The 57671-nt window shown below is 58.5% G+C and carries 49 protein-coding genes and 2 pseudogenes (2 of these 51 running past the window's edge); 18 read left to right on the forward strand and 33 right to left on the reverse strand.

Annotated elements, in window-relative coordinates; translation table 11 throughout:
* A protein-coding gene (locus tag XI08_RS24455) for an alpha/beta fold hydrolase (protein ID WP_271576301.1) crosses the window boundary here: on the forward strand, positions 1-448 show its 3' portion. The gene continues 371 nt to the left of window position 1, outside the view; 448 of the gene's 819 nt are visible here — the last part of the coding sequence; the start codon falls outside the window, past its left edge; it ends in the stop codon at positions 446-448.
* Positions 449-839: 391 nt separating this feature from the next.
* Here the strand turns inward: XI08_RS24455 and XI08_RS24460 are convergent, their stop codons facing one another.
* The 12 genes from XI08_RS24460 to XI08_RS24515 are packed head-to-tail and all read right to left on the reverse strand — an operon-like array spanning position 840 to position 10168.
* The gene (locus tag XI08_RS24460) at positions 840-1883 is read right to left on the reverse strand and encodes a Gfo/Idh/MocA family protein (RefSeq protein ID WP_271576302.1); all 1044 of its coding nucleotides are present in this window, start codon (positions 1881-1883) and stop codon (positions 840-842) included.
* Between the two features lie 6 nt (positions 1884-1889).
* Complete coding sequence (aroQ, locus tag XI08_RS24465; RefSeq protein ID WP_271576303.1) at positions 1890-2339, reverse strand: type II 3-dehydroquinate dehydratase; 450 nt, start codon at positions 2337-2339, stop codon at positions 1890-1892.
* Between the two features lie 13 nt (positions 2340-2352).
* Positions 2353-3099 (reverse strand): amino acid ABC transporter ATP-binding protein, encoded by a 747-nt coding sequence (locus XI08_RS24470; RefSeq protein ID WP_271576304.1) that lies wholly within the window; start codon positions 3097-3099, stop codon positions 2353-2355.
* Between the two features lie 60 nt (positions 3100-3159).
* On the reverse strand, positions 3160-3987 hold the full coding sequence (locus XI08_RS24475) for a transporter substrate-binding domain-containing protein (protein WP_271576305.1): 828 nt from the start codon (positions 3985-3987) through the stop codon (positions 3160-3162).
* A gap of 51 nt (positions 3988-4038) precedes the next feature.
* On the reverse strand, positions 4039-4695 hold the full coding sequence (locus XI08_RS24480) for an amino acid ABC transporter permease (protein WP_271576306.1): 657 nt from the start codon (positions 4693-4695) through the stop codon (positions 4039-4041).
* 10 nt (positions 4696-4705) lie between these two features.
* Complete coding sequence (locus XI08_RS24485) at positions 4706-5374, reverse strand: amino acid ABC transporter permease (protein WP_271576307.1); 669 nt, start codon at positions 5372-5374, stop codon at positions 4706-4708.
* A gap of 51 nt (positions 5375-5425) precedes the next feature.
* Positions 5426-6280: a shikimate dehydrogenase gene (locus XI08_RS24490; protein WP_271576308.1), complete on the reverse strand. Its 855-nt coding sequence runs from the start codon at positions 6278-6280 to the stop codon at positions 5426-5428.
* A gap of 15 nt (positions 6281-6295) precedes the next feature.
* On the reverse strand, positions 6296-7123 hold the full coding sequence (aroE, locus tag XI08_RS24495; protein WP_271576309.1) for a shikimate dehydrogenase: 828 nt from the start codon (positions 7121-7123) through the stop codon (positions 6296-6298).
* A gap of 9 nt (positions 7124-7132) precedes the next feature.
* Positions 7133-8353 carry a CaiB/BaiF CoA transferase family protein gene (locus XI08_RS24500; RefSeq protein WP_271576350.1) on the reverse strand — a complete coding sequence of 407 codons (1221 nt, stop codon included), beginning with the start codon at positions 8351-8353 and terminating at the stop codon, positions 7133-7135.
* On the reverse strand, positions 8350-8820 hold the full coding sequence (locus XI08_RS24505) for a MaoC family dehydratase (protein ID WP_271576310.1): 471 nt from the start codon (positions 8818-8820) through the stop codon (positions 8350-8352). The genes XI08_RS24500 and XI08_RS24505 overlap by 4 nt, the downstream gene beginning before the upstream one ends.
* Positions 8821-8832: 12 nt before the next feature.
* Positions 8833-9219 carry a VOC family protein gene (locus XI08_RS24510; protein ID WP_271576311.1) on the reverse strand — a complete coding sequence of 129 codons (387 nt, stop codon included), beginning with the start codon at positions 9217-9219 and terminating at the stop codon, positions 8833-8835.
* A 4-nt stretch (positions 9220-9223) separates the two neighbouring features.
* Positions 9224-10168, reverse strand: coding sequence for a ketopantoate reductase family protein (locus XI08_RS24515; RefSeq protein ID WP_271576312.1), 945 nt, complete (start codon positions 10166-10168; stop codon positions 9224-9226).
* 103 nt (positions 10169-10271) lie between these two features.
* Between XI08_RS24515 and XI08_RS24520 the strand changes: the two genes are divergently transcribed.
* Positions 10272-11252: a LysR family transcriptional regulator gene (locus tag XI08_RS24520; RefSeq protein WP_271576313.1), complete on the forward strand. Its 981-nt coding sequence runs from the start codon at positions 10272-10274 to the stop codon at positions 11250-11252.
* A gap of 1078 nt (positions 11253-12330) precedes the next feature.
* Here the strand turns inward: XI08_RS24520 and galE are convergent.
* On the reverse strand, positions 12331-13323 hold the full coding sequence (gene galE, locus XI08_RS24525; protein ID WP_271576314.1) for a UDP-glucose 4-epimerase GalE: 993 nt from the start codon (positions 13321-13323) through the stop codon (positions 12331-12333).
* 403 nt (positions 13324-13726) lie between these two features.
* On the opposite strand from galE, the gene XI08_RS24530 reads away from it, so the two are divergent.
* The gene (locus XI08_RS24530) at positions 13727-13972 is read left to right on the forward strand and encodes a DUF1488 family protein (protein WP_167770526.1); all 246 of its coding nucleotides are present in this window, start codon (positions 13727-13729) and stop codon (positions 13970-13972) included.
* 888 nt (positions 13973-14860) lie between these two features.
* Entirely contained in the window at positions 14861-15088 is a 228-nt protein-coding gene (locus XI08_RS24535) for a cold-shock protein (protein WP_271576315.1), read from the forward strand.
* Between the two features lie 39 nt (positions 15089-15127).
* Here XI08_RS24535 and XI08_RS24540 read toward each other — a convergent pair whose 3' ends face one another.
* The 4 genes from XI08_RS24540 to XI08_RS24555 form a co-directional block, all read right to left on the reverse strand.
* Positions 15128-15913 carry a hypothetical protein gene (locus tag XI08_RS24540; RefSeq protein ID WP_271576316.1) on the reverse strand — a complete coding sequence of 262 codons (786 nt, stop codon included), beginning with the start codon at positions 15911-15913 and terminating at the stop codon, positions 15128-15130.
* Between the two features lie 397 nt (positions 15914-16310).
* Positions 16311-17516: a glycosyltransferase family 4 protein gene (locus XI08_RS24545; RefSeq protein ID WP_271576317.1), complete on the reverse strand. Its 1206-nt coding sequence runs from the start codon at positions 17514-17516 to the stop codon at positions 16311-16313.
* 17 nt (positions 17517-17533) lie between these two features.
* Positions 17534-18667: a radical SAM protein gene (locus tag XI08_RS24550; protein WP_271576318.1), complete on the reverse strand. Its 1134-nt coding sequence runs from the start codon at positions 18665-18667 to the stop codon at positions 17534-17536.
* Position 18668: 1 nt separating this feature from the next.
* On the reverse strand, positions 18669-20024 hold the full coding sequence (locus XI08_RS24555) for a glycosyltransferase family 4 protein (RefSeq protein WP_271576319.1): 1356 nt from the start codon (positions 20022-20024) through the stop codon (positions 18669-18671).
* Positions 20025-20374: 350 nt separating this feature from the next.
* On the opposite strand from XI08_RS24555, the gene XI08_RS24560 reads away from it, so the two are divergent.
* Entirely contained in the window at positions 20375-22516 is a 2142-nt protein-coding gene (locus XI08_RS24560) for a type I secretion system permease/ATPase (RefSeq protein WP_271576320.1), read from the forward strand.
* Positions 22517-22585: 69 nt separating this feature from the next.
* Positions 22586-24619 carry an HlyD family type I secretion periplasmic adaptor subunit gene (locus XI08_RS24565; RefSeq protein WP_271576321.1) on the forward strand — a complete coding sequence of 678 codons (2034 nt, stop codon included), beginning with the start codon at positions 22586-22588 and terminating at the stop codon, positions 24617-24619.
* Positions 24620-24666: 47 nt separating this feature from the next.
* Here the strand turns inward: XI08_RS24565 and XI08_RS24570 are convergent, their stop codons facing one another.
* The 5 genes from XI08_RS24570 to XI08_RS24590 all read right to left on the reverse strand — a co-directional run bounded on the left by XI08_RS24570 (position 24667) and on the right by XI08_RS24590 (position 28690).
* Positions 24667-25041, reverse strand: a complete 375-nt coding sequence (locus tag XI08_RS24570; protein WP_271576322.1) for a VanZ family protein — start codon at positions 25039-25041, stop codon at positions 24667-24669.
* 57 nt (positions 25042-25098) lie between these two features.
* Entirely contained in the window at positions 25099-26460 is a 1362-nt protein-coding gene (locus XI08_RS24575; protein WP_271576323.1) for a DUF4910 domain-containing protein, read from the reverse strand.
* Between the two features lie 29 nt (positions 26461-26489).
* A complete protein-coding gene (locus tag XI08_RS24580; protein ID WP_271576351.1) occupies positions 26490-27725 on the reverse strand; it encodes a class I SAM-dependent methyltransferase in 1236 nt (411 codons plus the stop codon).
* Between the two features lie 170 nt (positions 27726-27895).
* Positions 27896-28477 carry a dTDP-4-dehydrorhamnose 3,5-epimerase family protein gene (locus XI08_RS24585; RefSeq protein ID WP_271576324.1) on the reverse strand — a complete coding sequence of 194 codons (582 nt, stop codon included), beginning with the start codon at positions 28475-28477 and terminating at the stop codon, positions 27896-27898.
* A 27-nt stretch (positions 28478-28504) separates the two neighbouring features.
* Positions 28505-28690: a hypothetical protein gene (locus tag XI08_RS24590; RefSeq protein WP_271576325.1), complete on the reverse strand. Its 186-nt coding sequence runs from the start codon at positions 28688-28690 to the stop codon at positions 28505-28507.
* 364 nt (positions 28691-29054) lie between these two features.
* On the opposite strand from XI08_RS24590, the gene XI08_RS24595 reads away from it, so the two are divergent.
* Entirely contained in the window at positions 29055-30464 is a 1410-nt protein-coding gene (locus XI08_RS24595; protein ID WP_271576352.1) for a glutamate-1-semialdehyde 2,1-aminomutase, read from the forward strand.
* 95 nt (positions 30465-30559) lie between these two features.
* On the opposite strand, the gene XI08_RS24600 is transcribed toward XI08_RS24595, so the two are convergent.
* The 5 genes and pseudogenes from XI08_RS24600 to rfbF all read right to left on the reverse strand — a co-directional run bounded on the left by XI08_RS24600 (position 30560) and on the right by rfbF (position 35122).
* Positions 30560-31222 carry a Crp/Fnr family transcriptional regulator gene (locus tag XI08_RS24600; RefSeq protein WP_271576326.1) on the reverse strand — a complete coding sequence of 221 codons (663 nt, stop codon included), beginning with the start codon at positions 31220-31222 and terminating at the stop codon, positions 30560-30562.
* A gap of 356 nt (positions 31223-31578) precedes the next feature.
* Positions 31579-31850: pseudogene (locus XI08_RS46430) on the reverse strand (transposase); the annotation flags it as partial.
* Between the two features lie 286 nt (positions 31851-32136).
* On the reverse strand, positions 32137-32907 hold the full coding sequence (locus tag XI08_RS24610; protein ID WP_271576327.1) for a LuxR C-terminal-related transcriptional regulator: 771 nt from the start codon (positions 32905-32907) through the stop codon (positions 32137-32139).
* A gap of 300 nt (positions 32908-33207) precedes the next feature.
* Positions 33208-34266 (reverse strand): NAD-dependent epimerase/dehydratase family protein, encoded by a 1059-nt coding sequence (locus XI08_RS24615; RefSeq protein ID WP_271576328.1) that lies wholly within the window; start codon positions 34264-34266, stop codon positions 33208-33210.
* A gap of 13 nt (positions 34267-34279) precedes the next feature.
* Complete coding sequence (rfbF, locus tag XI08_RS24620; RefSeq protein WP_271576353.1) at positions 34280-35122, reverse strand: glucose-1-phosphate cytidylyltransferase; 843 nt, start codon at positions 35120-35122, stop codon at positions 34280-34282.
* 255 nt (positions 35123-35377) lie between these two features.
* Here rfbF and XI08_RS24625 point away from each other — a divergent pair, with 255 nt between their 5' ends.
* Positions 35378-36544 carry an acyltransferase family protein gene (locus tag XI08_RS24625; protein ID WP_135173154.1) on the forward strand — a complete coding sequence of 389 codons (1167 nt, stop codon included), beginning with the start codon at positions 35378-35380 and terminating at the stop codon, positions 36542-36544.
* A 49-nt stretch (positions 36545-36593) separates the two neighbouring features.
* Here XI08_RS24625 and XI08_RS24630 read toward each other — a convergent pair whose 3' ends face one another.
* Together XI08_RS24630 and XI08_RS24635 are read right to left on the reverse strand one after the other, a co-directional pair.
* A complete protein-coding gene (locus XI08_RS24630) occupies positions 36594-37505 on the reverse strand; it encodes an aldo/keto reductase (RefSeq protein ID WP_442869858.1) in 912 nt (303 codons plus the stop codon).
* 225 nt (positions 37506-37730) lie between these two features.
* Positions 37731-38798 (reverse strand): annotated as a pseudogene (locus tag XI08_RS24635) (acyltransferase family protein); the annotation flags it as partial.
* An 802-nt stretch (positions 38799-39600) separates the two neighbouring features.
* On the opposite strand from XI08_RS24635, the gene XI08_RS24640 reads away from it, so the two are divergent.
* The 3 genes from XI08_RS24640 (at position 39601) to XI08_RS24650 (ending at position 45016) form a co-directional block, all read left to right on the forward strand.
* Positions 39601-42081 (forward strand): Ig-like domain-containing protein, encoded by a 2481-nt coding sequence (locus XI08_RS24640; RefSeq protein WP_271576329.1) that lies wholly within the window; start codon positions 39601-39603, stop codon positions 42079-42081.
* Between the two features lie 348 nt (positions 42082-42429).
* Entirely contained in the window at positions 42430-43506 is a 1077-nt protein-coding gene (locus XI08_RS24645; RefSeq protein ID WP_271576330.1) for a glycosyltransferase family 2 protein, read from the forward strand.
* A 238-nt stretch (positions 43507-43744) separates the two neighbouring features.
* Positions 43745-45016, forward strand: coding sequence for a lipopolysaccharide biosynthesis protein (locus tag XI08_RS24650; RefSeq protein WP_271576331.1), 1272 nt, complete (start codon positions 43745-43747; stop codon positions 45014-45016).
* Between the two features lie 45 nt (positions 45017-45061).
* Here the strand turns inward: XI08_RS24650 and XI08_RS24655 are convergent, their stop codons facing one another.
* The 3 genes from XI08_RS24655 to XI08_RS24665 form a co-directional block, all read right to left on the reverse strand.
* Positions 45062-45787 carry an FkbM family methyltransferase gene (locus tag XI08_RS24655; RefSeq protein ID WP_271576332.1) on the reverse strand — a complete coding sequence of 242 codons (726 nt, stop codon included), beginning with the start codon at positions 45785-45787 and terminating at the stop codon, positions 45062-45064.
* A 69-nt stretch (positions 45788-45856) separates the two neighbouring features.
* On the reverse strand, positions 45857-46780 hold the full coding sequence (locus tag XI08_RS24660) for a glycosyltransferase family 2 protein (protein WP_271576333.1): 924 nt from the start codon (positions 46778-46780) through the stop codon (positions 45857-45859).
* Between the two features lie 60 nt (positions 46781-46840).
* Positions 46841-48415 (reverse strand): hypothetical protein, encoded by a 1575-nt coding sequence (locus tag XI08_RS24665; RefSeq protein ID WP_271576334.1) that lies wholly within the window; start codon positions 48413-48415, stop codon positions 46841-46843.
* Positions 48416-48599: 184 nt separating this feature from the next.
* Here XI08_RS24665 and XI08_RS24670 point away from each other — a divergent pair, with 184 nt between their 5' ends.
* From XI08_RS24670 to rnk, 7 genes are all read left to right on the forward strand, one after another.
* Positions 48600-49829 carry an O-antigen ligase family protein gene (locus XI08_RS24670; protein WP_271576335.1) on the forward strand — a complete coding sequence of 410 codons (1230 nt, stop codon included), beginning with the start codon at positions 48600-48602 and terminating at the stop codon, positions 49827-49829.
* Between the two features lie 16 nt (positions 49830-49845).
* Positions 49846-50862 carry a hypothetical protein gene (locus XI08_RS24675; protein ID WP_271576336.1) on the forward strand — a complete coding sequence of 339 codons (1017 nt, stop codon included), beginning with the start codon at positions 49846-49848 and terminating at the stop codon, positions 50860-50862.
* Positions 50863-50866: 4 nt separating this feature from the next.
* Entirely contained in the window at positions 50867-52015 is a 1149-nt protein-coding gene (locus tag XI08_RS24680) for an acyltransferase family protein (protein ID WP_271576337.1), read from the forward strand.
* Between the two features lie 114 nt (positions 52016-52129).
* Positions 52130-53074, forward strand: coding sequence for a hypothetical protein (locus XI08_RS24685; protein WP_271576338.1), 945 nt, complete (start codon positions 52130-52132; stop codon positions 53072-53074).
* A 159-nt stretch (positions 53075-53233) separates the two neighbouring features.
* The gene (locus XI08_RS24690) at positions 53234-54673 is read left to right on the forward strand and encodes an undecaprenyl-phosphate glucose phosphotransferase (protein ID WP_271576339.1); all 1440 of its coding nucleotides are present in this window, start codon (positions 53234-53236) and stop codon (positions 54671-54673) included.
* A 432-nt stretch (positions 54674-55105) separates the two neighbouring features.
* Positions 55106-55576 carry a GreA/GreB family elongation factor gene (locus tag XI08_RS24695; RefSeq protein ID WP_271576340.1) on the forward strand — a complete coding sequence of 157 codons (471 nt, stop codon included), beginning with the start codon at positions 55106-55108 and terminating at the stop codon, positions 55574-55576.
* Positions 55577-55596: 20 nt separating this feature from the next.
* Positions 55597-56010 carry a nucleoside diphosphate kinase regulator gene (gene rnk / locus XI08_RS24700; RefSeq protein WP_271576341.1) on the forward strand — a complete coding sequence of 138 codons (414 nt, stop codon included), beginning with the start codon at positions 55597-55599 and terminating at the stop codon, positions 56008-56010.
* Positions 56011-57021: 1011 nt separating this feature from the next.
* On the opposite strand, the gene XI08_RS24705 is transcribed toward rnk, so the two are convergent.
* Positions 57022-57671, reverse strand: partial view of a response regulator transcription factor gene (locus XI08_RS24705; protein ID WP_271576342.1) — the end only. It continues 1300 nt past the right edge of the window; 650 of the gene's 1950 nt are visible here — the last part of the coding sequence; the start codon falls outside the window, past its right edge — the gene reads right to left on this strand; the stop codon is at positions 57022-57024.

Genomic DNA, 57671 nt, shown 5'->3' on the forward strand with positions numbered 1-57671 from the left:
CATGTACCGGAGCGAGGACAACCCGTCCGGTCAACCGCCGGAGTGGTTCGAAGCGATCCGGGCAGGCGTGCTGGGCAACCGGTCGGAGTTCTACCGTTTCGTCCCCGAGAATCCGTTCTACGGCTACAACCTAGATGGGGCGAAGCCTTCGGAGGCGATCATTGCGAACTGGTGGCGCCAAGGCATGGCCGGCGGTGCCCTCGCTCATTACGCAACCGTCGACTCTTGGCTCGAAGATTATACCGAAGACCTCAAGAAGATCACCGTGCCGGTGCTGGTGATGCATGGCGAGGCTGATCAAGTCGTCCCGTTCGCAAGTTCAGTGCCGCGTGCGGTCGACCTGCTCAAGAACGGGTCGCTGAAGACTTATCCCGGCTATCCCCATGGCATGCTCACCACGCATGCGGATGTCCTCAACCCCGACCTGCTCTCGTTCATCAGGTCTTGACGACATCTCTCATTCATTATCGCCGATGGTAGACATTTAGGGGTGTATATTGAGGAGGGTTCGGGTTTCGCCGTAGTGACGAAGGAACGAACAAGAAGCTCAAACCCTCCTCGAAAATTCATCGGCCAAGGTCCCGATCGAAGCGGCGACCTTGGCAGCGTTGCTCGGCCTTGAGGTCCACTCCGTCGTCGGCCTCGCGCCTTGCTCCCTGCCGGCCCCAGGGGGCGCTTGGGGGCTACCGTGGTATGCTGAATTTGTCCACACCGCCTAGCATCTATTCCCAGCCGGCTGCGAAAGGCCCGGAGTTAAGTAGGACTTCTGCGGTTCTCAAATTCAGCTCGATCAGCAGAATATCAACAGCTTGGCGGTTGCTTCCAAATGAAAAGGGAGCTTACGAATTTCGGACCGATACGAAATCTTTGGTTTCCGCCGCGCGTTTGACCGCGTCGATCACTCCGAGGGTCTTCAGCCCTTCGCGCCCGCTCACCACGGGCGCTGCCTTACGGCGGACCACCCCACAGAAGTTTGCGATCTGCAAGCCAAGCGGGTCTGCGTTCTCGTAGCTCAGCCGCTCGCGCTCAATCGGCGCCCACCAGCTGGCCTTGCTAGGATGATGCCATAGATCGAGTTGCGGAATAGCCAGCGATGCCCTCGTGCCGCCGATCTGGTAGCAACCCTCCTGCGTATGACTGTAGGCCGAGTTCTCACCGGCGGTGAATTCCCAGCTCCAAGGCGACTGGATGGTATCGGAGACATTGACCGTTCCCAACGCGCCGGAGGCGAAGTGCAGGAGGATCACCGCTGTCTCTTCAATCTCATTTCCACGCAGCCGATTGGATTGCGCAGCTTGTACCGCCACGATATCCCCACAGAGATACCGTAGCAGGTCGATATCGTGGATGAGATTTAGGAAGACAGGACCCGCCCCTTTCTCGCGACGCCAGGCCACATCGAAATAGTCGTCCGGCTTGATCAGCCAGAACATGCCATGCACCGACACGATCTGGCCCAGCCGGCCCCTGTCGATCTCCGCCTTGGCGCGCTGGATCATCGGGTTGTGGCGGCGATGATGGCCGGTGAGCAGCGGCACGCCGGCCCGCTCGGAGGCTTCGACCAGGGCCTGTCCAGCGGCGACGTCATCCGCTAACGGCTTCTCGATCAGCGCCGGGATGCGAGCTGCGATACATTCCATACCGTTGGCCACATGCATCTGGTTGGGGGTGGCGACAACCACCCCTTCCGGCCGATTTCCGGAGAGCATGTCCTGAAAGGATGGAAACCAGTCCACCTTCAGCGAAACCGCCAACTCTCGTGCCGCAGGCGCCGGATCGACGATCGACGAAAGCATCGCCTCCGGCCGCGTGAGAATGTGTTCGATATGTCGCTTGCCGATGAGACCCGCTCCCATCACCGAGAGGCGGACGGGTGCGCTCATCCGATGCTACCCCTTCTTCTCATCGAGCAGCTTGGCCACACGACGCAAGCCGAGCAGATAACCTTGGGTGCCGAACCCTGCGATGACCCCATCAGCCCGTTTGGACACAAACGAGTGGTGGCGGAATTCCTCGCGCTTGTGCACGTTGGAAATGTGCACCTCGATCACTGTTCCCTCGAACGTGTTCAAGGCATCCAGGATGGCAACTGACGTATGGGTGAAAGCTGCGGGATTCATCACGATCCCGGCAGCCGTCTCGCGCGCCTCGTGGATCCAGTCGATCATCTCGTATTCGCGGTTGGATTGATGGAAGCGGATCTCGAGGCCAAGCTCTTTAGCCAGCGCTAGACAGTCCCGCTCCACATCCGCAAGCGTCTCGTGGCCATAGATGTGGGGCTGGCGCTTGCCGAGCAAATTGAGATTTGGTCCGTTGAGGACGTAGACAAGACGACTCATGAAAGACCTCCGTTCAGTGATGGGCGAGGATCTCGCCAAGGAACTGCCTGGTGCGGGCATGCTGGGGATTGCGAAAGAAAGCGTCGGGCGCGCCTTCTTCGATGATCTGGCCCTCGGCCATGAAGATGACACGATCGGCAACCTGGCGGGCAAAGCCCATCTCGTGGGTGACGCAAATCATGGTCATTCCGTCGTTGGCGAGGCCGATCATCGTATCAAGCACCTCCTTGACCATCTCAGGATCGAGCGCCGAGGTCGGTTCATCAAACAGCATGACCTTGGGCTGCATGCAAAGCGCACGCGCGATCGCGACGCGCTGTTGCTGACCGCCCGAAAGCTGAGCCGGATATTTCTCGGCCTGGTCACCGATGCGCACGCGCTCGAGGAATTTTCGCGCAATCGCTTCCGCCTCGCTCTTGCCGATGCGGCGCGCGCGGATCGGCGCGAGCATGCAGTTCTGCAAGACCGTCATATGCGGAAAGAGATTGAAGCTCTGAAAGACCATGCCGACGTCTTGACGTACGACATCAATAGCCTTGATGCTGTCGTCAAGCCGATGACCGTTCACCACGATGCTGCCCTGCTGGATCGGTTCGAGGCGATTGATACAGCGGATCAGCGTCGATTTGCCCGACCCGGACGGACCGCAGAGCACGATCTTCTCGCCCTTGCGCACGGTGAGATCGACGTGGCGGAGAGCTTGGTACCCGCCGTACCACTTCTGCACGCCCTTCATTTCGATCAGGATATTGTCCTGCATGGATTCGCTCCGCTATCGGATGGCGGCCAACGCGGATCGTGCGCCGGCCGCTCGCAGTGGCTACTGAACTGTGAAGGGAACGCCGGGGACCGAGTCCGGGAAGATCGGCACGGGCGCCTTCATCCACTTGGCATAAAAGCTGGCCAACTTTCCGTTCGACTTGATCTGGTCGATGAACTTGTTGGCCGTTTCGTTCCACTCCCTGTCCCCGAGGCGCGTGCAGGCCCCGTTGTACAGAGCGGTGAAGTGAAGCTTTGGCTCGAACCCAAGTTCGGGCTTTGCGGCGTTCAGACGCTGTGGGTAGAAGCTGTTTGCGCCGACGGCCTGCACTTGACCCGAGAGCAGCGCCTGGATCGTGGCCGCATCATCGTCAAACCTGCGGATTTCGGTGCCTGCTGGAACGCTGTTGGTGACCTGGGTGTCTTGCGTGGAGGACCTCGGAACGCCAATAACATACTTGCCCATATCGGCATTGCTGTTGATCGGCGTTGCCTGGGCTGCGACCAGCGTAATCTCATTGGCGACGTAGGGCTTGGAATACTGCACCGCCTTCGCGCGCTCGGGCAGCATGGCCATGGTTGCGAACAGAATGTCGACGCGGCCTGTGGTCAGCGCCGGAATACGATTGGCCACCGCCAGCGGGACGAATTCGGCCTTCACGCCGAGATATTCAGCGAAGGCGCGCCCCATGTCGGCATCGATGCCATCCTGCTTTCCCGAGCTGTCGACGTAGCCCCACGGGGGATTGTCGCCCTGAATGCCGATGACGACGATGCCCCTCTTCTTCACGTCTTCCAACGTGCCCGCCTGCGATTTGCCTGCGATGGCGATAGCCGCCAATGCCAGCAGCGCGATGCCGAGCTGGCGACGATTAGGTGAAAACAACATGAGTATCTCCTCCTGGTGATGGCTGTTTGTGATTGAGCAGGTGCGCCGTTCCTACCTTTGACTGGCCAGGGCGAGCCTGGCTTCCATCCGGCTGCCCCACCACGACAGTGGCCAGCAGAGGATGAAATACATCGCGCCGACCACGCCGAAGACGAGCAACGGCTGGAAGGTCTGGTTCGACACGATTTGACCGGCGCGGGCGAGTTCGATGAAACCGACGATGGCGGCGAGCGACGTGCCCTTGATGAGCTGCACGAGATACCCGACGGTCGCGGGCAGCGAGATGCGGATTGCCTGCGGCAGAACGATGTCGCGCATGCGGGACGAATAGTGCAGTCCAAGCGCCATCGCGGCCTCGGTCTGGCCACGCGGCACGGCCTGTATCGCTCCGCGCCAAATCTCGCCAAGGAAGGCGGAGGCATTCACGGTGAAGCCGATCGCCACCGCCACGAAGGCGTCGAGCTTCAACCCGGTGAGCGCCAATCCGTAATACACGACGAAGAGCTGCAGCAGCAGCGGAGTGCCCTGGAACACCCCGATGTAAATGCGAGTGATCCATTCCACGCCCCTATGACCACAGGTGCGGAGCAACGCGACGGCCAGCCCAGCCGTGCAGCCACCCGCAAACGCGACCAACGTCAGCAGCACCGTCCATTGCAGCCCACGCAGCAGGAAGCCGAACTCGGCAAGACCAAAATGCGGTGTCATGATCGCTCCCTCAGCGCGTCGGATATGAGAAGAAGCGGTGAGAGACGACCGCGAAGCCCAACATCAGCAGCCAGGAGATCGCGAGATAAAGGAAGGTGACGGAGAAATAGACCTCGAAGCTGCGGAATGTGTCGCTTTCGATGCGCTGGGCAATCGACGTCAATTCGTAAGCCGATACCGCCGAACAGATCGACGAGGTCAGCGTCAGCATGATGAACTGCCCCGTCAGCGAGGGGTAGATCGCGCGAAGCGCAGGCTTGAGCACAATGAACCGGAATACCTGCCCTTTGTGCAGTCCGAGCGCGTAGCCGGCCTCAATTTGTCCTTTGTGAATAGACTGGACGCCGCCGCGGATGATCTCAATGGCGTAGGCGCCGCCATTGACACCGAGGGCGATAATGGCGGTGGCGGTTGGATTGAGCTTCAACCCGATGAGCGGCAGGGCGAAGAACATAAAGAAGATCTGCACCAGGAAAGGCGTATTGCGCACGATCTCGACGAAGCCGATCACGAGAGCACGCAACCAGGCCGCCCTCGAATCGCGTGCCGCGACCCCGGCGACACCAATCATCATCGCGAGAGTCATGCCGGCAAGCGCCAGACCCAATGTACCCACGCACCCCCACAGCAGTGCGGGCATCGCATGCCAAACCACCGCGAAATCGAGCGTATAGCCCATCTTGCGTTTCCTCTCGGGCGTTGTGCGTGCCGCTCGCCCATCGGCCTGACGTCACCCTCCCAGGGATGCAAAAGCGGCGAAGAAAACGTCTGGATCAGGTGAGATGCCTGTGAACAGGCGAAATGCTTCGGTCCCCTGGAAGATCGCCATGCCACCACCATCGACGGTGCGGCAGCCAAGGCTACGTGCCGCGCGCAGCAGGGCGGTTTCCAGCGGGAAGTAGACGATCTCGGCGACCCACAGATCGGGACGCAGCAGATCCGTCGGCAGCGGTGTGCCTGGATATTTGTCCATGCCGATCGGCGTCGCGTTGACGATTCCGTCGGCGGCAGCGACATCCGCGGCGACATCCTGGCCGACTTTTAAGCGCCCTTCTACGAACCGGGGGGACAAACCGTCGACCACGTTTTGCGCCTTGGCCAAGTCGACATCTATAATAGTCAGCTCCTGCACGCCGAGCTTCATGAGCGCGAAAGCGACCGCGGCGCCCGCACCGCCCGCACCGAATTGGACGACGCGACCAAGCGAGGCTCCTTGCATGTTGCGGCGAAAATTCTCGGCGAATCCAAACCAGTCCGTGTTGTGGCCGGTCATTCGTCCGTTCCTGATGACCACGGTGTTCACCGCGCCAAGCGCCTCCACGTCAGGCGAAAGCTCGTCCAAGAGCGGAAGGATCGCCTGCTTGCAGGGATGGGTCACGTTCAACCCGTCAAAGCCCATCCGCCTTGCCGCGGTGAGCAATTCCGGCAACGCATCCACGCCGAGCTTCAACTCTGCCAGATCTATCTTCTTGTAGAGATAGCGGATGCCCGCGGCGTCAGCGGCCGCTTCATGCATAGGCGGAGTGCGTGACGCAGCGATGCCGCTACCGATCAGACCGACGAGAAAGCTGGACTTCTGATGCATGGTCGGCATCGCCCGTCAGCCCAAAGGGACAGTCAGCTCGGCGATGACCTGAGCCGTGCTCGGTCGAACGCCGCGCCACCAGGCAAAAGCTTCCGCCGCCTGCTCGACAAGCATGCCGACGCCGTCGGCCAGCTTGACTACGCCTTCGGCGCGGGCCGCTTGCAGAAAGGGAGTTAGTCCCTTGCCGTAGGCAAGTTCGTACGCCAACTTCGCACCGCGGAAGACATTGCCGGGAAGTGGCGGCATCTCACCTCGCAGGCTGGCCGATGTCGCGTTGACCACGACGTCATAACCCTCGGCAAGATCGGCCAGCTCAGCATAGCCGCTGACGATCAGGGGATCACAACCGGTAAACTCTTCGGCCAACGCCACAGCCTTCGATAAGGTACGATTGACGAGGACCAACTCGGACGGCTCCTGGCGCAGGAACGGCAGCAGCGCGCCACGCGCCGCGCCCCCGGCGCCGAGCATCAGGACGCGCTGGCCGGCCATTTTGACCCCGAGATTCATGGTGATGTCGCGCACAAGGCCGATCCCATCGAAATTCTCGCCAATGATCCGATCGCCATCGAACTTCAGGCAGTTTACGGCGCCAGCGCGGTCGGCGCTCTCTGAAAGCTCGTTTGCGTAGGCGAAGGCATCGAGCTTGAATGGGGCGGTGATGTTCAGCCCCTTGGCGCCCTCCGCCCGGAATTGATCAACGCGTTCGCTGAAGCCACCGAGGGGTGCCTCGATCGCCTCATAGACGAGGTCCTGTCCCGTCATCTTGGCAAAAGTGCCATGGATGAGGGGTGATTTGCTGAAGCCGATCGGATTGCCGATCACCGCGTAACGATCGCCCATGGCTCACTCCTACACCGCGGCTTCGTTGTAGAGGACGCCGTCGCGCACCATTTCGTCGACCTGTTCGGTAGAGAATCCCAGCGAGGCTGCGATGTGGCGATTATCCTGACCGAGCAACGGCGCCGGCGTGCGCACCGTCGTGTCGCAATCGGAGAAATGAAAAGGCAGGTTCGGCAGCGTCACCTTGCCGAGCACAGGATGCTCCTGCTCGACCAACATACCGCGCGCATGGATCTGCGGATCCTTCACGACTTCCGCGATGGTCTGCACGGGAGCCGACGGAACACCTGCGTCTTCAAGAGCTGCAAGACAGGCGTCCCGAGATGGCTGCGACAGCGTCCAGGTGCGCACAATCTCCATCGCTCCAGCATAATGAGCGTTGCGCGCAGCAGGTGTGGCGAAGCGTTCGTCGGATGCCAACGTGTCTCCCCCGATCAGGCTCGCCAATCGTCGCCACGCATCATCGACTTGCGCGGCGATGACAAGATTGCCGTCCTTTGCCGGAAAGACGCCGTAGACGGTCGAGTCCGGCTGACCGCTGCCGGTCTGCTTCGGCAGGTCGGTTCCGCCGGAGAGGAAGTAGCGCTGGACCGCATAATCGTGCATCGAGACCATGCAATCGTACAGAGCCAGATCGATATGTTGACCGCGCCCGGACGACGCGCGGCCGACCAGCGCGGCGTTGATGGCAGCCACACCGTGAATGCCGGTATACATGTCGGCGAGTGGCATCCGCAGCAGCGGCGGCGCTTCGCCGGGGGAGCCCAGCTGCGCCAGAGCGCCCGACATCGCCTCTGCGATCAGGCCGAAGCCCGGACGGTCAGCATAGGGACCGGTGTGGCCATAGGCGGAGACCGAGCAGTAGATCAGTTTGAGATTGCGCGTCGACAGCGCCTTGTAACCGAGCCCGAGGCGTTCGAGTGCGCCGGGGCGATAGTTCTCGATGAAGACATCGGCCGTCTCGACCAGCTTCATCATCATGTCGAGGCCACGCCTATCTCGCAGATCGATGCACAGGCCCTGCTTTCCCATGTTCTGCTGAAGGAAGTAGCCGGATTGTCCGTCCTTGAAATAGCCGTGGGCGCGGCCCGCATCGCCTTCCCTAGGTCGCTCCACCTTGATGACCTCAGCGCCCATCGCGGCGAGGCAACGGCCCATGAACGGGCCTGCCAAAAAATGACTGTAATCGATGACACGAATGCCTTTGAGCGGCAGATCTTGTGCGGTCATACCCGCTCTCCTGCGATGCTGGTCTTCGAGCGCATCGGAATCATCAACCGGTGCTCGCCGAGCTGCACCACTTCGCCGCGCTGATTGATCAGCTCCGAGGGCAGCACCACGATGCCCCACCCTTGCCGCTTCGTGGCGCGCATTGAACCAACGCGGAACTTCACATGCACGGTATCGCCGAGCTTGATCGGCAGCTTGAAATCCCATGTCCAGCCCAGCGACATTCCCGGAAGGAAGCGGTAGTCGGCACGGGTCTTCAAACCATCGGCCAGCGACAGACCGAACAGCCCGTGCGCGACGCGCGTACCGAATGGTGTGGTCTTGGCGTATTCCTCGTCGACATGAACAGGCGTGAAATCACCCGTCAGTTCGGCATAGGCATTCACCATTGCTTCGGTGACCGTTACCGAAGGGGTAACGCATTCGTCGCCGACCTTGGCATCGTCCCAGTAGCGCTCATCGGTCATGTCGCGTTTTCCTTAGGCCCGTGGATTGATCGCCAGGGCCGCTTCCACAGCGCCTGCACTGGCTTGCAAGATTTCGACGTTCAGCCCGCCAGGCAGTTCGAGCCAGTTCGGTCCCGTAGGCAGCGCCTTGGCGCCCCAGGCGGCGGCACGGGCGAGCACACCTTCGTAATCGTCGACCATGATGCCGAGATGGGCGAGGCGCCCCTCCGGTCCGACGAAGTTCGGATCCTCGATGAGTTGCACGCTTCCGAGCACCCATACCTGACGCGGGCGGGCACCATCGGCGGGTTGCTCGTCGCGAATGGCAAGACCAAGCACCTCGCGAAAGAAGCCAACGTGACGATCAACGTCCGGCACACGGATGGCGACGTGTTCGACGTAGGCACGGGGCAGCGACATCGTCTCAGGACCTTCCAGGATAGTCGCTGCGGGCGTATTCGATGCCCTTGACAAGCGCGACAAGGGTGGAATTGACGGGGGTCGGGACGTTGAGCCTGGCGCCCCAGCGCACGACGGACCCGTGGATGTAGTCGATCTCAGTCAAGTTGCCGGACTGCAGACTTTGCAACATCGACGTCTTGAACTCGGGCGGTAGACCAGCGGATGCCATCGTCCAAGCGCGCCGCGGGTCGGTGATCGAGATCTTCACGCCAGCCGCCTGCGCGACCGCGATGCCCTCTGAGATCGCGGCCAGCGCGCAATCTTCCAGGATCGGCAGCGAATAGAGACCGCCATAAGTCAGGCCGGTAATGGCGGTAATGCCTCCTCCGGCAACGTTGATGAACAGCTTGTCCCACATCGTGCCCAGGATGTTGTCGCTGAGCAGCGTGAGGATGCCGGCGCGGTTGAACGTCTCGGAAATTCGCTGTGCGCGTTCCGTCAAGCGTCCATCAAGTTCGCCGATGATGGTTTCCTTGCCGATGACCCCGGAGCGAACATGACCGGGGCCAAGCAGCACGCCACCAACGTAGGTCTTGCCCGCCATGACCCGGTCACGACCAACTTCCTCCGAGAGGATGTCCTCGTGGCCAAGACCATTTTGAAGCGACATCACGACCGTATGCGGCCCGATGATCGGCGCGGCCGCCCGGATGGCCTCACGCGTGTGGTAGGATTTGACGAGGACGATGACGAGGTCAGCCTTGACGCCGACCTGGGCCGCGGACGTGCAGGCGGTGACCTTCACGACGGTTTCGGCGCTACCTTCGCGCATGCGAAGCCCGCGGGCGTTGATTGTGTCAACATGGGCCTGGAACGGATCAATCAGCCAGACCTCGGCTCCCCCACGCGCCAGCGTGCCGCCGATGGTCGAACCTAAGGCCCCCGCTCCGATAAAGCAGATCCTCATCCGAACGCTTCTCCCAGCGCCTTTCTCGGCGTTGGTCGCGTCGTAGCAGGCTGGTTTACATTAAGATATGCTATGATTCTTATAACCATTATTGTAATTTACAATGACACCTCAGGATCACGCCGAGACGAAACTGCTGGAGCCACGCCTGCTCAGGCTCTTCGATGCATTGTTCACCACGGGCAGTGTCACCAAGGCAGCCGAGAAACTCGGTCAGAGTCAACCGACCATTTCGATCTGGCTTGCACGCCTGCGAAAGGAACTGGACGATCCACTCTTCATCCGCTCAGCACAGGGGATGCTGCCGACTCCGCGCGCCGAGGCTCTCATCGGCACGGCCAGACAAGCGTTGGAGATGCTGCGTCGTCTGGCGGAGCTTCGCTCCGACTTTGATCCCGCGACTGCCAAGCGCCGCTTCGTCATCTGCATGACGGATGCGAGCCACATCACGCTGCTTCCGGCCATCCTCGCTCACGTTCGTCGCGTTGCGCCGGGCATCCGCATTGAGGCGGCGCAGATCGGCGGCGATACCCCACGAATGCTGCAGTCTGGCGAGGCCGATCTGGCGCTCGGCTACATCTCGGACCTCGACGCTGGGCACTTCCAACAGGCACTCTTTCCGCAGGATTGGGTCTGCCTGGCAAACGCAAGACATACCCGGATCCGCGAGCGCATCACCGCAAAGGATTTCAAGCGTGAGGCGCATGTCCTCATTCGATCTGGCACCGGACATCAGTTGCTCGCGGACGCGCTACGGGAGCAGCGGATAGTCCTTGATGTCGTGCTTGAGCTACCCGGCTTTTTGGGGCTACCCGCGATCATCGGCACGACTGACCTGATCGCCACCCTCCCAAGGCACATTGGCGAAACGTTGGCTCATTATTACGGACTGAGCGTGCTCGATTGCCCGCTGGCGATCGCCGGCTTTACGGTGAAGCAATATTGGCACGCCCGCTTCCATCACGACACGGCAAGCCAATGGTTGCGTGACGTATGCGGGGAGCTTTTTCAACAGCAGAAAGTGCGGGGTCTCCATCGTTCCGGTCGGCCAAGGAAACGAAGGCCACGCGATTTGCAGTCGTAATGGTCCCCGGTAGCGGGGCAACGACCGCTCCCCGAGGCCGCCGGCTGGGCCGATTGCGGCACTGCTGCAATTCCGCACAAGCGCATCTCGACCTTTTGTCCGCTTCGTTCGCCGTAGCACCCTATTCTACGATGAGGGCAAAACAGACCTGCCCGAGCAGCTTCCGCGGTATATGTTGGGATGGAAGCCTCGGAGATAAGCCAGCTTGGCCACGCCGTTTAGTTCGATTCTGGACCGAGCCTTAGAATCTGTGTTTCCAAACGCGCCCAAAGTGAAACTGCTTACCGAATGAACTCAACAGCTTGAGATCTGGCTGGGGCGGGAGGGATCGAACCTCCGAATGGCGGAATCAAAACCTGCTTGATTATATAGTGATTTCAAGGCGCATTTGGAAAAAATGGTCGAAACACGCCCCAGTAATTTCAGTAGGTTGGCTGCTGTTTCCAAATGAAAATGGGGCAGCTAGCGATCGATCAAGCAACGCAGCTGCGCTTCAGATTCGCTTAGGCATGGCGCGCGCTATCACGCATGCAAGCGCCTTGGAGTAAGCATCTGAAGATCCCGATAAAGCGGCTAATTAAGAGATAGCGACGGGTTGAGAACCATCAATGACTTACCAGTCGCAAACCAGGGCTTATCCGGCCGCAATTGGGCATCTGTCGCACGACCACGATACTCGCTGCGCTGAGTATTTTGGGAACGACTGAAACTGAAGAGTACAACGGATAGATCAAGAGGCGCCGCTTAGCTCGCCGGGCGGGGCAGGCCTAGCGCTTGGCGCAAGCTTGGACCGTCGTAGTCAGTGCGGAACGAGCCACGACATTGCAGCTCCGGCAGTAGCCCGTGGACCAGCTCCTCCAAGCCGCTCGGAAGATAGAGGACCTGCAACATGATGCCGTCAGGCGCCGGCCTCTCGCCACTTCTGCATGCGATCGGCCACCGTACCGGGCGTGCCGGCAATCCAACGGTGGTTCTCCCCACTCCATAGCAATCCCCGTGCACAGCGATGCCCCGGGCTTGTCGCAACCCATCAGTACGGCTGGCCTCGATGCGCCAAGCCGGACTACTGGCTAGTACGTCATAATCGCGTGAGCGGATGCGCCTTCTGGTGCCAGGCCCAGGCGGTGCGGATCACCGACGGCAGGTCGGAATGGCGCGGCACGAAGTTAAGAACTTTTCGTGCGGCGGAGGGGTCGGCGACCAGATAGGTGGGATCGCCCGCCCTGCGCGGCTTGACAGTGTGCGGCACCTCGCGCCCGGTCTCCTGCCTGATGGCGTCGAGGATCTCGCGCACCGAAAAGCCGGAGCCGGTGCCGAGATTGAAGCTGCCGCCCGCATATCCCTGTTCCAGCAGCTTCAGCGCCGCGACATGCGCGGCGGCGAGGTCGGTGACATGGATGTAGTCGCGGATCGCGGTGCCGTCGGGCGTGTCGTAGTCGTCGCCGAACACGGCGAAGTCGACATGGCCCTGGAGTGCCATCATGGCGCGCGGAATGAGATGGGTCTCGTTGTCGCGCAGTTCGCCGATGCCGCCGGCAGGATCGGCACCGCTGGCGTTGAAATAGCGCAGGCAGAACGCGCCGAAGCCATAGGCCGCGCGATAGTCGGCGAGCATCCGCTCGATCATCCATTTCGACGCGCCATAGGGATTGATCGGCGCGCAGGGGAAGTCTTCCGGCAGCTCCTTGGAATCGGCATTGCCGTAGACGGCGCCGGTCGAGGAGAACACGATGCGATGGCAACCTGCGTTGCGCATCGCCTGGAGCAGCGACAGCGTGCCCTGCAAATTATTGATGTAGTACTTTTGCGGGTCGGTCATGGATTCGCCGACGAGGCTCGCCGCCGCAAAATGCATCACCGCCGTGACCTTGTGATCGGCGAAGGCGCGCGCCAGCGCCACGCCGTCGAGAAGGTCGCCGGTCACCAGGGGGCCGGCAACGAAGCTGCGATGACCTGTCGAGAGATTGTCATAAACGACAGGCTGATAGCCGGCGGCCGTCAGCGCCCGACAGGCGTGCGAGCCAATATAGCCGGCGCCTCCCGTGACGAGGACAGTCGGTCGATCGGTCATGGTTGCTCCCCCGAAGCGAAGTCACAAATCGCCCAATCAATCGTCGACAGCATAAAATCTGCGCAGAGCGCAAGCAGAGCGAGCTTCAACCATCCAGGATCCTTTGCGGCGCAATCGAGCGCGACGCTGGTTCGGACAAGCGGACCAGAGACAGCTATTGCGGAGAGTCGATAGCGAACTCCTTTGTCATGAGGCGATTTGATGCCCAGGGCCGGCCCACAACTTGACCGTGATCAGATTCAACATTGCTTTATTTCCCTAGCATCCATCTCGTGCAAGGCAGTCTTCGCCGGCATAGGGCGTAGTGCGAAAGCAACTCCTGAGCCCCCGGAGCAAACGGCAACGAAGAATTGCACAACGGAGATCTGCTGCGATGCCCCTTCGGCATGACCCTTCCGGAGAGATGACCGTTGTTGACCAACATTCAGGCATCCTGTTCGCGATGTTTGACGGTCCCAAACGAGTTATCTGCAGAGTTGATTGGGACGCTCTTATTGATCGCGCAGCGGTCGATGGCGCCGATGAAATGGACATTCGCGCGACCTTTCATCGGCATCGCGAGGCCATCCAGGCTATAGCCAGCCAGAACTATGATGCGGGGCAAGCAAGCCCGATTGTCACGACTTACCAGCTCACACCGCTTCCCTAGTCCCGAAACCCGTGTCCCTTCGTAACCGCCTGAAAAGGAGCGCAATAGTGTTGGCCCCGCACACCACCAAGCGAAAGGTTGCTCCGCCATGGAGCCATGACGAAATCGAGCAGGTACGGTTCCTCATTTTAGAGGGAAAGAGCTTGCACGCCGTCTCACGACGTCTTGGAAGAACGCCACAAGCTGTGAGAAAGATTGTTAGCAGGCTAAAGCTTCCACTCCGACTTGTCGATCTGATGAGGTGAATCGGCTTCAATCTCCGGCACTCGACTGACGTCATCTCACGCGGACGGTCGGAGAATATCACAAATACCTGTCAGACTTGCGCCTCCCGACGAGACCAAGGCAGGCGCCTACTCTACTCATCCCTCCTCGTCTCCCTCCTCGTCGCGGATCGCTTTCGCCCCAGACCCTAGCCGGTTGTCGCGAAAGGGATGGCGTTGCGCGACATTTCATATTGCCGTCGTTCTTTTTGAGTTTAACTAGGCTTTCAGATCGCGATCACTTTGCCACTGCGTCTTTGCAACTAATAACAAGATGCCGCATATTCTATTCTAGGTCGATCGACGGAGGCATTTCGAGAGGCGCTTGCGCCTACAACACATGCAAAGCAGCAAAGCGCATCTGCAAATAAACGCGGCATATTGCTTATTTGCGCAGCAAGAATTGACGAGTCTATTGTGAGGATGTGACCTTTGGACGGCGAGTTCCGATTTATGCGCGGCATATTGCAGCGCCGGTCAGTCTGGATGAACGAAACTCGCCCCTCACCGGACCAAGGGGTAACAACCGGGGTTTGAGCAAAAAGAAGTCATTCTACGCCCGATGTGAACTTTCTACGCTTTCAATCTTTACGTCGGACTAGATCATGCGGATGCCGGAGGAACTTTGGCTAACGGATTCGTAGTCTGGTTCAATAAGTTTAAGGGTTACGGCTTCATCAGGCCCGACGGCGGAGGCAAGGATGTATTCGTTCATATGTCCGCCGTCGAGGAAGCCGGCATTTCGACGTTGATTGAAGGGCAAAGAGTGAGCTACGAGCTCGCTTCCGTTGCAGGCAGGGTAACAGCCGGTCAGCTGCGAGTCGGTACCCAGGAATCTAAATCTGCAGGATGAATGGACATTTCGTGTCCCCGACAGTTCAAAATCTTCGTCTCACGTTCGGCGATACCGGAGTTCAAGGTTCTCGACCATGTCGTTGTAACGACCAATAAGGTCTATCAGCTCGTCCCCATGATCCGACAAAAAACCCGCGATGCTGGAACTAACGATTTGTACGGTCGCGTCGATCTCTCCCAATAGCTCGCGCCGCGCAGCTTCACAGTACTCCGCGATGAGTGCGTCAGCGATCGACAACTCGCTTGCAATCCTCATGGTCTCGAACGTTGGCGCTTCGTGCTGCGGCACAACTTCGAACCAGCGATCTACCCGCGTGTTCCGCTCAACCGCCCTCGTTCGAGGAGAGCCATCAGCAACTGCTCGTTCGACATCGATTGAAAGCAACTCTAGCGTTTCGTTGTGAAGGCGATCGAGCTCAGTCATGGAATGATCAAACATGCTGCTCAGCTGCGTGAGCTGTAGCCACGCGAGTCTCAAATGTTGATACGGCGACAATTGGTCATGGATCCAAGGATAGCTGCCGGCAACAATGCGACAAACAATCAGATCGCCGTATACGGTCCGCAGCTTAAGAAGCGCAGCAAGCTCCGCTTTCAGGCGCTGATGAATGGCCGAGATCGCTCCTGCCATCCGCTCCGGCACGAACTCGAATGACGGATCGGACAAGCGCACTAGATTTTCACCGGCCAGTTCGATGATCGAAACGATCCGCTCGTCAATCTCACCGGTCGTTAGCTCATCCAACCTGCTCATTCTCACATAATCCAGCAACGCCCGGCGCTTCGACACCTGGCCAGCTTCATCGGGCTTGCGAATCCCCAACCCGGAGCCTCTCAGGGTTCGACGGCTTTCGGAAGCCCCAATCTATGTCCATTATCTAGGCAATGGGAGAAATCCAGCTTGTGCTGGCGGCTGGCCGACCGATCTGATCCGGTCGCAGAGCTCGTGGCTCCCCAAGTTTCGATCGCGGGCTACAGACTTTGGACGCCACGCCCATCGACCATGGCCGGCGCTATCGCCAAACCGTAGTTACGGGACGACCGCAAAAGCTGAGATCTCAGCACTGAGAACCGGGGACGCCCGACCTGAAATCAGGCTCCGAGTGACAGCCACAATCCTCAGCGCCGCCAGCCCGGGCGCGGCATCGCTTCAACCCGATCAACGCATGGGGCGCGCCAATATGCTGCCAGACTTTGTCGTCGAAAGCGCTGGCAATGCCTCAATGGTTGGCTGGTCTGCCGTATGCCGATTGTTGCGACCTTGCGCCGGCGCCCCAGCTTGCGCGCGACAGATTGCCTTGCTGCCGTGTCCGGCCGAGCAGGTCATCATAGATATCCGACGTTCTCGATGCGATATCGGACCAATCGTACCGCAAGGCGCTTTCGCGACGCACTATTTCGCGCTCAGACGCGCTCAGACGCGTCTTCGTCAGCGCCAACAGCTTCGCCCCCAACTCCTCACAATCACCGACATGGAAAATGTGTTCGGGATCACCCACCACCTCCAGGTTAGGTGCGATATCACTTACCAGCACCGGCAATCCATAGCTAAGCGCTTCAAGCAGCACGATCGGCAACCCCTCATGCGACGACGGCAAAACAAACAGTGCCGCGTGGGCGTAGAGTTGTCGTAGCCCGTCGCCGGTCTGAAACCCGGCCATGACAACGTTCTGGTGGCCGGCCGCCTCTCTAACCAGCTGATCCGCGTACTCATTCTGGTGGTCGATCTTTCCAACTATGGCGAGCTTCCATCCCGGCATTGCCGTAGCCAGGAATGCGCGCAAAAGATCGAGCTGCCGCTTCTCAGGAACAAGCCGGCCGACTGTCAATACGTATCGTCCTGGCTCCAATCCCAACCCGACCACCTGTTCACTTTGCTGCGGCAAGTCCGAGAACACCACGCCATTCGGCACCACCTCGCACGGTTTGCCATATTTGGAAGTGATGAGCTCGCCTATGCTGCGACTGACCGCGATGCGCTTGCTAGCATAGCGCATTCCGACAGCTTCGCCGGTCCTCAGGACCATACGCGCCGCCCAGCCCCATTTCTCCCTATTGTAGTCCTCACCATGATGCGTGACGACGACCCGCAGGCCGACAGCACGGAGCAACGGCGTTACAATTGCAGGACCTATACCGTGAATGTGCACCAACGCCGGCCGCCGCACCATCGCGACAATTGCGCAGACTACGGAATGGAGCAGAGTCTCCAGATACTTGTTACTTAGAGTCCACAGGCGCAGGACCCGCACCCCCCTCCAGACTTTGGGGACATTCGGGGTGACGTAAGGGGATCGCATGCAGACGGTAACCCCCCTGCCTAGCTCGACCAACCTTGGTGCGAGATTTTCTGCATGCGTCTCGATACCACCCTGAATTTGAGGGAAGCCACGGAAGCCGAACATGTAGATCTCACGCCTTCTCATCTGGACATCCTTCCAATCTAATTGTTCATAAATGTTCGCAGCGGGTAATGCTCGTCCGGGGTTATGCGGCCCTTGACCAGCCGGGCCTTGACATTCTTGTTCAAGAACGACGTTCGCTCGACGTGCGGCGATGGACGCACGTCGGAATAATTAATATAGCTGTCAAAGCATATGCTCTTGCCGATCGAGACCTTGAGCTTGTTCTTGATGACCCATAACAACGGCTCGCCTTTCGGAAGCTGAGGGACCAAGGTGGACCGCATCGCGGTCCGCGCGGTCGTCACCATCCAGCAGTTCTGCCCACAGCTCGCGACCTTTTTCCGTGTCTGCTGAGCGGCCTCGCTATTCATGATCTCGCTCCATGATTCCCGCGCAAGATTTCCCATGGGGAGATCCGAGCGGACGTTGCAGGCCCATACGTCCGACCACGGGTCGATGAAGGCAAAATCCTTACCCGCACTGCACGGGATCAACCGATCATGACCGAGAATCTTCTCGATCAGGCCAAGGTTCAGGTACGCACGAAACCAGTTCTTTGGCTTGGGACTACGCAGCAGCGCCGAAATAAGCCCCTCAACCTTCCGCGCGACTGCCTTCCGATCATAGAAGTAATTGTCGTTCTTGTAGAACTGCCACGCATTGTGAAGCGTGGAAGTTGCCAGCTCGAATCCCTCCTTGCGAGCGAACTCGTAGACATTGACGAGCTGATCGACGTTTTCGTCCTGGATGACCATCGCGAAGCCAAGGTCGGTGCCGCCGGCTTCGCGCAGCATACGAAGTCCCGCGATCTTGGTGCTGTAACCGTCCTTCTCGCCGCGAATTCTGTCGCTGGTCTCCTGATCGCCCTCGAGCGAGAAGCGTACCTTGATGTTGGGGTGTCTCTTGATGATCGGAACGAGGCGCTCCGGATGCAGCCCGTTCGACGATATTTCCGTCACTCTTGCCTTCGGATAGAGAAGATCGATCATCTCTCCGAGGTCTTTGCGAAGCGTCGGCTCTCCACCCGACACATTCAGATTGTCGAAGCCGGATGGAAGCTTCGACAACGTAGCCAGCGACACCTCTTCCTTTGGCTCGGTCGGATTCTGCCAGATGTAACACATCTGACACTTGGAGTTGCAGCGGAACGTGGAAATGACAGTAAGGTCCATTTTATGATCCAACTTTCCTGTGTAAGCTGACTGATGCAATCAGATCCTCGTACAATGCGAGTAACGTCGCACCGTGTTCCTCGAGCGAGTACTCGTTCTCAACGGTCTTGCGTGCGTTGCGACCGAACACCTCGCGACGACTGCGATCGACGAGAAGAGTTCTGACTTTTTCGGAGATTTGAATAACGTCGCCAGGGTCAAACAACAGACCTGTCGCCCCGTCTCTGACCAACTCGGGAATTCCGCCAATGCGGGAAGCGACGATCGGCTTGCCATGCGCCATCGCCTCAAGGATCGAGAGAGGACTGTTTTCGTGCCACACCGAGGGCACGACAATCACACCCGCCTCCCTGATTGTGCGCTCAAGGTCGATGCCCATGAGATGCCCTCTGAACTCCGCCGCGGGGTATTTCCGCCGAAGCTCATCGAAAAGCGGTCCAGTGCCAGCGATCACCAGCCGCCAGGCTCCTTGGGCTGTCGCATGAGCTTTAAGGAGATCCTCAACGCCTTTTTCAGGCGACAGGCGCCCGAAATACAGTGCGTATCCGTCATCGCCGACAGAGGTATCGATACGCGATGCGTCTATCCCGTTCGGAATATGAACCACCTTATCGGCGCCGAACCGACGGACAATGGCCTCATACATGAACTTGCTCGGCGCAATGAATTTTCCGACGCGGTGATAGCTTCCCAGCAGCGCGTGATAGCGCGCCTCCGCCCAAAGCAAGGCGCTGCGCCCAAGAGAGCCGTCGGCGCAACGGCGAGCGAGAACCGTCTCAAAGGCGCCGTCCCCGCATCTCGCACACACCTGTCCGTTGCTAAGCTGCGTATAGACGGGACACACCGGTTTGTAGTCGTGAAGCGTGAGGACGACAGGAACCCCCATTTCCGCTGCCGCAGTGACGATCGAGGGGGTGAGCTGGTGATAGATATTGTGACAGTGCAATACATCCGGCTTCTCATCTCGGATGAGGCGCGTAATCTGCGAGACAGCTTCGGATGAATGAATAAAGGATAATGCCGATCTCAGCTTTTCGCGCCTGGATGATGCGCGATACGATTTCTGCGAAACGAAGTACGATTGGAAGCGTGATGGAATATTTCGATCGTCATTCATGGAGAATTCGACGACGTCAACATTCCGCCTGCGCATCAACTCCATCTCGTCGAACATAACGACTTCGGAGCCGCCGTTACGAAAGAAGAACTTGTTCGCAAACAACACTTTCAGAGCGTGCCGGCCCGATCCGTCAAGCCGTTCTCGTCTAGAGGACGGAACATCTTGCTCCGGACTCAGCCTCGATCGCGCCACCGATACAGCGATCTCTTCGCTGAAATCGAACGAAGGCTCCGTCATCGCCGCGGTCCTTATCTGGAGACCGAAACAGGCCAAACCGCGGGGCGGACACCAACGCCTGCAGAATGGTGTTCGGTCGGGCGGTGCAAGGCTGATCTCGTCGCAACTACAACCATCGGCAGGATGATAGGCGGCCGCTATGCACCGATATTGACGGCCGTCAACTCGCCATCGGTGCGCGGCCTAGGATGGGGTGCTGGCCCCTCTTCGAGTCGGAATGCTGCCCAATTCTGAGGGTACGGGCTGCGTCTAAGGACGCGCTCGGGCGGCAAAACGACATATCTTCATGATCGGCGCGAACTGCACGGTGACTGCCGGATCGCAACTGCTCGATGCAATGCGGAGAGAGGATGCCCGAGCACCTTGAGCCAGTTGGCGCAATCCCCGACCAGGGGTTGATCGCGCTGGTCATGATGCTCCGATTCAACCGCCTCGCCATAGATCCTGAGCGCATCCGTCATCAGTTTGGGACCATTATCAGGGTCGCCGAGATTCTCCGCTGTGCCAAGGAGCTTGGGCTGAAGGCTCGTGTCGTCAGGACCAATTGGTCTAGGCTTTCCGGTCTGCCGATGCCAGCGCTTGCCATCCTTCGTGAGGACAGATTTCTTATCTTCGGAAAGGCCACCGAGGAGCGGGTCATCGCGCTCGAGCCGGGTCGCCCGCAACCGGTCATGATGTCGCGGATGGAACTCGAAGCCGTCTGGGACGGCGCGGTCATTCTGATGACGCGTCGAGCCTCTCTTTCCGATCTGGCGCGGCGTTTCGACATCACGTGGTTTCTCGGCGCAATCCGAAAATACCGGCGATTGCTCCTCGAAGTCCTTGCAGCATCGTTCTGCCTTCAGCTGTTTGCCCTGGTATCGCCGCTCTTCTTCCAGGTGGTTATCGACAAGGTTCTCGTGCATCGCAGCATGAGCACGCTGGACGTACTTGCCATCGGCCTCGTAGCGACCGCGATATTTGAAACGATCCTTGGAGTTCTACGTACATACCTTTTCTCTCACACCACCAATCGAATCGATGTCGAACTCGGCGCTCGGCTGTTCCGCCACCTGTTGGCGTTGCCGATCGGCTACTTCCAGGCGCGGCGGGTGGGTGACTCCGTCGCGAGGGTCAGGGAACTCGAAAATATCCGCAATTTCCTGACGAGTTCCGCTCTGACCTTGGTCATCGACCTGTCGTTTTCAGTTGTCTTCATTGCAATGCTGGCCTTCTACTCGCCAACGCTAACCTGGATCGTTCTCGCCTCGCTTCCGGTCTATGTCGCGATTTCTGCCGGAGCGACGCCTCTGTTTCAGCGGCGGCTCGACGAAAAATTTCAGCGGGGTGCGGAGAACCAGGCCTTTCTTGTGGAGAGCGTCACCGCGATGGAAACGCTCAAGGCGATGGCTGTGGAGCCTCAGATGCAACGCCGCTGGGAGCAACAGCTCGCCGGATACGTCGCAGCGAGCTTTCGTGTCATCAGCCTGGCGAACGTGTCCAGCCAATCAGTCCAGCTTGTCAACAAGCTGGTCGGCGTCGCCATCCTGTATTTCGGCGCTCGGTTCGTCATCGCTGGCGATCTTACCGTTGGCGAGCTGGTTGCGTTCAATCTGATCTCCGGTCGCATCAGCGCTCCGGTCCTCCGACTAGCCCAGACTTGGCAAGATTTTCACCAAGCCAGACTCTCGATCGCGCGCCTCGGCGACATCCTGAATACAGAGCCGGAGCCTGTTTACAGGCCCGGCAATATGGCGCTGGCTACGATCCGAGGTGATATTGCGTTCGAAAAGGTGACTTTTCGCTACCGCATCGATGGGCCTGAGATCCTTCGAGATGTGCAGCTGCACGTTCCGGCAAGGCAGGTCATTGGAATAGTGGGCTCCTCGGGATCGGGGAAGAGCACTTTGGCCAAACTGGTGCAGCGGCTGTATATCCCGGAGCGAGGCCGGGTTCTGGTCGACGGGATCGACGTGACTCAGGTAGACCCCGCCTGGCTGCGCAGACAGATCGGTGTAGTTCTCCAGGACAGTGTCCTCTTCAACTGTTCGATCAGGGACAATATCGCCTTCGCGGATCCCGCGACATCGACGGAGCGTGTGATTGAAGCGGCCACGATGGCCGGTGCACACAATTTCATTCTACAGCTACCAAGCGGATACGACACCATAGTCGGCGAACGCGGCAGCAGCCTGTCCGGCGGACAGCGTCAGCGCATTGCGATTGCACGCGCGCTGGTAACCGATCCCCGGATCCTGATCTTTGACGAGGCGACCAGCGCACTCGACTACGAGAGTGAGCACATCGTTCAACAGAACATGGCCAAGATCGTGCAGGGCCGTACCGTCCTGATCATTGCGCATCGGCTATCGGCCTTACGAATGGCCGACCGGATCATCACGATTGAAGATGGCCGCCTGGTCGAGGATGGTTCTCATCAAGAGCTGGTCAAGCGCGGAGGACGTTATTCAAAGCTCTTCCGCCTACAGTCGGGCTTCCATGACCTTGCATAGACTGTCCTTCGCTTGCGTCGACACCAACAGGCGACACGGTCGAGCTCACGCCGGCATCGACGAGGGCGCATGAAACAGACAACCACAGAGACGTTCGACGATCCGGGGCTGTTTGTGCTCGACCTACTGCTCCGATTGCGTGGTGTTGACAGCAGCCTCGATCACATTCGCCAGCTGTCCGGTTACACGCCTATCGGTGTCCGGGAAATGCTCGCTTATGCGAGGGAGCTCAATCTCTCTGCGAGCTGTGTTCTGACCGATTGGGACGGACTATCGGCATCAGCCCTGCCTGGCATCCTCCCGATTCGCAGCGGAAGCTTTCTCCTACTCGGAAAAGTACATGGCCACGAGGCCGTGGTGATGACCTCTGGCGCCAATAGGCCATCTATCATTTCCAGATACGAGCTTGAGTCCAATTGGGACGGACGACTCGTCATGATTGCCCAACGACGCGCCATCACCGCTTGGCTTCTGCGCTTTTCACGATACTGCCTGGAATTCATTCGGCGTTCAAAGGAGCGCTCCCAGATAGTCGGGACACGACTGGCTGGTATGTTTTCGTCTCGCGCCGATCGCGCACCTGAAATGTCCAAGCAGCGGCCAGCCGCGCCGACGGAGCCGCCCCGGAATGCGAACAGCGGGAACGCTGTCATTGTTTTCGCGGATCACGCCCGCAAGCTCGGCCGCGCCGTTGTCGGGCTAACGCCTTCCCGCGGAATTCATCCGAGCGAAGCACTCGCTTTCCTCCCCGCAGCGCTCGAAATCATCGAGACACCTCCTTCGCCGGTTGGACGTACCATCGTCATCAGCATCACGGCGGGTTTCGTTGTCGCCCTGCTCTGGGCCTGCCTTGGAACCATCGACATTGTTGCTATCGCTCCTGGCAAGATCATCCCGAGCGACCGAACCAAGACCATCCAGCCCTTCGAGACCGCCGTTGTTCGCGCGATCTACGTTCACGACGGCCAAACCGTCAGAGCCGGTGAGCGCCTGATTGATCTGGATGCGACCATTTCGGCTGCAGAGCTGAACCGCCTCAAGAGCGATCTGATGAGTGCGCAGCTCGACGCCGCTCGCTTGAAGGCGTTACTGTCAAATATGACTAATCCCGCCTCGGCGTTTAACCCGCCTCCAGCCGCCACACCTACTCTGATCGAGATGCATCGTCGCTTTCTCGTCAGCCAAGCCACCGAGCAGGCAGCGAAGCTTGCCGCGATTGACCGCCAGATCTCACAAAAGGAAGCTGAACGAGCCACTTCGAAGGCCTCGATGGATAAGCTGAAAGCCACAATTGGCCCGCTCCAGCAGCGCGTCGAGATACGCGAGCAGCTGTACCAGAAAGAACTCGGGTCCAAGCTGCAATACTTGGCCGACTACCAAGAGCTACTCGGTCAACGACAGGAGATACTCGTTCAGCAGAGCCGTTTTGGCGAAGCAGATGCCGCCATCGCGGTTCTGGTGGAGAACCGCAACAAGGCCATTGCCGAATACGAACGAACGTTGCTCGAGGAACTCGCCAAGGCGGAACAGAAGGCTGCCGGTCTAAGCCAGGACGTCATCAAAGCCGAACGGCACACCGGCCTTCAAAACCTGACTGCGCCCATCGATGGCGTCGTACAACAACTCGCGGTTCATACCGTCGGGGGTGTCGTCACGCCGGCGCAACCGATCATGATGATCGTTCCAATCGATAGCAACCTCGAAGTCGAGGCCATGATCTCGAATCAGGATATCGGCTTCGTCGAGGCAGGCCAGGACGCCGCCATCAAGATCGATACCTTCAATTTTACCCGGTACGGACTGTTGCAGGGCAAGGTGATCAACATCTCCCAGGATGCCATTCCCCGGAACAAGCCACCGGAGAACGGCAACACCAAGCCTCTCGGCGCCGGGACAACCAGTAGCGAACCCAATGGACAGGAACTCGTCTATGCAGCGCGAGTGTCACTCGACCGCAGCTTCATGAACATCGAAAGCAAGCGCGTCAGCCTTTCTCCCGGTATGGCCGCTACCGTCGAGATCAAGTCTGGATCACGTAGCGTCATTAGCTACCTCTTATCCCCGATCATGCGGTATAAGCAGGAAAGCTTGCGGGAGCGGTAGCGCGCGAGCAACTATGCAAGGGCATTCGCTGCGCATACCGCGCGCTGTTACTCATGACGTTTCGCGGATGGCGACGTCAGGATATCGATCAGATGCCGCCAGCTCGGAGCTAAACGGCCAGCGCCGACCCCGCAGACTCCCCCGATGACCTTCACTGCGGCGTCGAGAATCCGACCATGACGATCTGGCGTTAGCAACTGCATGCCTTCGAGAGCAAGCGCGCTGAGGATCACCATAGCAAGAACAGCCAACGTACGACGTGTTATACCGAACGCAAACGCAAAGCCCATTACAGCGAAAGCTGCGAAGTGCTCCAGTTGAAGGCCAGCCAACCTCGGACGACCTTGAATTGGTGTCAGCGTTGCGAACGTGATGAACGCGAGTACCACCCACCCACCAATGAGCGCTACCCTTTGGATCATGACCTCTCGCTGGTCCGGGAATGCTCAAATTTGAGGTGTTTACCCACCCTAACGAAACTAGTTTGTCGGGCCCGGCTCGCTTTGCTTGATGAGACCAGCGCGGCTCAGCGCCGCGGCCGCTTCCTTTATCACCGCCCAAGGCAACTTGGATCGTTCGGCGATGTCGAGGAGTGAATGATCCCCGTCGGACAGGTTCAGGACCCATAGCAGCCCCATCTGGAAGTCTCCGGCCGCGAGCCCGCCCAATCCACGGTAAAGGCCATAATTGCCCAATTTTGGCTCGCAGAACGGCTTCTCGCTCCGAAAGCAGGCGTTGTTCTCGATGACGTCGATAGCTGCAATCGCCTTCGTTAGGGTGTCGTACAGCGCAGCAGGGCGAACAAAATCCAGATTATCGGCCGAGCTGTGATACTCCGCGAATCTACCGAAGGGCGTTCGCATCACGGTCCCGATCGGTAGGTTGAAGCCAGGCGAGCAATATTGCCGCTCGTCATAGCCGTAAGGTGAGAACTCCTGAACTTCGTACGGCTCGCCGCTCTGCTCAAGCACATAGGACCAGGCTCGATCAATCTCTGTGTTGCCGCGGCGGCTTCTCTTGTAGGTCATCGCCCCCGAATCGCCGGCGCAGGTCAACACAAATCCATGCTTCACCCGACCGACATGAGCCTCGTTGAGCGCCAACCAGGTGATCGCTCCAATAGTGCCGGGGATGAAGACGAAGCGATAAGTATACCTGAGCTCCATCTTCCGCAGGTGCTGCGCCAGGGCGGTTGCGACCGCGATCCCGGACAGGTTGTCATTGCATAGTGACGGATGACAGATATGGCAGGAGATCAGCACCTCGTCCGAGGTACGACCAAGCAGCCTCAGATCGCCGTAAGTCAGATGACCCGGTGCGAGGCTGGTATCGATACAAACCTCGTAATCGTCCTCCTGCATTGCCAATAGTTCATTGTGCGGCAGACAGAAGCCCCATGTCTTCTGGTAATAGCTTGTCCGGTAGGGAATCCAGTCCGGCTTTTCCGGATCCGAGTAGAGGTGAGGCTTAAGCTCGTCGAGCGTCATGTGTGCCCTCACCGGTATGCTGTAGCCAAGGAGGTGCAAATTCGATTTCCTGAAATCGATCACGCGCTCGCCGGCGCTGTTCTTGACGTATGCATCACGCACGTTCCACTCCGGTGGAACGGTCCAATCAAATACCTGCAGACCGGACGGTACTTCGCACGTGGTAAGCGGAATATGGTTTCGGATGAGATCGATCGTTCTTCGGGTCCCATCCCCCGTTATGCTGCGGGAGATGGGATACATATCTGCAATAAACTCGTGGAGGGCCCGTCCGGTCTTGTCCGCCGACAGGTCAACGGCCGCGTCACTCTCCCTGAGGTCCGCGAGGTCTGCATGCCTTGCAATGTCATCCATGCTCGACGTCCCTCCGGTATCCGGTTGGCTCAATCCACGATCCTGGGTTCGGGAATCGGCACCACGAACTGAGCTCCCCAGCTGCGGGCGAATGACAACTGGCTAACGATCTCCCGCTTCAGGTTCCAGGGTAGAATGAGGATGTAGTCCGGCTTTGTCACGTTGATGCGTTCGGGCTCGAGAATCGGAATGTGAGATCCCGGCAACAACGACCCCTGCTTGTGCGGGTTTCGGTCGACCGTATACTCGATGAGGTCCGAGGTGATGCCGCAGTAGTTCAAGAGTGTGTTGCCCTTGGCTGGGGCGCCGTACCCGACAACACGCTTGCCCTGTCGCTTTGCATCCTCAAGAAAGGAAAGAAGCTTTTTCCTGGTTTCCATAGCGCGCTCTTCGAACGCGTCGTAATGATCAAGATTGGCATATCCGGCATCGATTTCGCGGCGCCTGAGATCCAGCACCCGATGGGAGATCGGATGCCATCCCTTGTTGGCGTGCTGAGCATAGATTCGCAACGAGCCACCATGGGTCGGCAACTCTTCCACATCAAACAATGTCAGGCCGTGGGCCGCAAAGATCTTCTCGACAGCGATAAACGAGAAGTATGAAAAATGCTCGTGATAGATCGTGTCGATCTGGCACTCGTCAAACAGACGCATCAGATGGGGGAACTCCATCGTGATGACCCCCGCGTCGGCGAGAAGAAGGCTCATGCCTTTGACGAAGTCATTTAAATTTGGCACGTGAGCCAGGACATTGTTTCCGATCAACAGATCAGCGCGCAGCCCCTCGCGTCGCAAGGTACGGGCTGCACGTTCGCCGAAGAACTCGACACGAGTCGGAATCCCCTTCGCGCGCGCAACGGCAGCGACGTTCTGAGCCGGCTCGATGCCTAGAACCGGCACATCGGCTTCGACAAAGTATTGCAGCAAATAGCCGTCGTTGCTCGCGATCTCGACGACCTTGCTGTTTGCCCCGAGTCCGAACCTTTCGATGACCCGGTTGACGTAGGACTTAGCATGCTGCAGCCAAGAATCGCTGTAGGATGAAAAGTAAGCATAGTCTCCAAAGATATTCTCCGGCGCCTCCCATTCCTCGAGCTGGACAAGGAAGCACTCTCCGCAAACGTAAGCCCGCAACGGAAAAAAACGCTCGTCTTGTTTGGCTTTCTCGTTCCGAAGATAGGAATTTGCCAACGGAGACATTCCGAGATCAATGAACACACGTTCAAGAGGCGCGCTGCAAAACCGACAACAGCTCAACTCCATTGCATGCGCAGTCGGTGCTTTGACGCTAAGCGTGGATGCCGCTTCTTTCAGCATTCTATTGCTCCTGCCGGTGGCAATCTGTGATGTCGCCTGCACGCTAGCGTTGGTCGGGGCAGAGCTATTGACGGTCGTCAAGTCACGCTTGCTTTTTGCGAACGTGGAGCCCTCACCTACGACCTCTTGGAGACTGCGATATTCATGCGGGCCTTCAATTCGTCCCCGATATTGCTGTGAGGCTTCCACGCCCTGTCACGATCCGAGAGCACGCGCACCTCTGCCGGCCAGGAAATTCCAAGCGAAGGATCGTCATGCGGCAACCCGCCTTCCGCGCCTGGCGTGTAATAGCTGCTGATTAGATAAATCAGCTCCGTATCGTCAGTGAGCGTGATGAAACCATGCGCGAAGCGCTCCGGTATGTAGAGCCCGCGGCCATTGTCCGCCGAGAGGTTAACGATGACATGTCGCAAATAGGTTGCCGATTCCGGCCTCAGGTCGACGATCACGTCGGCCACAGCCCCCTTGGTGCATCGGACGTACTTGTTTTCCGTCGCCGGGGGATACTGAAAATGCAGGCCGCGCAGCGTACCGCGTTTTGCATTGTAGCTGATACTTGCCTGCGCGACGACAGGCTTGAGACCGTGCGCAAGAAATGTGTCGGCGCAAAATACCCGAGCGAAGTATCCCCGGTTGTCCTGATGCCTATCTATCTCCACCGTGTAGGCGCCGGCGAGGATCGTTTCGGAAAATATCATGTGGCAGATGAAATAGCTGGGTTCGGGCTACTGGAGGAACGCGATCCGACAGAGTTTGACGGCAAGCCACAGCAGAGCTAGATCCCACGCAACGACGCTGACCAGCGCAAATGCGACGCCGAGGACAGGCCAGTCGAGAATCCGGCTCGCCGCTTTCGCGGCCCTGAACGGGGTTGCGTAGGTTGCGGTTCTGAGTTGATCGAATTCAGACATTGCCCGCTCAATCCGTGACGTGACCTCACGACAGCCTAGCCAGAGCTGAATTCGCCAATCTGACAAAGCTCAATAACGGTGGGCTATGCAATGGCGGCGTTCAAACGATGCTGTGGGTAGCGGGGTGCTGCATCCCGCCAGGCCAGCTGCGCCCGCCCCAGAACGGAGATTGTCGAAAGGCCGACTAGCTTTGCGCTCCGCCTGAGCCGAACTGCAGCAATTGGAGAAGATCGCCTGGAATCCTGGTCGCGGCTGCGGCCAAGTTGAGGACTCTCAAATACGTGACATCCTTGTGTCATCAAATGCAGCCGGGCGGCGCGCAACTGCGGTTCTTCGAAAATCACGCGTTGAGAGGGCTTTGGCAATGAACATTAGGTCAAGTTTTTTCTCGGGAACAAATCTGGACAACTTCGCAACGTCCGGAGCGATGCGATTTCGAGCGCGCGCTGCGATCCCGGGCGGAGCACATACTTACGCGAAGGGCGACGATCAGTACCCGCTCCTCTCGCCAGGCTTCATCGCGAGAGGCTTGGGCTGCCATGTATGGGACGTCGACGGCAACGAGTTCATCGAATACGGAATGGGGCTGCGCGCGGTGTCGCTGGGCCATGGCTTTCCAGCTGTCGTGAAGGCCGCAGTCGAGCAGCTGTCCCAAGGCACAAACTTTACGCGGCCTTCGGCACTTGAGGTCGAATGTGCGGAGCGCCTGATCGAGCTCGTCCCCGCCGCCGAAATGGCGAAATTCACCAAGGACGGATCGACGGCCACGACGGCCGCCATCCGGCTTGCCCGAGCTTATACCGGCCGGGACATGATAGCGCTTTGCTCCGATCAGCCCTTCTTCTCTTACGACGACTGGGCGATCTGCACGACACCCATGAACGCCGGCATTCCTCGGGCTATGGCGCAGTTGACACAGGGATTCCGGTACAATGACCTGTCCTCGGCGGAGGCGCTGTTTGCCCGATACCCGGGTCGGGTGGCAGCCCTGATCCTCGAAGCCGAAAAGGAGGTACCGCCGACGCCGGGATATCTCGCCACACTGCGCAAACTGTGTCATCGGAATGGTGCCCTCTTGATCATCGACGAGATGATCACTGGCTTTCGATGGCCGGAGTGCTCCGCCCAACGTCACTATGGAATTGAGGCCGACCTCTCGACCTTCGGCAAGGCGATGGGCAACGGCATCGCAATTTCTGCGCTGCTCGGCAGACGCGAAATCATGGAGCTGGGTGGCCTTAATCACGATCGCGATCGCGTCTTCCTGCTTTCGACGACGCATGGTGCCGAGACTCACGCTTTGGCTGCGGCCCTGGCCGTCATGAACACCTATCGTGACGAACCAGTCATCGAGACGCTCCACCGCCAAGGAAGTCGCCTGAAGGCCGGCATCGAAAACTCCACGCAGCGCCGCGGACTAACCCGCTATTTCAAGCTCGCCGGCCGGACGTCCAATATGGTCTATGCTTGTTGTGATCGTGACGAAGTGCCATCACAGACCTTCCGCACATTGTTTCTCCAGGAGACAATCCGCCGCGGCTTGCTAGCGCCCTCACTGGTCACAAGCTATTCGCACAGCAACGATGATATCGACCGAACCATCGAGGCCATCGACGGCGCACTCGCCGTATATCAGAGGGCGTTGGAGGACGGGCCGGAAGCCGATCTGATTGGCAGACCGGTCGCACCGGTGTTCCGTCGACGGGCCACTTCGACTTCGACCGGAACGTCGAAAACGAAAGTTCGCGGCTCAAGCGATGCGAAAGCCAGTTAATCGATCAAAGCTCAGCGCGCGGCGGGTTGTGTTTGGATAACCCGCCGCGAACCGCAAAGAACAGTCGCGGCGGGACGCTTACAACACGAGACGGTTTAATCAACGGCTCGCCCGTTGGAGATCCTCGCGAGCCCCTCAAGATCGGTGAACTTGATCGTCTTGCGATTGGGAAGGTCGATGACCTTCTTCGCCTTGAACTCGGCCAGGGTACGACAAACCGTTTCGAGCGACGTCCCAACGTGATCGGCGATATCAGCCCGGGGTAACTGAAGTCGGAACGCGCCAGGACGTTTGGGGTCCGCAGGCAAGTGTGGCCGAATGCGCAGCAAGAGCCAGGCGATGCGCGCCACGCAGTTCTTTTGGCTCATGGTCATCACCAAGGTGAGGGTATCTGCCAGCACCTGATGAGCCCCACAGGGCTCATCGCTCCGGCACACCCCAGAGGTCCGCGATCGGATGACGCGACAATCTGTCACGGCCTCTGCAGTAAACTGTTGATGGGTTGAATGGGTCGGCATAACGACATCGCCCGGCCAGTAGAAAGCAAGTATCTGGCGATTTCCGTTCTCAAGAAGGCGGACTGCCCGTACGACCCCCTCAACGATCTCGATCTTCTGAGCTTCTTCCTCTCCTTCCCAAAAGAGAGCCCTGCCGCGAGGCACGAAGGACGTAGACGGGCGTCGAAAATCGGGAACGTTGGTCGATCTATGAATTTGCGAAGAAAGTTTACCTTGGAGTAGAGCGGTTTCTGTAAGCATTTGAATTCACCTCAATACGTAACCCAATACGTTGAAGTGTAGGCGGACCTACTCCGAAGGATATTCAGGCTAAAGCGTTAGGATTCTACTGGTTCCGTATAAGCCGGTTGGACTAGTACGTCCGGCGAAAAAACTATTCGCTGCCTGTGCTGCGGTCAAACGAGCAAAAAGCTCGTGCAAGCTTGCAGTGATGGTGCTCACGCGTGTATCACCTGTGCCCAATTACACAGCGTCTTCTGTCGGATCGTTTTTTTCGGAAGAGTTGCGGTTGAGGAGCGCAATTGCCCTTGCTGCACGATTTCATCTGGAGCTGCGAGCTCCCCAAGAGGTTCTCACAATTCCCACGGCGACCAAGTCGCGTGCGCCAGGGCGTTGCGCATGAGGTTGACGCGGCAACGCTGCCGGCTGGCGTTGAGAACCTTGTCCTCGTTGGGGGGCAGAGACGACGCCGCGAAGGCTGCGTCGACCTCTAGGAGACTGAATATCCGTTGCCGAGAACCTCGGCCGGCCTTCGGCGTTGACGCCGACCGCGATGATCGCCGCGACCCGGACGATGCATCCCTGCTGGCTAGCCCTTCACTTAGGTGGCGTCGATCCACAGATATGGCCAGTCGCCCTCGATCGGACGATAAGGCTTTCACCTTGTTCGTCCACGAGCGTGCGGAGCTTCATGATATCGTCGATCATCGGTGGTTCCTCGGTCGCGTTAGCGTGTCGCAACCCAATCCTACCGGCGACTCTCCAGTCTCCACAAAGCTGCCGACCCGCTAGGGAAAGATCTCAGGCGCGTAGGGGGGCTTTGCCCTGCCGAGCTCCACCATTCACCGGGGACACGGCCCCGGGATTACATCTCTAGTAGCCGGCGCCGAGCAAGACGTGTTGCCAAGCGCGCGCAAGCTGGAAAAATGCAGCTATCACCCGGCTGGTCTTCGAAAGAGAGGCCTGTCCGTGGGCTGCGCCCATCGATCGCCAACGATCAATTCCGAACCTGGGCCTGAGCCATTACCCCGGTCGATCGAGAACCTCTTGCTTCTCATTCTGCTAGCCAACCTGTCCCTGGGCCCGACCAACTTCGCGGCTATAAAGGCCGCCTCCGTCCGATTACGGGCACAAAGCGCGCGCAGGAGCGCCGCTGTATGGATCTTGCTGGTTCCTTCCGCGATGCTTAGCTCGCGCGCAATCTCTTTGTTCGACATTCCTTGGGCCAGCAGCGGAAGAATTTCGTTCTGCCGGCGTGTCAATCGCAGAGCCTCCAAATTGAAGTTGACCGTCTGAGGGGGCTCTGGTCGGCCTACATCATCATCGGCTAACCACCGCGGTACATAGATGCGTCCAGACAGCAAATCACCGACCGCGGACAGCAATTCCTCATCCGACTGAAGCTTGGGCAAGAACCCATGAAAGCCAGCCGAAAGACATTTCAGCACGTCCGCGCGGCTGCTTGAAGCCGACATCACTGCAATACGGGTGGCGGGCCTCAAGTCGACGACTTCCGAGAGAACCGCGAGCGAACGTTGATTAAGACAGCCTAGATCGATCAGGATCAAATCGATGCCTGTCTCCAGCTCAAAATTCTCAAGCTGTGACGTGTCTATGACGCGGGACTTCTTAAACCTGGCCTCAACTACATCTCGGAGACCACTACGATAAACACTGTGCTGATCAACTATTAGAATGACTGGCACTGCTCAATCTCCGAGCAATCCCGTACTCTTACCCGGGACTCTCACATCGTTGGCAGCTTGAACTGATGAAACGGCAAAACAACCTCACCCATAGGTACTTCTGCTCGGTGTTCCCTTCCCTCCGGCTATACGCTGCCACCCATAGTTAGGATTGCCGCATTGCAAAAATAATATGATCAGTTGAGGAAAAGTCAACTGGTGATAGCAATTCGTTTCTTAACGCTGCCGCGCCGACAGGCCTCAACCTGGCTCCATCGGCGCCGGCAGACAATTACGCGAACCTTCTCGCCGCAAAGGCTACTAAGTGCGCGCGAGCGCCGGCACGATTTCGGGAATTGGCGTCCACCGCAAATGAAGATCCAACTGCTCGGTGTGCTGCAGGTGGCGAAGCTCCAAAAGGCGAGTAAATGGCGCGGCATTGAAGGTCGCTTCGTCCAATTGGATGCGCTGGAATACCCCGCTCAATTGCCGCGCGCCGCGCTGCGCATTCCATTGGCAGCGGAAATTCGGCATGTGGGCCCTAATCTTCGCAAAGGAGACGCGATAGCTGCGATTGTCCGGACCACTCGGACCAAACGAAAGATCGCAATCGGTGAAAGTGTCGTTAACGATCTCCGCGATCTCGCGCACCGTATAATTCTGACTTTCATCGCCGACGTTGAACGCCTCGGCGCAAACCGCTTCGCGGGGAGCGTCTAAAGCGCACAGGATGGCCTGGCAGATGTCCTCGATGTGGACCAACGGACGACAGGGCGTGCCGTCGCTCATGACGCGAATTTTTCCTGTTGTGAAGGCCCACCCCGCAAGGTTGTTCAGGACGAGATCGAAGCGCTGCCGGGGAGACGCTCCAAACGCGGTGGCGTTACGCAGAAACACGGGCGTGAACCGGGAGTCAGTCAGTTCGACGAGATCGCGCTCGACGAGCACTTTGCATCGCGCATAAGCCGTCTGAGGTTCGCAAGAAGACGTCTCGGATTTCACCTCGCCGCCGGCCGCTCCATAGATGCTGCAAGAGGACGCATAGATGAATCGCCCGATTCCCGCCTCCCTGCACTTGCGGGCAAATTCCACGGAGCCGCGATGGTTGATCTCCATCGTGATCGCAGGATCATTCTCTCCCAGCGGATCATTAGAGAGCTCCGCGAGGTGCACCACAGCGTCAAACCCCTCCAAATCAGACAGTGACAACTGCCGCGTATCGCGGGACATGACCATTGGCCGTGTCCTGCCATCATCGAATAGCCAGCCGCGGCGGTAGAGGCCCGTGTCGATCCCGATCGCATCGTAACCGTGCTCAAGCAGTCTCGGGCCGAGCACCGCACCGATATATCCGTCAGCTCCAGTGAAGAGAACGCGCATCTGCTTCATCTCCTCAGATTGTTGCCCGATCGGCGATTGCGGGGTGCGATACCTTGGTGCTTCCATTTGCGGCGCCGCCCCTGTTCCAGACGCACCAGGGTGGATCTCCGGTATCCCAGAGATCCTGCAGAATGGCCTTGTCGCGCAAGGTGTCCATGTTCTGCCAGTAGCCATGGTGCCTGTAGACAGCCAGTTGGTCCTGCTCGGTCAGACGGGCGAGCGGCTCGTTCTCCCAGCTCGTACTGTCGTCGTCGATGAGATCGAGGGCTTGAGGTTCGACAACGAAGAAACCTCCGTTGATGACCTGACCGTCGCTCGCGTCCTTCTCGCGAAAGCCGGCCGCGCGGGGGCGGTCAGACGAGAGATTGATCGCGCCAAAGCGGCCGGGCAGCTGGACCGCGGTGACCGTCGCCAGGGCGCCCTGCTGATGGTGGAATTTGATTAGCGCACGTATGTCGACGTCGCTGACGCCATCGCCGTATGTCATGCAGAAGGTCGAATTCCCGAGATGCTCGCGCACGCGTTTGAGGCGCCCGCCGGTCATCGTCTTCTCTCCGGTATCGACCAGCGTCACCTTCCAGGGCTCCGATCCGTTTCGATGCATTTCGATGCGGTTGCGCTGAAGGTCGAGCGTGAAGTCTCCCTGGTGAGACAAGTAGCTCATGAAATAGTCCTTGATCACCGTGCCCTTGTAGCCACAGCAGATGACGAACTCGTTGAGGCCGTAATGGGAATACAGCTTCATGATATGCCACAGGATCGGACGGCCACCGATCTCAACCAGCGGCTTCGGTACCACCGAAGTCTGCTCGCTCAATCTCGTACCGTAGCCACCGGCGAGAATAACAACCTTCATAGGGATCTCCTGTCCTAGGTTCCCGACCGAAACATGCGCAGATGCATTTTCGGATGGCGCAGTTCGGACCGTAGTTCGCTGGGGCACGACCAAGTTGATGACCGTCAACTCGGCAGAACGACATCGGTTGATGCCGCTCACCGCGTCATCACAAGCGTTCGCGTGCGTAGCGATTTGACGTTCATCAACTTGCCGATCTGCGCTGCCGATATTCAAAGATCGAGGCGAACGCCTACCACCCCGGAAGAACACGCGATGACATCGATCGGTGACAAGTGGGAAGCGGCGAAGGGACGGCCCGCGGGTTTCGATCTCCTGCGCATCTCATTGGCAGTCGCCGTCATCCTTTGGCACTCAGTCGCGGTTTGCTACGGTTTGCCCGCCGAGCAATGGTTCTATGGTGGATCATTGAAGCCCGTTGTCTGGCTTATCGTCCCCGCCTTCTTTGCCCTCAGCGGATTCCTCGTTGCAGGAAGCCTCGAGCGGAACAGCCTTCCGGCGTTCGTCACGCTGCGGGTTATCAGGATATTCCCTGCCCTGACTGCAGAAGTCGTGATCTCGGCTATGCTGATCGGCCCGCTCTTCACAAACCTCGCCCTGTCGCAATATTTCACCGACCCCGACTTCCTTCGCTATTTCCTCAATGCAATCGGTGACGTTCACTTCTATTTGCCCGGCGTATTTTCCGACTTGCCCGTGCCAAACATGGTCAACAGCCAGCTTTGGACCGTTCCGCACGAACTCGAATGTTATGTTGCCATCAGTGCGGCTGCGTTAATCGGCTTGACGAGGCGTCACCGGCTCTTCTTGTTCGCAGTCCTGTTCGTCGTGTGCGCATTGGCGCTGCGTGACATTGTTGGCGGGAAGCCCGCCTCGCCTGCCGCTCCTCCGGGCCGGATGCTAGTTCTCGCCTTCCTGTGCGGAGTGGCGCTGTTCCTGAATCGAACCCGGATCGTGTTTTCGCGCTGGCTGCTGCTGGTCAGCCTTGTAGGCTTCATTGCTTCCGTGCTCGCCTCGAACCGCGCCGGAGAGGATCTGGCCGCACTCTTCGTCAGCTACCTCACGGTCTATCTCGGGCTACTCAATTTCAACGTCGGACCTGTCACCCGGGTGGCCGATTACTCGTATGGCATCTATCTTTACGGGTTTCCCGTTCAGCAAACAGTTGCTCAGCTCCTGCCGAACTACCGCATTTGGTACGTCAATTTTGGGATCAGCCTTGCCGTGACTTCGATCTTCGCGATTGCATCCTGGCATCTGCTCGAATCCAGGGTGATGGCGGGGAAGAAGCCGATCCTGGCGTTCGTCTCAATGCTCGTGGATCGAGTGCGGTATATGCTCGTAACCGCGTGGGGTTTGCTGTTTCGCCGCCCTGCTGAAGCCGGTACTGCGCCTGCCAAGCCGCCGGCTCCGACAAACTGAGCGATATGAGCCAACCGGGGGAGCCACGGAAAACAAAACCCGAGCTGCCTCAAGTCCTCGAGAGGCGACGGGTCAGTCGACGAAATAAACCCATTTGCCCATAGGTCGCAGGATCGGGGCCGATCCTTCCATCAGGCCGATCGAGCCTCGAAATGACCGCGTGGTCGTCGCTGGTCAAATCAAAGTCGAACACGTCGATGTTCTCGGCCATGCGGGCCGCGTTTGCCGATTTCGGTATCGCGATCGTGCCATTTTCGAAGTGCCAGCGAAGCACGATCTGCGCAGGCGAACAGCCGCACCGCTCTGCGATGGCCAATATTCTCGGATTGGTGAGAGCCGCGCCCCGCCCAAGCGGACTCCATGCCTGAGTGACGATGCCATAGCGCTCGTGGAAATTTCGTAGCTCGCGCTGTTGGAACGCTGGATGCAGCTCGACCTGATTGACCGCCGGTACGACGCCGGTCTCATGCACGATGCGTTCCAGATGATCGGCCATGAAGTTCGATACACCAATCGACCGGACACGTCCCTGCTTCTGGAGCTCGATGAGCGCGCGCCAAGTCTCGATATATGCCCGCCGTTGAGGGCATGGCCAATGGATCAGATAGAGATCGACTACGTCGAGTTGCAACCTGGCAGAGCTTGCGTCGAACGCACGCATTGTCCGATCGTATCCCTGATCCTCATTGCGAAGCTTCGTCGTGATGTAGAACTGGTTTCTTACCCGCTTCAGGGCCGCGCCAACTCCGCTCTCGTTTCCATAATCTGCAGCAGTGTCGATCAAGCGATAGCCTGCGTTGATCGCGGATGTGATGACTTGCGGCGCAATCGCGTTGTCGATCTGCCAGGCTCCAAAGCCGAGTTGGGGCAATACATGACCGTCGTTGAGCAATGCCATCGGGACTCGAGTTGCAACCGCTGCAAGGTGCCCTCGCGACGGTTCTGCCTGCTTCAGCGGCATTCCAGAGGCAGCCGACGGCAAGGACGGTCCGGCTCCAGCAGCAGCAGGGGGCGCCGTGGCACGATCAGATGCGAATGCGTATGGCAGAGCGGCGGCGTCAACAACCACCGTCGGATGCAGCAGACGGCCGCCCGTCCAGCCGAGAAGCATCTTGGCCTTCAACCAGTCACGGATCGTTGGGGTGCGGCTTTCAAAAACGAAATAGAAGATTGCCGCTATGAACAGGCAGGCCAGGATGAAACTTGCGTTAAGCCCGATCGAGGCCAGCGTGAATTCCTGGCGATCACTGGCAACGGTGACGTTCAGGAGCAGCAGGATCGGATAGTGAATCGCATAGAGCGAGAAGCTGAACTTTGCGAGCTCCCTGCCGGCTCGAAGAAATGAAGGCAGCGACACCTTCAGATGGTCTGCGCCAACAATGAATGCGGCCGTGCCTAATCCGACCGACATGCTGAACGAGGCCCATTGAGGGAAGAGGCCCTTCAATGTGAGAAAATACAGTGCCATCATGCTCAAGAGGAAGCCGCCACACCACGCCCAGGCCGGCGCAACCACCGCATAGGCGATCACGCCGAGGCACCAGATGAAAAAAAAGAAGACAAACTTCAGACCGACATGCGTGCCGCCGGTGTCATGGTGTTCGGCGAGCGCAAACAGCCCGAAGACCGTGACGATCATCGCGATGTAGGCTGGCTTCTTACGCACCGAAATCAGCGCAAAAAAAAGCACATAGTACCAGAACTCGTTCGACAAGCTCCAGAGGGCGGCATTTCCTGCGAATTCCGAACAGGCTATCGTCTGGAGAAACAGGCCGTTGCAGATCGCAGCGGCTGCGCCAACAGGTGCGTGAAAGATGATCGCATTGTTGTAGAGGTCCTGATGCGAGGACACATATACCTGCCACCCCGCTGACTGCCGCGCCGAGATATAGAGGCAGAAGGATATCGTCAGCGCGGGCAGGAGCACGACATAGAGGCGCGATAAGCGCGCCGAGAAATAGTCGACAGCGTTCGGCCGTCCTCGCAAGGCTCTAACCAGAGCGGGCCCTCCCACAAGGTAACCGCTCAAAACAAAGAACACGAGAACAGCCGCGGGGCCATTCGCGCTTGCTGCCCACAGAATGGAATAGACCGCTCTCATTGCCGGGTCGTAACCCTCGCCCGGCAGCTTCTCCATGAACATCAACTGATAGGAATGGAATGCCAGGACCTCGACGGCAGCGAGGCCGCGCGCAAGATCGAGCCAGTCGGATAGAACATTCGAAATTCCGGTCTGTGCACGAAAGCCGATCACGTGATGCCTTCCGTCTCGAACCCTTTTCGGCGAACCACAGAAGAGACGCCATCCCTCTCGCTTAGACCCAACCGTTCCAATCGAGTTGACGATGCTCAATAATGAGCGGTGCAACAATAAGAGATGCGGACACCTCTCGTCGCACGGATTTCGACCACCGCACTCGTCGAAGGGTCGATGCTCAAAGCTTCAAATGTCAGAAGCGGCATGCGTCTCACCGAGGCGGGACAATTCGACGCAATGCGCTCAACATGCGACCACACCACAGCGAGCGAAACACAAAAACAGCCGGTATTTCCTCGTGATAGCAAACGTGGTGATCAAACAGCTCCTGCTGCCTCAAGCGGCAAACGTCACCATTAGACGGTGATGATGAGAGAACGCCTCACTGCCACCCCATTCCGCAACAAATCAATCACATTGACGACAGATTCTGTTGCAAGCGTGAACTCGCGAATGCGCCGGGTTGCATTTGCAGGTCGTTGCGCTGACGACCATTGCTCAAAATGAGTGCAATCACGGAAGCTGCGAAAATTTCGTTGCGGCGCGTCGATTGAACTTTACTGCGGCTTGGTTCATGCTTTCTGGAAAGGCTCAAGGTGATTCGGCAAGTCCGATTTCGGTAATGCGAGACGATGGCCGCAGGGCGTCCGGCCGGTTCTTGCAACTTTCGAGTATCAGCAGAAACAGCGTTTAGTTGGCGCGAACGGCGTGACGTCGATCGTACCTTCTGTCCCCGCACGTCGCGGGCAGCCTTGAATGCTGTCTCACATCCACGCATTCGAACGACTAGGAAAGTGAAATGGGGATTTCGTTATCGGAGCTGATCAAACAGAACACGCTTGGGCAGAGCGAAGGGTATCCTGCCGGTGTTCCGCACAGCTACAGTTGGTACAAGGGTTGGAATCCCGGTGGTCAGATGACACCGCCTGACGGCTTCACCGCGGTCGAAGGTTGGGGGCAGGTCTATACGGAGGAAGGCGCTCCGGCATCCCCAGGTGCGGACGTCGAAGTCGCGAACGCAAAAACCTACGTTCATATCAAGGAGACCGGCCAGTGGGTGCTGGTCCAGGACCAGTCAAAGCTTGGCATCGGAGGCGGACATTTCGTCTCTGATTTCGCTGGTAACTCAGCTTATCCGATGACGGTGACTCGCCTGTCAGACGGAGCGGCGAGCTTTGATGCGCCTTCGACCGGATACAACGATCATTTCTGGTATGGATCGCGCGGGACCTACATGGCCGGTACGGTCGACGGCGTTTACGTCCAGATGGACATGAGGACGACCGATGCCAACGCGAAACTGGTGGGCATGGTCGGCGTGGACTGGTGGCGCACCGCGACGGCTCCGTTTCTTGCCGACCACAGCAACAATCCAGGTGTCGGAGGCAGCAACTGGGTTGAGCTATCAACCCAGTGGAAGACGATCGGTTACTATTCCCTGAGCACTGCGGCGTTCCAGGCAGACTTGCCTCCGCCGTTGCTTGGATCTTCACCTCCAGTCGAGCCTTCCGACACGTTGGCACCGGCATCGCCCACGATCGCCGCACTCACGCCGGATACAGGTACCGCCGGAGACAACGTCACCAACGCCAAGCAATTGACGTTGAGCGGAACGGCAGAAGCGGGCAGCACCATCAAGGTATTTGAGGGCACCACCGTGATTGGCACGGCCAAGGCCAGTGCGAGCGGCACCTGGAGCCTGACCACAGCCCAATTGCCGGACGGCAATCATGCTTTCACCGCAACCGCCACCGACGCTGCAGGCAACGTCAGTTCAAAATCCGCTGCTCGCAGTATCCTTGTGGACACGCTGGCGCCGGTGGCCCCCAGGATCACGGCATTCACACCGGATACCGTCGCGGCCAAGATGACGAACACCGGGCAACTGACGTTGAGCGGCACGGCGGAAGCGGGCAGCACGGTTAAGGTCGTTGAGGGAACGACCGTGATTGGCACGACCAAAGCTGACGCGGGCGGCGCCTGGAGCCTGACAACAGCCCAGTTGGCTGCCGGGAACCATGCCTTTGCTGCGATGGCCACTGACGCTGCGGGCAACGTCAGCACGAAATCTGCTGCCCTGAATGTGACGGTGAGCGCGCCCGTCACCTCACCTCCGGCAGCTGGAGAGAACTTGCTGGTCAACGGGTCGTTCGAGGCAACGTCCTTGGCGCCTTTCGCTGGCGGCCGTTGGGGAGCTTACCAGTCGGTGTCCCGCTGGACCGCGATCTCCGGCGGCACGATCGAGCTCTGGAACAATCTTGGTGGAGTCAAGGCCAGCGACGGCGGCAATTTTGGCGAGCTCGACTATGCCGGCGCGCGAGATGGATTCTACCAGGACGTCAAGACCGTCGCGGGACAAGTTTATCAACTGTCCTTCGATGCGCGGTCACGACCCGGCTTCACCGGCGCGACCTGCTCGATCGAAGTGTTGTGGAATGGCTCAGTCATTGCGACCGTTCCGCCTAGCAGTAGTTGGGACACCTATGATTTCAAGGTCGTGGGCACCGGCAGCAACGATCGCCTTACCTTCCGCGAGGTAGCCAGCCAGGGTAGCGACGGCCTGGGTGCCCTCTATGACAATATCGAACTCACCGTCGCCACGCCCGCCGCTTCACTACCGGAAGCGGCGGATAAGAATCTCCTGGTGAACGGATCATTCGAGTCATCTTCGCTGGCGCCCCTCCAAGCCGGCCGCTGGGGGGCCTTCGATGCTATTCCGGGCTGGCACGCCATCAGTGGCGGAACCATCGAGCTCTGGAATAATCTGAACGGCGTGAAAGCAAGTGATGGCGTCAATTACGGCGAATTGGACTATGCCGGAGCTCGCGACGGACTGTACCAGGATGTGGAAACCGTGGCCGGCCAGCAATACGTTCTTTCCTTCGATGCGCGCTCGCGGCCGGGCTTCACAAGCTCGACCTGCTCGATCGAAGTCCTCTGGAATGGCTCGGTCCTTGGGGTCGTTCCGCCCGACAGCACCTGGCAAAACTATGATTTCACGGTGACCGGTACGGGCGGACAGGATCGCGTGACATTCCGCGAGGTTGCGGGCCAAGGCAGTGACGGGCTCGGCGCGCTCTATGACAATGTATCTTTGGTTGCAAAGCCCGCGAGCTCTGCCTCGGCGTCCCTGCTGAGCAGTGCAAATCAGGCGTTCGCGCTACTGAGCCAGTATACCGCGACCGATGCGACCACAGCCGGCGCCGTGACGAACGGGCCTCTCGCGGTCGATCCGAACGCTTCACTCGTGCAGACGCTCTCGTTGCCTGCCCAACACTAGTTTTCTCGCAATGGGATAGACAAAACCTCGGGGCGCCGTTTCACGGCCCCCGCATTTTTGTTTTGCGCCCGCCCGCGCGGAACCCTCACGCAAGCAGCCGCGGCCTGGCGAACAACGGCCGACGGAATTGATAGCCGTCAACTCGGCCCCCGTCTGTTGCAGTTTAGATGATGCCGGGCGCGCCCAGAATGATGCCGTTCGCCGTCCATGACGCCTTTGTGCGATTTCACACGTGGGAGGAGCCGGCCGTGCATTCCAGCAAGTTCGCTTCCGATCGGGAACCAAGCAATACCGGATCGAGCGTCTCATGGCGATTGCCGCGACCACACGTCTGACAATCGAAATTCCATGACACATTCGGCAAATATCAGGGAGTGTCTGCCCTCGAACCATGCGAATGCGATCGCGAGTCGTATGCCTTCGGCCACGACAAGCCATCCCTACGTGACGATTGCAATTCCCACGTATAACCGGGCCGCCCTATTGAAGGGATGCATCGCGTCAGCCCTGGCGCAGACCTACCCTCATTTCGAGGTTCTCGTTTCGAACAATGCTTCGCCAGACGATACCGCACAGACCTTGGACGAATTTAGCGACCCACGATTGCGCGTCATCACCCAGGAAACGAACATCGGCCTGCTCCCGAATTGGAATGCATGTCTCGCGAATGCCCGAGGCGAATACATCATCCTCGTCTCCGATGACGACAGAATAATGCCGTCCCTGCTCGAGCGATGCGTGGCCCTCATTGACCAACACCCGCAACTTCCAATCGTCATTACCCTAAGCAATCTACATGCGGCCTCGCTCGGCCAGACGCGCCCGCCGCGCGTCAGTCGGACTCTCGATACCGGCATTCGGGACGGCACCACGATTCTGAATGCGTTCCTGACCGACCAGATCACCGTTAACGTATGCGGCGTGGTGATGCGCACTGCCCTCCTGCGCGAGCGCGGCGGCATCCCGCTGGATCTGCCGCACACAGCCGACGTCGCCGCATGGGCGCCGCTGCTACTTCTCGGCAAAGCAGGTCTCATCAACGAGGCCTGCGCGACCTACACCTATCACGACGATTCCGAGACGGCTCGATTGGGGGTGGAGCAGCTTCTGCACGACGGACGCAAGGTCGCCGATTTGATCGCGCAGACCGCGGAATCCAGTGTCCAGGACACACAGCTGCGCAAGACCATTCAGCTCCAGGCCCGGCGCTGCTTTGCCCGTCGGGGACTGATCACGCTGACAGATTTTCGTAAGGGCGGTGCGAGCATAGTGGAGATGTCGAGCGTGGCTTGGCAATTTCGCCGGGACCTCCACGGCGTGAGCCTGCAAGCCGTCCTTCGTTTCGTTGCTGTCGCCCTTTGTCCGCCGTTTCTCGCAGTCCGCCTGCGTCGCCTGAGGCGTAGCACCCCGGAACAACTCGCTTGACGGTAACGGCACGAATTGTCGCCCGTCTCCGGACCCACGAGCCTGACAGCAATCGCACGGTCGGCCACAGCTTGTCGGCCTAAACCGTTATTGATGCCTCTCAAATTCGGCCGGCTCTTGCCTCAATAGGCTACCCCCGAAAGTCATTGGTTTTCCGATCGAGCGGACCGGACGCGAGATGAATGCGATGGTGATCCGTTATGCCTGATTCATTGCCTGCATCATGAGCACACCAGTCTTGCCCGACTCACCCGGCCGCCTCCTCGTCGATCTAATGGTCATGGCCATGCGGGCGAGCGTCATGGGCTGCAAATTCGGCCTTGCCCTGTTCATTGCCCGCTATCTTGATCTGTCGTCGCTGGGTCTCTATGGCCTCGCCGCCGGCGCGATCGCAGCCGTGCCGATCGTGGTCAATCTCGGTATGAACCACCTGCTGATGCGCGACGCCGTAACGGCCTCCACCAGCGAAATGATCGACAGCATGCGCCACTATTGGTGCTTCGTGGCCTTTGCCTACACGGTTCTTCTGACGATCGCGACGCTGGTAACCGCCCTCCTCGGCACTCCGCCTCTCTGGATCATCATCGTCGGCGTGATCATGTTCGAGCATGTGGGCAACGACATTTTCTACCTCCTTTCAAGCCTGCAGCGCCACGTCTGGGCAAACGCCATCGGCTTCATTCGCGGCGCAGCCTGGATCCTCATCTATGTTCCGCTCGCCGTTTGGGACACCAGCTTCAGATCGCTTCCGTATCTGTTCGGCTTCTGGTTGGTGGGAGGCGTAGCCTCGGTGGGGCTGTTCGCCTTCCTGAGCCGGTCATGGCCATGGCTGACATCGTTCTCCCGGCCGCTCCGGCTTGCAGTGATCACCGACGCGATCCGAAAGTCCTTCCTCATGCTGTTGAGCGACCTCGGCTTTATTACGAGCCAATACATCGACCGCTACCTGATCACACTGTTCCTGGGACTGAAAGTCGCCGGCGTCTACTTCCTTTTCTGGACGGTTGGCAGTTCCGCAACCACCTTCCTGTCTCTGGTTCTTCAGCAAAAGCAGCGCCCATCGCTAATCAGCGCATATCGGACTAGCGGCCCCTCGGCGCACCGTCAGCTGGCGTGGCGCTTCCTGCAGAGAACCGCGCTCGCGACTGTTGCGCTGAGCACGGCGGTCGGAATTACTTTCCAGGTCCTTCTGCCATGGATCGCTCAGCCCGCGCTCGTCGCCCAGTGGTCGGCATTCTGGCTGATCGTAGCTGGACTGTCCGTTCGCTATATGGCCGATTTCGGCGCCTTGGCTCTGTTTACAGCGCATCTTGACCGTCTGACGACGGTCACGAACCTGACCTCGGTAGGCGTTCTGGTGATAGCACAATTGGCGCTGTTGCCGTTCGCCGGACTCCATGGCGCCGGCGCGGCAATCCTGTTGACGTCACTTATCATGGCACTATGGCGCTACTGGTTGCTGTTCGGCTTCCCGATCTCGAACGCCTATTCTCGCCGAGTTGGCGCCTAATTGCAGATTCAGGGCGATCTCAGGAATGTCGGGAATGTTCAGCAATTAGTCGTAGCTGATATCATCAGCGTAATGAGTCCGCCTGAATACACAATCTACCTCGAGAAGCGACGCGGGATCCTGGGAGTAGTAGGTCACCGGGCGCAACTGGCTCAGCGTAAAGCCAGCCTCTCGCATGAAGCGGAGTGCCTCGTCGAACTTCCAGGTATCCTCATAAAGATGGATCAAGGGCAATTCGAGTTGAACGCCAAGCAGGCGATGAAGCGAGTTTGCACCTCCACGCAGGACGCTCTGCTCAAATCCCTGCGTGTCAACTTTCAGGAAAACACGCTCGGCGACGAACTCCTCAAATATCGAATCGAGCGTGGCGATCTGGACCTTGTCGATGCGAACCACTTGGGATTCGTAGATACTGTTCTGGCCGATCTCGGTCTGGCTGACTATCGAGCTCATGGCCGTGTTCTTGCTCACATTGATCTGGATGATGCCGTTGATATCGCCCAGCGCCAAATTTCGGCACTCCCATTTCTGATCGGGCCCACACCTATTCTCTAGTCTTTTGAACACATCAACCACAGGCTCGAAGGACACGATCCTCCCTGTGTAACCTTGTGATTTGAGATCGTGTACGAACTGGCCCTCGTTCGCTCCGACGTCCAGAACAAGGCTTACGGAACGGGATCGGAGGAACTCCGCCAAATTCGGATGATGACGGCGAATTTCGTATCCTGCTGACCTCACGAACGATTTCAGTCGGTCTTTCACCACCATGTCTCTGCTCCTGTCAGTTTTGGTCCAGCTCGGTTAGGCCGTTGATATTGCGCGGGTGGGACAGACGGCTCACCGCCTGCCGAATTGGCTTCGACGCCATCTCAGGAGCGGTGACACAATCGCTCTCCCTACCCGGGTCCGCCGCAGGCCGACCTTCACCAGGTCCAAGGCCGGCGATGGAAGTGGCGGCATCAGATCATCGCGCGTGAAGAACATTCCATCGCCCCGATCAACGTCGCATTCATCGGCTTCTCTCACGCGATCGCGCCAGGAGGCCAGCTCATGCACGGGTATTGGACCTTTTTCCACCCAGTCAGGCTGCAAGCCCTTCGCAAGCGCTCGGTTCGCCTCGTGCTTGAACAACCCCGGTTGCTGTTGACGTATCGCCAGTCGCTTGGATATCTGCGCCGGCGAGCGATATGGGAAATGCTTTAGACGTATCCGCGATGGAGCAGTCCGTCCGCGATTGTGTGGCCAGATCAGTCCGCCCCAACGGAGATCGCCTCGATGGCGAACGAATCGCGGTTCGCTCCAGTTGTTCTGATAGTACCTCAGCCGCTCCTGCACGGGGCGGGCGAGCCACTCAGCCGGATTCTCTTCGTAGTTCTTCAAATCGGCGTCCGTGAAATAGAAATTCATTGTCGCCGAGAGAACGAAGCCATAGCTTTGGGGCACGCTCCCAAGGAACTGCGCCGGATCATCGATAAAGAACTCGTCTGAATCGAGCCTGCACCACCAGTCCCCCGGCGACGCTACGTGCCGTCGCGTTTCAAATATTTCCCCACGGAGCTCATCGGTGAACGTCCGATCGTCGTGGCCAACAAGCTCGATCATGGGATAGCAATTCGCGAGGTCTTGAAGCGTCTCCCAGGTTCCATCGACGCTTCCATTGTCAAAAACGAAGATCCGATCGCTCCATTCGAGAGCCGCTTTCAACGTCTCGCCGACAATATCGTTCTCGTCTCGAACGCAACAAATGCTGAATATCTTCATGTCGAGGAATACCCTTGGTACCGGCAACGGCTACCGACGCGTCACATGGCACTATTCTACTCACCCCTTCAGCGGAGGCATTCTGGGTGATCGTGCGCCAATCCCGGCGCCGTTTTCCTCGTGGTCAGCCCATCCGACGGGATGAAGCCCCCTCACCCCATCCCCTCTTTGAACGGCCATCAGCAAGTTCTTTATCGGATCGTGATCCTCAACGGCGGTGACCGGGTTTGACGCCGGATACATGGTGCTCTTGGCGAGCTCGGGACCGAAGATGCCGCCTAGGCCAAGCAGAATTCCGCCAGCGACTGCCAATGCGACAAGCTGCGAGACTTGCGGAAACACCGGCGCTGTTGGCGTTATCGCCTTCTGCACCACTCTAAGACTGGAGAGCTGGCTCTTCTTGGCGACTTCGGAGCTTATCTGCTCTTCGAGAATACGAGTTGCATACTGTGCGGCGGCCAACGACGCGGTTGTGAGAACTCGTTTCAATCTCCCGTATTCTGCTTCCTTTGCGGAAAGCGACGCCAGCTCCTTGTTTACCTTCTCGAGCTCAGTTCCGAGTTGATTCAGAAGCTCCATCTGCCCATTGAGTTCGGCATTCAGCTTCATCAGCGTTGCCATGTTGTCCTGGTAAACCTTGATCAGAAGCAACGGCGGCTGCTCCTCAAATTGCTCCGGCGGCTTTGCGACCGGGTCAAGACCCTTACGGCCATCCTGCCCTCCGAGGGTGGTTACCATCCGACTGACGGCCTTGTTCTGCGCAACTGGCCGCAATATGGCCAATTGGTCGGCGACCGACAGTTTCTGTCCCTTCTTGTCCTCGATCGCTCCTCGCGTCGTGGCGATCAGCGCAGACAGATCACTGGCCCGTTTGAGAAGCAGCTGCCGCTGTTCGTCGACGGCATAGATCGAGGCCTCGACGGAGAAGCGCTTCAGTTCTGCAGCCGCTATCTCGGCGTCCTCCTCCAGCCGCTTCGTTTGTTGCTGGAAGAACTCCTGTGCACCTGGCATTTGCACGTCGAGGCTTTGCACGGTGACCAACGCGTTCGCGAGCTCGTTCAGATAGCTCGCGGCGACCACCGGATCCTTGTGACGGAACGTTATCCTCAATAGATCGGAGCGCCCCTCCTGCTTCGCATTCACGCGGTCTCGCAAGCTGAGAATGCCCGCTTGGTTGCGCTCGATGTCCTCTTCCGTCTCGTCAGCCGGCTTCGCCTGCGCCTTAGGTTCTGCAGTCTGTTTGGCGAACACGTCTCGAAGATCAATCTCGCTTCCCCACGCCATAAATCTGGCAAGAAGCGTCGGGTTTGAGTCGGACGATAGTCTCTCGTAACCGACGTTCTTCGCCGCCTCCAGGATGACCAGATCGATCTTGGCGATGCGCGACAGTGATTCCATTCGGCTTTGAAGGTCAACGCCCTCCCCGAACGGCGTGGCCGTCGCGTTACTGGAAGATCGTTCCTTGATCCCCTGCCCTGCACGAAGCAAGACGTATGCTTCGTAGCGGTCTCCAACCGCAGCGTAGTAAAGAAAGGCCGCGCCGGACGTCAGAAACAGGCATAGATATATGACCCATTGCCGACGCCATAACAGACCGAACGCGCTGGCTAGTACATTGCTCGTGCCACGTTCCACTGTCGGACTCCAATTCTTCTGACAGCTTAAGGTCCACCGAAGCGTTCGGGCGGGTATTGACGAACGTCAACTCAGACTTGGCAATTCCCGACATGTTGATCCGACAGGTCGGTCCCGGATAGGGCGCTCCCGTTCGGAGGGGCGACGCGGAACCGAAAGGTCAGAAGCGCGGAGTACGCCTGCTGTGAACGATCTAGCTCTGGGAAGAGAGGGTACACCGCACCTCGCTTCCGGTTCGACGACTATGCGGAGTCGCTTCTTCGTGGTGACCTGCTTTGGCCTCGTGTTCCTGAACTGCCTGACCTTTCTCTACCATTTCACCGGCTCGACGGTATTCAACGTCCTGAGCAATTCGACATGTGTGCTTCTGATCCTGTGGTCTGCGCGCCACGTGCTGATCGCGAACGAGAGAAGCTACTTTTACAATGCCCTGTTGACGCTCGCCTGCATCTTCACAAGCGCGAGCTACCTGGTGAACTTTGGCGCTTTCGAGCTATCCGATGGGTTGAAGCTTGTCTCGATCTACTCATTCTACGTAGCTGGCCGCGGTATGGCCGAGCCGGTGCAGCCGCACGAAAAGCGTTGCATCTATCTGCTCGCGGCATTACCGCTCGTGTTTAAGGTGATCGGTCACACTCAAGTTTACACCGGCATCGAATATCCTGACGTGTTCTCATACTTTCCGAACACAAACACGGCGGCGCTGTACTTCTCGGCCCTGTTCTTTGCCTTGTCTCCCTGGTTCGGAAACAAGGTCCTGGTCGCGCAGTTCATCAACGCTGCCATCATGAATCGTGTTGGTCCAGCCCTGGCGACCATCATCTCGATCGGCCTCTGGTCTTTCTTTCCCTTGCGGCCACAGGTCTTCGTCGCGCTCATCTTGCTGGCATGCGCCAGCGTTGCGGCCTACGCCGTCGGCGCGCTGGATCGACTGACAACCGGGTTGAACGCAATCGCGCTGATCTGGAGCCTCGATCCGAGCACCGTCGCTCGAATGTCGACAAAACAGTTGATCGATTTGACCGGAACGACGGACATGTCCGCGTTCTTCCGCGTCACCCACTGGACGAACATCTGGCAAATATATTCGTCGCTCGGACTCGGTGGAATATTGTTCGGATATGGCGCGAGTCAGACCGGCGTCCTCACCGTCTTGCCGCTGCCGCCGCACAACGACTACTTGCGCGTCTTGGCAGAGTATGGACTTCTGAATTTCATGGTCTTCGTCGTCTTCGTCTTCAGCATCGTATTTTCGCTGAAGGATCGGGCGGCGAAGACCATGTACACGGTGCTTCTCATCTACTTCCTATCCGAAAACCTGATCGACAATTTCACGTCGATGACCCTGTTCTTCTCCTATGCGGGCCGGTTTACGGCGCCGAAATGGCTGGCACGCAATCCGTCTAGCGCATGAGCAAGGAAGCTAGTTGATGGATTTCTCGATTTCCGATCTTATCAAACAGAATACCCCCGGAAGCAGCGAAGGCTTTCCGGCAGGCGTGCCCCCGAGCTACAATTGGTACCAGGGCTGGAATGATGGCGGGCTGTGGTCGCCACCCGCGGATTTCACCGCGGTCGAAGGCTGGGGACAAGTCTATCCCAAGGTGGGGACACCGCCGTATTCAAATCCCGACGCGGCGGTCGAGGTCGCCAACGCCAAGACCTATGTTCGCATCAAGCACGCCGGCGAGTGGACGTTGGTCCAGGACCAATCAAGAACGCAATTGACTGGAGGACATTTCGTCCCGGACTTCGTTGGCAATGTTGCCATTCCCATGAAGGCCACCCTTTTGGGGGGCGCGACGATCGCCTTCGATGCGCCTCCGGCCGGCTACAACAATCATTTTTGGTACAAGGCGCGCGGAACCTACCCGGCCGGCGCTGTGGATGCCGTCTATGTCCAGATGGAGATGAGGGTTACCGATCCGAACCTGCATCTCGTGGCCATGGTCGGCGCCGACTGGTGGCGCAACACGCGAGCGCCCTATCTCGAAGACCACAGCAACAATCCAGGCGTCGGTGGCAGCAACTGGATCGAACTTTCGACCCAGTGGAAGACGATCGGTTTCTATTCCATGAGCGCTGATGGCTTTCGCGCGAACCCAGCTCCGCCGCTGCGCGACTTGGTGAGAGAGGTGCCGCCCACGCGCCCTCCAACACCCACGCGGAGCGGCGAGAATTCCATCCAAAACGTACCGGGTGAACTTGCCCCCACCTCCAAAGAGCAGAAACACACCACCGCGAGCGGAACCGACCGATCCTCTCTAGCGGAAGAGACCTGGCAGCAGTCTACCAACTCCAGTTCACGCGCCATGCTCGCCGATCCAACCACAACACTCCATGCGTTGTCGAACGACTGTCTTTTGGCTTTCGCCCTGACCCTGGGAGCACTGGCCAAAGTCCGCTGGAGCAACCTGCCAAGTCGCAAACGAACAAACCGAGCGTGACAACATGACGGCCAACTCGTGGAAAGCGCCTGCTCTTCGTGTCGCGTCCGAGGAGATGCTGCATCTGGATCTGCTCCGATTCATCGCCTCCATCGGGATCGTTGTTCGACATTCGTTTGAGTTCTTCTTTCCGGCGGCCACTCGGTCGGCCCTACCGAGCGGCCTCGCCCTGTTCGTCGACCTCTTCTTCGTAATCTCGGGATTTGTGATCGCCCATGTCTACCAGGGAAAAGTCGGCACTCTTTCCGACTACGGGACATTTCTCCAACGACGTGTCGGTCGCCTCATGCCGCTGCACTGGCTGACGCTGGCGGCGTCAATCATCGTCTGGTCGGGATTCGTCGTGCTCGGCAAGGCGGGAAATCATCAACCATCCTTTGAAGCAACATGCATCGCGGAAACCGCCCTTCTCCTCAATGCGATGTTGACCTGCGGCAACGGAATTTCGTTCAGCAGTGTATCCTGGTCGATTGGCGCGGAAATGGTGATGTATCTAATGTTTCCGCTTTTCGCCTGGGCAGCGGTCAGATCAAAGTTTGGGCTTCTCGCGACAGCCTCACTTGTTCTTTTCGCAATGATCGTTGTCGATCTCTCTCAGAATTCCGTCGAACGCTCCTGGGTCGACGTGTGGCCACCTTTCCGGGCGCTCCCTTCCTTCATGATTGGCATTTGCCTGTTCTACTTCCGGCGCAAAGTTCAAATTCCCGCACCGGGGCGCATGCTGTTATTGTCGTTGACGCTGCTGCTGATCTCGATGATCACCTATACCCATCATCTCATCTCGCTAGGGCTCGTCTATGTCGTCGCAATCACCGCGATCGCGGCCGATCAGGGGATTGCACCAACTTTTGTGAAGCGCCTCGCCCCCCTCGGCCAGCTCACTTATTCGATCTATATGTGGCATTCCCTTGTAATTCTGATTGTCATGAATGCGATCGCCGACAAGCTCTTTCACGCGTCGCCCGGACTGATGGCCGCGTTCTGCATAGTCTCCTGGTTGATCATATTCGCTGTCTCCTATTTCTCCTACTTTGTGATTGAAACGCCGGCTCGGCGCTATATCGACGGTCTCGGGCGAGCGAATAAGCGTAGCGTCGCAGACGTCGTTGTATCCGAGAATGAAGGGTTTCGACGTCAAACAGGCTACCCGTAGCAACACGCGGCTGATCGATCCCGAATCGCAAATCCCATTCTTGACGTTCGTCAAGTCGGCCGCGCGCCCGGTGCCTACGAATGAGAAGACGTTTAACTGGTTATGGGTCGGTCCATGTCTGACACTTGCCATTTTGTCCCGTCCTGCTCGCCGCCCGCCGCTATTGCACGCATGATTTACGTCCTCGAGCGATCTGCCTCGGGTTGGCTCCTGTCGCTCGGCCTCATTGGAATTCTGGCCGTCTCTACCGAGAGGGCCGATGCGGCGAGCGGGAGACCGGACGCCGTCACCTCTGTGAGTCTCGCTACGAGTGTCATCGCGCAAAACAGCGTTGGGTATAGCCAGGCATATCCTGCCGGCGCCCCCAAGACATCCTCCTGGTGCAACGGCGCCTCCAAGCCCGAGAACGGCGAACCTCCCGCCGACTTCACTGCCGTCACAGGAATGGCATCGGTATTTCCCAAATTTGGGGCGAACACACCGAACAAGGACGGCAAGATCCTCGTCGCCAACGGAAAGACATATGTACGCCTTCGCAGCACGAAGGAATGGATCCTGGTGCAGGACCAGACAGAGAACGAGATCGTTGGAGCCCATTTTGACGCGATGGCTCCCAAGAACGTTGCTGTCCAGATGAAGATCGAAGTTCAGACGGATGGAGGCACCCTTGTTGACGGTCCCCCTCCCGGCCGCAACGACCTGATGTGGCTCGTGAGACGCGGCGGTTTCGCCGCCGGAGCTGTCGATTCTGTTTACGTCCAGATAGACATGAAGACGACGGACCCCGAAATGAAAGTGGTTGCCAACGTTGGGGCCGACTGGTGGCGTTCTCCGGACTCGCCGCACAACGGCGCCAATAATCGAGGTGCCGGCAACAGCAACTGGGTCGAGCTCTCCGCAGATTGGTCCACACTCTACTTCTTTTCGGGTAGCACCGCGCAGTTTGTCGCAGACCCGCCTCCACCCCTGGTCGAGTCTCCGCTTCCTGCTACAGCCCCCGGCACGCTGCGCACTGCATCTGGACCCTCGCCGTGTCTGCGGACCTTGGCGCCGCGATAGGCACCCTAACGCAGTTGATACTCGCGATCTCTGTCGTCGAAATGTCGCGAGGAGCTACATCGATATCATCGGGTTTGTAGTCTCTCGATGTGGGCTTTTGAATATACCCTTGCTTTCGTTAGTGCGTTGCCGCGTGCAGTCTTTGGAATGAGGCCTTCCATGTCATCAACCACATACGGTTCGAAGTCCTCATCCTCGATGTTGGTAAGACGCGGCGTCTCGCTGCAAAGACCGCTTCAATTTGCCATTATGGCAGGCGACTTCCTGCTCATACTGCTCAGCTATGTTGCCGCCAACCTAGTTCACCGCAAATTCATGGCAACACTGGCCGAGCGAGAACTTTCGGTCGGCGTCGCTTTGCTTGTGGCGACAGCGTTCGTCGCGATCGCCTTTTTCAGAGGATGCTACGATAACCACAGTCTGGCCAATACGAGCTGGCAGTTGCGTAAGGCCTCATCCGTGTGGCTTCTCTCACTCGCGATTCTCGCATTTTCTGCTTTCCTGCTTAGATCGACCGCCGAGCTGTCCCGCATCACCATCGTTCTGTTTGCAGCGGCCGGCCTTGTCGGTCTGGGCGCACATCGCGCGATCTGGCGCCTCGCCTTGAACTCTTCTTTCGCGCGAAGACATTCCGTCAAACGAAGAGTCGTGCTGATCAGCGGCGAGCCGCTCGACTTTACTTCAAGCCGCTTCAAGGACTTGCGCAAGAACGGCTTTCAGGTGGTACGTCACTTCGTTCTGGACGCCGCGCTAAAGTCTGACGACGCAGCAATGGAGCGCGAGCTGACGACCATCATTCGAGTTTCGCGCGCAGCAGGCGCCGACGAATTTCTTCTTGCCTTCAATTGGAACGACCTGCCGTTGTTTCAACACCTAAGCCAATGTCTGCGCCAGGTGCCAGATCCGGTTCGCCTGCTGCCGGATTTTGAGATCGCCGACCTTGTATCGCGGCCATTCGTACCCATTGGCGGATCAGTCGCGATCGAAATCCAGCGAGCGCCTCTCTCGGTCAGCGAGCGAGCCTTGAAACGCGGCGTCGATATTGGTCTTGCCTCGTTCGGATTGTTGTTCCTCGCCCCTTTGCTTGTCATGACGGCGCTCCTGGTCAAGCTCGACTCCCCGGGTAGCATCATATTTCGTCAGACGCGCCGCGGCTTCAACGGCGAGTTGTTCGACATCTGGAAATTCCGCAGCATGACGGTCTCGGAGAATGGTTCCGAGATCAAGCAGGCAAGCAAACAGGATGCGCGGGTTACCAGGATCGGGCGGATCTTGCGCAAGACCAGCATCGACGAATTGCCTCAGCTGTGGAACGTGCTGCGCGGAGAAATGTCGCTGGTGGGTCCGCGGCCGCACGCTCTCGCGCATGACAACTATTACGACCAGATGATTGGCAATTATGCCTGTCGCCGTCACGTCAAACCCGGCCTCACCGGCTGGGCTCAGGTGAACGGCCTTCGCGGCGAGACACCTACCATCGGCCTGATGAAGAAACGCGTTGAGTACGATGTCTGGTACGTCACAAATTGGAGCATTTGGTTGGACATTCGCATCATGATCCGGACCGTGGTAACGCTCTCGGGTCAGGACGTTTATTGAACCATTCTTGTCGTAGGCACGCGACGCGGATCACGCCGATTCCGGCATCGATCTGCTCGAATTGCAGGTGGGAGAGGAAGGACTGAAGAGCTCCCCCGCAGAAATCCTGTGGTGCTCGACTTACTGATATTTGCGGTGGCACAAGTCAGCTAGAACTCTTCATCTGACACCGCGGGCACAACCTCCCCGCTGCGCGGTTTCGTCGCAATGGCGGGGACGCAAGCAGGAGCTATATTTTTCACCATGACCTACGCGCTCGACATCGATGTCCGCATTGAGCGGCTCTGCCTGCACGCCGGACGTCTGCACGCGGGAGCCTAGCCGGACGGCCAACATCGTATCGCCGTCCGGGTTCTCTTCTCATCGAAAAGCCTTGCTAACGATTTCCCCACGGGAGTTCGTTCTGCGTTGTCTTGAACGGAAGGGGTCGTCATGTTGCCTTTACCTGCCATCTCGCTGATTGCATCCGACTATCCACGCCTCGAGCAGCTCGCGCGCGTCGCTGCCCAGCAAGGAGATATGGACGCCGGTTTCCTCATGGTCGAAATCAATCGCGCAGGGATCGTCCCGGACGACGCCGAGGATATCGAATCGATCGTCACAATCGGGTCTTGGGTGACATACTGGACGAATTGGGGCTTCGCGCGAAAGACGTTGCAACTTGCCTGGCCGGAGGACCTCACGCCCGATCTGGCTCAAATCTCAGTCTTGTCACCTTTGGGCGCGGCGCTGATCGGGCTCCATGTTGGAGATCAAATGCCGTACTTCGTTGCCGGATGCATGAATATCGTGCGGGTCGAGCGAGTGAGCCGGTCGGGGCCGAACGTCATTCGCCTGGCTCTCCCGCACCGCATTCCAGCGTTCGACTATGATGACCCCGATCCGGGGCCGACTGCCGCATGAATGCAGAGGAGAATTGGCAAATGGCCAACGGCAAGAATAAGAAGCAGCGCGAACCAGTGTTGCCGCCAATCGCAATCATGAGGGACGAAGCGCGCCGCCTCAGCGCATTGGCTGATTCCAGCATGGCGCGTTTCCCGCGCGCGGCGCATTTCCTCGCGCGCGAGACGGAACGTGCAAAGCTGGTCGCGGACGTTTCCGAACTGCGCGGCATAGTCCGCATGGATTCGCAGGTGCGCTATTGCGACGATGAAACCGGCGACGTCCGGGATGTGGTGCTGGTGTATCCGCACGAAGCCGACATAACACGCAAGCGTATCTCGATTCTCACGCCCGTCGGCGCCGCTCTAATCGGACTGTCGATTGGTCAGAGTATCGAGTTTCAGACTCCGGGCCACCACGCACGCTCGCTCACGGTTTTGGACGTGTCAGACTAGGCAAGGAAGGTGTGATATGCGCGATGTTTCGAGCAGAGAGGTGGTATTGACCGTCATGGCGATCGTCGTGGTACTGATCGGTGCGGTCTACTCGGTGAGTTTGACATGACTTTCCGAGAGCGAGCGCTCCGGCAATAGGGGCGCCCGCCGCCTCAAACAACGGCGCGGTACCCGGCCTGGTCCGCACGCCTATCCTCGGGGCATGGATCGGGATGATTTCGGTTCACAGAAGCGGCCGGCCGACCAGGGCGAGTCTGCGATCGATCGGATCCGCCGAAGCGATGCTACGCAGGCCATCAAGGGCCAAGCTGATCAACTCATCATCGATTTGCGCAGAACAGACGCCTGCGGCGGGCTCGCTGACTGCGTGCGCCCCGCAATCACGTGCCCTTGGTGTGATCGTTCTTGACGACCTGGAGGCGCGGCCGAGGTCTCACCTCGAGCGTATCGTAGATCTCGTTCAGCGTGATGGACGTTGCCAATGACGTGAGGGGGATAGCGACGCCAACGTCACCGCCGTGAATCACTCAACCAGAGACACGGCGGCACGGGCGCGAGAGCATCGCCAATAGACCTCGCGAAAGCTCTCTATTTGCTTCTGTCCCAAAGCCAGCCTAAGCAAGCCCGCGTCCGCACGGACCTAAGGCTTCCGCTTGACCGGTACTGGGAGAACAGCTCCCTTTAAAAGCGAGTATAATCCTTTAGTTACGCTCGATAATGGCATTAGATGCCCCTATAGTTGCGCGATAGAGCACGGGGCAACTTAGGGGGCAGACGGTTTCCTCGTTGGAACTGTCGTTGAAAGCCACGAACGCCGTTGCCGCGTGCCGATTCCTTATTGGGGCATTGAGTATGGCAAACCGGCTTGATCGAGGAGTCAGCTGGCAAGCTGAAAATCAATTGTACGGTTGCGGACAACGTCAACGTCGCGTTCTATCAAAACGCGGTGCCGATCGTCCGCGAAACGACGGTCACCCATAACCGCGGCCCGACCATTCGATCATTCTGTTGCTACACAATCAAATCGTGAGCTGCATGAAGATTGGCGTGCCAGTGATCGTGGTGCGCATTTGAAATATCAATCTGGTCAGCATCCTGGACCCGCAGCGGCCCCTCAGCAGGCTGACCATCTCCAAAGGCTTCTCCACTTCCGTGGTTCAGTTGCTGTGGGTCAAGTATGTCTGAAGATGTATTGTCGGCGCCATTCTTGAAATGAAAGGAATCGCCAAGTTGGGTGACAACCGCTGATTTGGCGTGACCGGCGTTGTCAAAACAAGGTCCGCCGTTTCCTGCAGTCTTAATCTTCAATGCCGAATGTCCGTCGTTGGCAGAATTTACGGACGCCGTTGGTATATCCTGCTGCGGATTGCCAGTATCTAAATCACCAGCCTGTGGATGCTGTGCGTGTTGCTTGCCGGCCGCTGAGCCACCTTCAAAAGTCTGCAAATTGCCGTGCGCTTGTCCGCGATCCGAATCTTCTGCCGAGGCCTCATGCTTGGCATGCCCCTTGGCAGCTACGGAGGCGTTATCGGACTGATGCAGGGCCTTCTGCGGTTGATCGTGATTTAAATCGCCTCCCGGGGCCTCACGCTTAGTGGCTTCGGAGCTGTTGTTGGAAGGGCGCAAATCCGATTGCGATCGACCCTGATCGGACACATGAT

It is taken from the genome of Bradyrhizobium sp. CCBAU 11361, from assembly GCF_028128935.1.
GTDB lineage: Bacteria > Pseudomonadota > Alphaproteobacteria > Rhizobiales > Xanthobacteraceae > Bradyrhizobium > Bradyrhizobium niftali.

Coding starts and splice junctions, on each gene's coding strand:
- XI08_RS24555 (WP_271576319.1), bottom strand. CDS start 20,024: ATGACGGAGCCTTCGTTCGATTTCAGCGAAGAGATCGCTGTATCGGTG.
- XI08_RS24510 (WP_271576311.1), bottom strand. CDS start 9,219: ATGTCGCTGCCCCGTGCCTACGTCGAACACGTCGCCATCCGTGTGCCG.
- XI08_RS24585 (WP_271576324.1), bottom strand. CDS start 28,477: ATGATATTTTCCGAAACGATCCTCGCCGGCGCCTACACGGTGGAGATA.
- XI08_RS24690 (WP_271576339.1), top strand. CDS start 53,234: ATGTCATCAACCACATACGGTTCGAAGTCCTCATCCTCGATGTTGGTA.
- XI08_RS24500 (WP_271576350.1), bottom strand. CDS start 8,353: ATGACCGCACAAGATCTGCCGCTCAAAGGCATTCGTGTCATCGATTAC.
- XI08_RS24520 (WP_271576313.1), top strand. CDS start 10,272: ATGACACCTCAGGATCACGCCGAGACGAAACTGCTGGAGCCACGCCTG.
- XI08_RS24590 (WP_271576325.1), bottom strand. CDS start 28,690: ATGTCTGAATTCGATCAACTCAGAACCGCAACCTACGCAACCCCGTTC.
- XI08_RS24515 (WP_271576312.1), bottom strand. CDS start 10,168: ATGAGGATCTGCTTTATCGGAGCGGGGGCCTTAGGTTCGACCATCGGC.
- XI08_RS24560 (WP_271576320.1), top strand. CDS start 20,375: ATGCCCGAGCACCTTGAGCCAGTTGGCGCAATCCCCGACCAGGGGTTG.
- rfbF (WP_271576353.1), bottom strand. CDS start 35,122: ATGAAGGTTGTTATTCTCGCCGGTGGCTACGGTACGAGATTGAGCGAG.
- XI08_RS24630 (WP_442869858.1), bottom strand. CDS start 37,505: ATGCCGCTGAAGCAGGCAGAACCGTCGCGAGGGCACCTTGCAGCGGTT.
- XI08_RS24625 (WP_135173154.1), top strand. CDS start 35,378: ATGACATCGATCGGTGACAAGTGGGAAGCGGCGAAGGGACGGCCCGCG.
- XI08_RS24595 (WP_271576352.1), top strand. CDS start 29,055: ATGAACATTAGGTCAAGTTTTTTCTCGGGAACAAATCTGGACAACTTC.
- XI08_RS24580 (WP_271576351.1), bottom strand. CDS start 27,725: ATGGAGTTGAGCTGTTGTCGGTTTTGCAGCGCGCCTCTTGAACGTGTG.
- rnk (WP_271576341.1), top strand. CDS start 55,597: ATGGCCAACGGCAAGAATAAGAAGCAGCGCGAACCAGTGTTGCCGCCA.
- XI08_RS24615 (WP_271576328.1), bottom strand. CDS start 34,266: ATGCGCGTTCTCTTCACTGGAGCTGACGGATATATCGGTGCGGTGCTC.
- XI08_RS24480 (WP_271576306.1), bottom strand. CDS start 4,695: ATGACACCGCATTTTGGTCTTGCCGAGTTCGGCTTCCTGCTGCGTGGG.
- XI08_RS24695 (WP_271576340.1), top strand. CDS start 55,106: ATGTTGCCTTTACCTGCCATCTCGCTGATTGCATCCGACTATCCACGC.
- XI08_RS24655 (WP_271576332.1), bottom strand. CDS start 45,787: ATGGTGGTGAAAGACCGACTGAAATCGTTCGTGAGGTCAGCAGGATAC.
- XI08_RS24575 (WP_271576323.1), bottom strand. CDS start 26,460: ATGGATGACATTGCAAGGCATGCAGACCTCGCGGACCTCAGGGAGAGT.
- XI08_RS24570 (WP_271576322.1), bottom strand. CDS start 25,041: ATGATCCAAAGGGTAGCGCTCATTGGTGGGTGGGTGGTACTCGCGTTC.
- XI08_RS24460 (WP_271576302.1), bottom strand. CDS start 1,883: ATGAGCGCACCCGTCCGCCTCTCGGTGATGGGAGCGGGTCTCATCGGC.
- XI08_RS24680 (WP_271576337.1), top strand. CDS start 50,867: ATGACGGCCAACTCGTGGAAAGCGCCTGCTCTTCGTGTCGCGTCCGAG.
- XI08_RS24565 (WP_271576321.1), top strand. CDS start 22,586: ATGAAACAGACAACCACAGAGACGTTCGACGATCCGGGGCTGTTTGTG.
- XI08_RS24505 (WP_271576310.1), bottom strand. CDS start 8,820: ATGACCGATGAGCGCTACTGGGACGATGCCAAGGTCGGCGACGAATGC.
- XI08_RS24545 (WP_271576317.1), bottom strand. CDS start 17,516: ATGAGAAGGCGTGAGATCTACATGTTCGGCTTCCGTGGCTTCCCTCAA.
- XI08_RS24645 (WP_271576330.1), top strand. CDS start 42,430: ATGACACATTCGGCAAATATCAGGGAGTGTCTGCCCTCGAACCATGCG.
- XI08_RS24675 (WP_271576336.1), top strand. CDS start 49,846: ATGGATTTCTCGATTTCCGATCTTATCAAACAGAATACCCCCGGAAGC.
- galE (WP_271576314.1), bottom strand. CDS start 13,323: ATGACCGATCGACCGACTGTCCTCGTCACGGGAGGCGCCGGCTATATT.
- XI08_RS24490 (WP_271576308.1), bottom strand. CDS start 6,280: ATGCATCAGAAGTCCAGCTTTCTCGTCGGTCTGATCGGTAGCGGCATC.
- XI08_RS24550 (WP_271576318.1), bottom strand. CDS start 18,667: ATGGACCTTACTGTCATTTCCACGTTCCGCTGCAACTCCAAGTGTCAG.
- XI08_RS24660 (WP_271576333.1), bottom strand. CDS start 46,780: ATGAAGATATTCAGCATTTGTTGCGTTCGAGACGAGAACGATATTGTC.
- XI08_RS24470 (WP_271576304.1), bottom strand. CDS start 3,099: ATGCAGGACAATATCCTGATCGAAATGAAGGGCGTGCAGAAGTGGTAC.
- XI08_RS24685 (WP_271576338.1), top strand. CDS start 52,130: ATGTCTGACACTTGCCATTTTGTCCCGTCCTGCTCGCCGCCCGCCGCT.
- aroQ (WP_271576303.1), bottom strand. CDS start 2,339: ATGAGTCGTCTTGTCTACGTCCTCAACGGACCAAATCTCAATTTGCTC.
- XI08_RS24475 (WP_271576305.1), bottom strand. CDS start 3,987: ATGTTGTTTTCACCTAATCGTCGCCAGCTCGGCATCGCGCTGCTGGCA.
- XI08_RS24600 (WP_271576326.1), bottom strand. CDS start 31,222: ATGCTTACAGAAACCGCTCTACTCCAAGGTAAACTTTCTTCGCAAATT.
- aroE (WP_271576309.1), bottom strand. CDS start 7,123: ATGGGCGATCGTTACGCGGTGATCGGCAATCCGATCGGCTTCAGCAAA.
- XI08_RS24640 (WP_271576329.1), top strand. CDS start 39,601: ATGGGGATTTCGTTATCGGAGCTGATCAAACAGAACACGCTTGGGCAG.
- XI08_RS24530 (WP_167770526.1), top strand. CDS start 13,727: ATGACCGTTGTTGACCAACATTCAGGCATCCTGTTCGCGATGTTTGAC.
- XI08_RS24485 (WP_271576307.1), bottom strand. CDS start 5,374: ATGGGCTATACGCTCGATTTCGCGGTGGTTTGGCATGCGATGCCCGCA.